Below are 56,526 nucleotides of genomic sequence, written 5' to 3'. Positions count from 1 at the left end.
GCCAACGGCAGCCTGACCTCGACGGTGCTGGGCAGCAACCTGCTGGTCCCGCCCTGCAACGTGGGCGCGCGGAGCACGCCCAACTACGCTGCGACCTACGAGACGGCCGCGGTCCAGGCCCTCGGGACGGGCCGGAAGGTCTTCGCCGGCCAGAGGTCGGATCCGTTCTTCGTCGACCTCGGCAGCATCTTCGACCTGGCCGGTCTGCGGGCGCTCAACCAGGCGCATCTCATCAAGCTGCCCGTCGTGGCGGCGATGAACGGTCTGCAGGGCATGAACGTGCACACCATCGCGCTGCAGGTGCCGAAGACGGAGTTGACCGTCGGGGGAACCAATCCGACCAGCCCGACAGCGAGCAGTTCGGTGATCGGCGTGTGGTCCTCGACCTTCCGGTCGCGCGGGCGGCTGTTCGACTCCTCGACCGGCACTTACAAGGCGTTCGGCGACGCGGTCCAGGTCTCCCGCCTGGGCAACCCGCTCTTCAACGAGGTCATCAACCCGATGGCGGTCAAGGACAAGTGGAATTCGCTGCCGCCGTCGGCCGACTCGCAGTACGCCCAGTACGTCAACACGTCCGAGCTGGCCGGGCTGCTCCCGGTGCTGTACCCGGGCGCGTTCCCGAACCTGGACGCCTTCAACAAGTCCAATCCGGCCAAGCCGAGAACCGACCTGAACGCCATTCTGCTGACCGGCATTCCCGCCTCTGTGCTGGGTGGTGCCTTCACCACCTACCAGAACGGGACCCCTGCGGACATGTTGCGTCTCAACATGGCGGTTCCGCCAACGCCGTTCGCCAGCGCGAACAAGCTCGGAGTGCTCTACGGCGACGTCGCCGGCTTCCCCAACGGCCGTCGACCGCTCGATGACGTCACCACCATCGAACTGCGTGCCGTCGCCGGCCTGACGATCCCGCTGACGTACCCGACCTACCAGGTGGACACGATCGTCAAACCGCCGAGTGACGCGGTCCGCGACGGCACAAGCAACACGAACGCGCCGCTGCCCACCAAGTTCCCGTACGTTGCCACTCCGGCGAGTGGCTATGCGACCAAGCCACCGGTGCCGGCCACCGGCTGACCGCACCTCGGGCGTGATCGTCCGATCCGTTGCACCCTGCAGGGCCCCGGCGCATGATGGCCGGGGCCCTGCAGGCCGTTCGCACCACCTCGTGCACCAACGACCCGAAGGAACAGCAATGGCCACCGAAGAGAACCCGAACGCGGGACAGGGTGCGGTCGTGCTCGACATCGGCGGCGATGTCGGCGCCCTGATCGTCGAGATGCCGGCTCACATGGAGGATCTCGAGGTCGAGATCATCCCAACCGGTACCGACGCCCGGCCGGCCGTCGAGCACGACGCGCACCAGCACGGCACCGACGGCCAGTCGCACGACCACGCTCGTGACACGCACTCGCAAGACCACGCTCATGAGCACGACCACGCTCTCGAGGACAACCACGCTCATGAGCACGACCACACTCATGAAGACCATGCGCACGACCACGACCATCCGCATTCGCACGAGGCCGGCGCCCCGCCGCACGTCGCCGTGGTGGCTCGGCCGACCCCGGATGGCGCCACCATCTACTCGCTCGTCTACGAGATCGCCGAGGGCACCTACGATCTCTACGTCCGGCCGCATGGGCCCATCCGCCTGACGGCCACCGTCACCGGCGGCGAGGTCACGCAGGAGCGCTGGCCGGATTGGGAATCCTCCCACTGAGGTCCGGCCGACGAGGCGCCCCCGTCCGGCTTCCGCCCGGACGTCGCCGCATCGTCCGTCAACCGGCTGGGCGCAAGCCCGGTGCGGTCAGTCGGGGAGCGGATCGTCGAGGCCGCGTTGGTAGCGGTGACCGTTGCTGCACACCGGAGGGGTGATCGGCACCAGTCCGCTGTCGCCCATGCTTCGCTCGACCTCGTACTGCTGGGTCATCGGAGCGCCGCACACCGGGCAGGGTGTCCGGAGTTCGCGAATGCTGTTCATGCCGAACCTCTCTCAGGGCGATCGGATCATCGGGATCAACGGCGGGGCAGTTGATCCAGCCGCATCTGGAGATAGGCCCGTTCGGCGGTGTTGGTGACCAGATCGATCCCCCGACGATAGGCCTCCGCGGCTTCGGCGTTGCGGTCGAGGCGGCGGAGCAGGTCGGCGCGGGAGGCGTGCCAGGGGTGGTAACCCTCCAGCATCAGGGTGTCCACGAGCTTCAGAGCTGCAGCGGCGCCGCGGATCTCGCCGACGGCAATGGCCCGGTTGAGCGCGACGATCGGGTGGGGGGTCAGAGCGAGCAACTGGTCGTAGAGCGCCAGGATCTGCCGCCAGTCGGTGTCGTCGGAGGTCGCGGCATCGGTATGCACGGCATTGACGGCGGCCAGTAGCTGGTAGGGCCCGGGTGCGTTGCGGCGTAAGCAGGCTCGCACCAGGAGGTGTCCTTCGGCGATCAGGTCGCTGTCCCACCGGGCGCGGTCCTGATCGGGCAGCGGCACCAGCATCCCCTCGTTCACCCTGGTCGACCGGCGGGCGTCGATCAGCAGCATCAGCCCGAGCAGGCCGACTGCTTCCGGTTCGTCCGGCATCACCTCGACCAGGACGCGCGCCAGCCGGATCGCCTCGGAGCTCAGATCGTGCCGGAGCGGAGTCTCCGGGCTGCTGGACAGATAGCCCTCGTTGAAGATCAGGTACAGAGCCGCCAGCACAGCGGGCACGCGGGCCGGCAACTCGTGGTCGGCCGGTACCCGGTACGGGATCCTGGCGGCGGCGATCTTCTTCTTGGCGCGTGTGATCCGTTGCGCCATCGTCGTTTCCGACACCAGGAACCCGGCTGCGATCTCCCCGGTGGTGAGTCCACCGAGCAACCTCAATGTCAGTGCCACCCTGGCGTCGACGGCCAGCGCCGGATGGCAGCACGTGAAGATCAGGCGAAGACGGTCGTCGGCCACGGCACCCGCCGGTTCGGGTTCGTCGACCTCCGTCGGGATCATGCTCATCGCCTCGCGCTGTCGGGTGACACGGGTCGACTCGCGTCGGAGGCGGTCGATTGCGCGATTGCGTGCTGTGGTGGTCAGCCAGGCTCCAGGATTGGGTGGCACACCGTCGGTGGGCCACCGCTGGACCGCCGCGACGAAGGCCTCCTGGGCCGCGTCCTCGGCGAGGTCGATGCTGCCGAACACGCGGATCAGGGTGGCCACGACGCGACCGTGCTCCGCCCGGAAGATCTGCGCCAGATCGCCGGCGGTCGTCAGGCGGGGCGGGGTGCCCGCGGGTGGGGTCACGCGCCTTGGAACGGGCGCACCTCGACCGGAGCCATGCAGGCCTCCGAGGCGCGGCGGGCCCAGTCCAGCGCGACATCCAGATCGTCGACGTCGATGATCCAGAATCCGCCGAGGTGTTCCTTGGACTCCGTGAAAGGACCGTCGGTGACCAGGGTCTGACCGTCGGAGACGGACACGACGGTGGAGGTGGTCGGTGGATGCAGCCCACCCGCGAAGACCCACGCGCCAGAAGCGGTCAGGTCCGCATTGAACCCGTCGACCTGCTGGTAGGCCTTCAGCATCTCGGGCGTCACCTCGGCATCGACGTCAGGGTGGTCGCCTTCGGCGTTGTGAACGGACAGCAGGTACTCGGTCATGGTGGTTCCTCTCGGTGGGATGCAGTCGTGGTGGCGGCAGTGCGGCTGCGGCCGGCGGGCGAGGTGGCCACGATGCTTTCACGGCAGTCCGGCCGCCTCACACCCTGTCTACGAACGCACCGCCGCCGATACGACAGACCCTCGAGAAAATTCGGCGGAGGGAGCGTCCGCCGGTGGCCCGGATGGATCGCCGGCGCTATGTTTCGTTCCATGTGCAACGAGGGCAAGGCCCACTCATGACGGGGGCGTCGCCCGACGATGCGAGGGAATTCGCGGCCGCTTTCCGGTCGTTCCTGAATTGGGTGCACGCGCAGGACGAGGGCGGCACCCGCAACGAGGTGGTCGCCCTCGTCGCGGACTTCCTCGGTCCGGACGGTCTTGCCTTCTCCGTGCTCACCCGTGGCCTGCCGGTCTTCGAGCACGTCAACCTGCAGACTGCGCTGGACTCCTGGTCCGTTCACCCGAGCCGGTCCGTGGCGGTGCACGGCGTCACCATCCCACCGCATTTCGGCTCGGTCGGACTGCAGCAACTCTTGATGGGAGAGGGGATTCCGCCGCTACGGTTGTCGGCGCCCCCGCTGGTCGACCTACCCAACGGTCCCGGATCGACCCTGGCCTGCCTCCTGCGGGCGGTGCTCCTGGTGACCGATGAGCGCGGTCGCTACGTGGTGATGGTGGCCGGACCGTCGGAGCACGAGCAGAGCCTTTCGGTGGAGGTCGCCGGCCTCGCGGTGCAGGACGCCCAGTCGGTGCTCGCCGAGTTGGACACCCTCCGCTCGACCCTCAACGTGTATCGCGGCCACGTCCTGGATGTGTCCGGCACCCCGATGGGCGGCGTGGCGCTCGCCTTCGCCGACGTCCCGGCGACCAGACGGGAGGACGTGGTCCTGCCCGCCGCCGTCCTGGCCAGGGTGGAACGTCATGCCCTGGGCGTCTCCACCCACCGCGCGGAGCTGCTCGCTGCGGGCCAGCACCTCAAGCGGGGGCTGTTGCTGTACGGTCCGCCGGGGACCGGCAAAACCCACACGACGCGCTACCTCGTCGGCCAGATGTCCGGCTACACCAGGCTTCTGCTGACCGGTCGGGCCCTGCACGCCGTCGGATCGGCAGCCGAACTCGCACGGGACCTGCAGCCGGCGGTGATGGTCCTGGAGGACGTCGACCTGGTCGCGGAGGACCGCAGCTTCGGTCCGGGGTCGAGCCCGGTGCTGTTCGACCTGCTGGACGCCATGGACGGAGCTGCGCCGGATGCGGATCTGCTGTTCCTCTTGACCACCAACCGATCCGACCTGCTCGAGCCGGCTCTGGCCGCCCGACCGGGACGCGTCGACGTGGCCGTCGAGATCGGGCTGCCGGATTCGGACGCCCGGCGTCGCCTGCTCGCGTTGTACGGGCGAGCTGTGCCGCTCCGGTTGTCGGAGACCGAGGTCGACGAGATCGTCGCCAGGGCCGAGGGTGTCACCGCCTCGTTCCTCAAGGAGCTGCTCCGTCGGTCGGTACTCGAGTCCCTGCACGAAGTCTCACCCCTGGGGTCGGTCGAGGTCCGCCACGTCTCCGCGGCCCTCGACGATCTGCTGGACAGCACCCAGCAGGTCACCCGGAGCCTGCTCGGTGTCGGCAACGATCCGTCGGAGCTGCCGCCCGGCGGGGGGCTCGGACCCGGTACGTCAGGTGCCTGGACCGCCTACACGGCCATGACCGGGGCGCCGATGAGCGTGAGCATGCGGTCACGGCACTTTCGGCCGTGACCACTTTGTCGGACCCGGCCGTCAGTGCTGACGGCGGGGCCGGCGACCGATCCGGCGGGTGATCAGGAGGGTGCCGGCTCCCAGCATGACGAGCAGGGCACCGAAGGAGGCCATGCTCTGCGCCGGGGTGCCGGTGGAGGCCAGATCGACCTCTGAGGTGATGGTGGTGATGCCACCCGCCGACGCAGACGTCAGGGTCACGGTGGTGAGGGTTGGGGTGTCGGATCCGGTCGAGGAGCTCGATCCGCTGGAGGCTTCGGCGCCGGAGGTGGCCGGGATCGCCGTGTCGGTGGCAGTCACCGTGGTGACGACCGTGGTCACGGTGACGCCAGCGACGAGGATGTTCTGAGTGGCGGTCTTACCGCTGCTGACGCCTTGCAGGGACAACGTGTGGGCGCCGGCGGCCGTGCCGGTCGGAATGGTGAACGACCCGAAGACCAACCCGACCTGCGGGTCTGCGACGACGGTGGCCAGGACCAGAGGGTCGCTGTGCAGAACGATCTGGACCTTCTCGCCAGGCTTGAATCCTTCACCCAGAACGTCGTAGGACGTGCCGGTCGTCAGAGTGGGCAGGTTCGAATCGGGAAAGTCCAGCAGCAGGATCTGCGGAGTGGAATTCGGGTTGTAGTCGACGTGCAGTGTGACCGGGTTGTAGCTGATCGACCAGCTGTATCCGTCGCAGACGGCTCCGAATTGGAAGTCCCCGGCGACGTAGTCGGGCACCGGCAGAGCCAGCGACCAGGTTCCGTCCGCCTTGGGCGTGGTGGTGAGGTCACCGTTGTCGGCCATCGGATCTACGCGGGCCTTCGTCTCGACGACGGGCTCGTCGACCACCGTGATGGTGACGATGGGCACCGAGCCCTTGGGATCGCCGGGTCGGGCCAGGCAACCGGTTCCACTGAAGGTGACGGTGTTACCCCCGACCACCGGATTCGGGCTGACGGTGAAAGTCGGCCCGGGCAACGGTGCCGCCGCGGCCGCGCCCACTCCGAAGGAGATCATCGGGAGGGCGACGAGGGCGACCGTCGACACGAACTTGTGGAGCCGGTTCATCTGCATTTCCTCCGGTGTCGCGATGGAGTGTCCCGACAGGGCGGTAGCAGACCGGAGGACCGGTCCGCTTGTCCCCCTTGCGACCCACGAATGAGGCCACCGTAAGGCCCAGGGTTCCGGATGTCAAAGACGTGTGAGGTGAACGGCGTTGTCGGGTCTGGTGACCGACGATGCACTGGGCCGCAGCATGTTTGTCCGCTCTCGTTCGCCGTCCGATCCTGGGCGACGACGGACGACCCCCGATCAGCGGAAAGTCCCCGATCAATACCGGCGAGACGCGACGTGTCGGCATCCGGACCGGGCCGCCGGCGATGTGATGCACGAGCCGGTCGGGTGAGGGCCATCGGGTGTGGTTCTGTCGAATCGTACAGTCACCTGAATGTTGACCACCGCGCCGATCGACGGATTCCGGCTTGCCGATGACCGCCTCGGTGACAGCCGTGGCGGTGGCCAAGCGGTGGTGCTGCTGCACGGCTGGCCCGGAGACCGAACCGACTATCGTGAGCTAGCAGGGCTTCTGGCGGACACGTTCGACGTCATCGTGCCGGACCTCCGTGGATTCGGCGCCTCCGACAAGCACCGGGTCGACCCGGCCGAGGGCTACAGCGCCGTCGCGCACGCCCGCAGCGTGGTGGGACTCGTCGACGAACTCGACCTCCGCCGTCCGGTGATCGCCGGCTACGACATCGGGAGCCGCATCGCCCAGGCCGTCGCCCGCGACCACCCGGATGTCGTCGGATCACTGATGGTCTCGCCGCCGCTGCCGGGCATCGGGGACCGTATCCTGGGCCCCCCGTCGCAGCCCGAGTTCTGGTATCAGGGGTTTCAACGGCTGCCGCTGTCCGACGAACTCATCGACGGAAACCGGGACGCCGTGCGGAACTACCTCCGGCACTTCTGGAATCATTGGTCCGGCCCTGACTTCACCGTCTCGGCAGACGATCTCGAGCAGCTGGTGGACAACTACTGCGTGCCGGGCGCCTTCACCTCCTCGGTGGCCTGGTACCGGGCCGGCGCCGGGGCCATCGCGGTATCCCTGGCCGAGATACCCCCGGCACCAGAGGATCGCATCGTCACGCCCACGACAGTGCTGTGGCCCGAGCATGATCCGCTCTTCCCCGGGCCTGGTCCGACCGTCTCCAGGAGTTCTTCGTGGACGTGACGCTGGAACTCGTCGACGGCGTCGGGCACTTCACGCCGGTCGAGGCTCCCGAGCAGTTCGCCGCCGCCGTCCGCTTCGCCGCCCGTCGGGCGAACGGCTGAGAGCACTGACGCGAGATGCGTGAAGCCTCAGGCAGGTGCAACGGCGAAGAGGCGGACCCGGCGCCTCAGCAGGTCGACCACGGGTCCCAGCGCGATCACCACCAGGATCGTGCCCGGACCGACCGCTGCGCCGAGAATCCACCCGATCAGGGCCCCCAGGCCCTGGAACACGCTGTAGCTCCAGCGGAACGGCACCGGCGGATCCCAGGCCAGGGATAGCGATTCCGAGGGTCCGACACCCATGTTGCTGCCCAGGTAGCCAGCGACGCCGACCGCGACGACGACGAAGGCCACCAGGAACATCAGTGCCCTCGTCTGGAGACTGTGTGGTGGCACCAGGATGTCGAGACAGACGTTCACCACGTACCCGGTCACCAGCGGCTGGACGACGGTGCCGACCGCCGGGCGCTTGCCCTTGGCCCAGGCGAGCATGACGAGAACCAGTCCGATGGCGATGTTGACCACGACGAACGGGACTCCGGTGGTGAGCGACAGGCCGTTGATCAGGGTCGAGTACCCGTCGGACCCCAACGAGGGGACGAGCAGCAGAGCGACTCCCACGCCGAGCAGAGCGCAGGACACGACCAGCTGGACAACCCGGCGCCACCACACGGGTTCGAGTGTGTCAGAGGATCAACGGCGAACGGCCCTCATCGACCGGCCGCGATGTCGATCGCAGCCTGGGTCATCTCGCTGCGGAGGTACGCCTCGTCGCCGGGTCGGGCTCGGGGCCGGACGGTGAGCGCCCCGCCGGGTGGTCGGCGCAGAGTGTGCGTGCCTGATTCGTCATCCGCCGATGCGGACGGCGTGGAAGTGGACATCGTCGAAGTCATCGTCGACTCCTCTGTACTGGTGTGGCAAGAGCGCAACCGTTGAACGGCCGCCCATCAGCAGTCGCTGGATTCTCAACAACTGCCCTACCGGAACATCTTTACACCCCCTGAGGATCCGGGCGAGGTCCAGACGGGTGAGGACCGACCTGTCGATCCGGTCGGCCGACCTGATCACGGCCGATCCGGTCACGGCCGATCCGGTCACGGCAGATCCGATCACCGAGGAGATGGACCGCCTGCAGCTCCCTCTCGTACAGGACGCCGGGTACCAGATCGTCGGGAAGCCGGCCGACCGCGGTGCTCATCCGGTCGAGCAGGACCGGGGCGTTCCTCACGGCACCGAGAAGTTGGGCATACCAACGTAGATCGTCATCAGAGGAGGTGGTCGGGTGTCCGATGGCCAGGGCTGTCCGCGTCTGCCGAACGGGCGATCCGCGCCAGCAGGTACTGGCGCTCGGCCAGGTTGAGAGTGCTCCGGGCGGCGAGCGAATACTGCTCCCGAGCTTCGGTGGCGCGGCCCGCGAGATCCAGCAGGTGCGCCCGGACCGAGGCGATTCTCTCCAGCCCACCCAAGCCGGATTCAGCCTGCTGCAACGCTTCCAGCCCGATACCAGGTCCGAAAACCATGGCCAGCGCGACAATTCGGTTGAGCGCCACCACCGGACCGGGCACGAAGGTGACGAGAATGTCGTAGAGGCCGAGGATCTGCGCCCAGTCGGTGCTTCGGGCGTCGGTGGCCTCGCCGTGGACGGCGGCGATCGCCGCCTGCACCTGGTACTGGCCCATCGTGGAGTGGGGGAGCGTCGCGGTCAGCAATGCCGTGCCCTCGGTCAGAGCGGCACGGTCCCAACGGGTTCGGTCCTGTTCCGTCAGCGGAACCAGGGAGCCTGCTGTGGTCGTCCTGGCCGGCCGGCGGGCGTCGGTGAGCAGCATCAGGGCAAGGAGTCCGGCCACCTCGCCCTCGTGGGGCAATCGGGTGCGTAGTTGACGGGTGAGGCGGATGGCCTCGGTGCTGAGCTCGATCCGGTGCAATCGCTCGCCGGTACTTGCGGTGTACCCCTCGTTGAAGACGAGGTAGAGCACGCGCAGCACCACCGCCAGGCGGGCGGGTTGCTCGTCGGGATCCGGCATCGCGAATCGGATCCCGCTGGCGCGGATCCGCGCCTTGGCGCGGCTGATCCGTTGGGCCACAGTCGATTCCGGAACGAGGAGGGCCTTCGCGATCTCGGAGGTGGTCAGGCCGCCGACCGCGCGCAGGGTCAGGGCCACCTGCGACACCGGCGTCAGAGCCGGATGGCAGCACAGGAAGAAGAGGGTGAGCGAGTCGTCGGCCTCCGGCGATCCGTCATTCGCGCCGCCGGCGCCTCCGTCGGGTCCGATCCGTTCGGCCGCGGCCCGATCCTCCCGGCGCCGTCGGGCCGACTCGCTCCGCCAGGTCTCGATCCACCGGCGGGACGCGGCTGTGATCAGCCAGCCCTGGGGGCTGTCCGGGATCCCGTCGACCGGCCATTGGAGGGCCGCTGCCAGCAGCGCCTCCTGGACAGCGTCCTCGCAGACGTCGAAACCCCGGTAGCGGCGGGCGATGACGGCCAGCACCGGCGACGCCAGTTCGCGGAGCAGGTCCTCGATGCGGCGCTGCGGATCCGGCCCGGTCACCCGTCGATCACGCTCCGGTCGAAGACCGGACGCACCTCGACGTGGTTGAAGGCCGCGTCCGGCACCCTGGCGGCAATGCCGATCGCCTCGTCGATATCGGCGCAATCCACGAGGTAGAAGCCGGCCAGGTGTTCCTTCACCTCGGCGTAGGGACCATCCGTAGCGGCGACGACACCGTCGCGGACCGTCACCTGCTTCGCCGTCTCGACCGGCGCCAGCCCCTCCGAGGTCACCAGGTACCCGGAATCGAGCAAAGAATCGGTGAGCGCGAAGTGGGCGCGGCCGAACTGCTCCTTCTCGACGTCGGTCAGGGTGTCCCAGTGTGCGAGCGAGGTCGGGTTGCTCTGCACCATGATCAGAAACTTCACGGCTCTGTCCTCCAATGGTTGGTCGACATCGTGTCACCGGGGTGTCGAAACCGGCCGCGCGGTCTCGACATGGTGTCGAGAAGGGCCAAGAGGGGCCGTTCCATCCCGAGGAGGACGATATGACCGACGAAGCAACCATCCGCCAGCTGGTGGCCGACCGCACCAGGGCCATGCGAACCGGTGACGCGGCTGCGATCTGCGCGACGTATGCGCCCGACGCCGTGGTATTCAGCCTGGCGCCGCCACTGGTTCAGCCGCCTGAGGCGAGCCGCGACGTGGCGCTCATGAGGTCCTGGTTCCAGGAGAAGGGTGGTCAGGTCTGGGCGGAGGTACGCGACCTGCAGGTGACAGTGAGCGGCGACCTCGCGTTGTGCACCAGTCTGGCCAGCATGGGCGCGCCACCCGAGGCACCGCAGCCGTTTGCGCTCTGGTATCGGTCGACTCTCGGTCTACGTCGACTTGCTGACGGGTGGAGCATCGTCCATGAGCACACCTCGACCCCGTTCCACATGGACGGCACCTTCCGGGCCGCGACGGACCTGCGGCCGTGAGTGGGTACACGGCGTTTCGGCAGGTTCTCGTCGTGCAGCCGCTACTCCAGCTTCCGAAAACCCCCAATGCCAACTCTCTGTAGTCGGAGGGAAGGCTAGTTCACTCCGCGTGACTCCGGTCGCAGCGATTTCGACTGCGACACTTCTTGTATGCGAGCACCCGCCCTCCGCGCACTGACATCCTTGTCGGTTGCTGTGGTGCTCACCTGGGCCGGTGTCAGCCACGCAATGGCCACGCCAGTGCTGTCCGGCGCCGGTCTTCCGGCGGCTGCGCGAGCGCTCTCCCTTGCGAACCCGGCGATCTCGACGGTCCCCGCGGCGACGGCGTCAGCGACGAGGACGGCCGGGATGAAGGTGGCTCCGGGGAAGGTGCCCACGGTGAAGGCAGGGACGGGCGTGACCGCCGGCGCTCCGATCATCGAGGTGGGTCAGGCGACCAGTTCCTCGCTGCCCACCTCGACGGCGGTGTCGAACTCCGTGACTTCACCCGTCCCCACGACGTCGTCTCCGGCCAGTTCGTCTCCGGCTACGTCGGCTCCGGCCACGACGTCACCGGCCACGACGTCAACAGCTAGGACGTCGACGGTTCAGTCCACAACTTCTGCGCCAGCCAGTACTTCGGCCGCAGCCAGTACTTCCGCGCCTGCCAGTACTTCCGCGCCAGCCAGTACTTCTGCGCCAGCCAGTACTTCGGTCCAGTCCACGGCTCCGGCCGCACCAACCCCGTCGTCGCAGCCGACGTCATCGGCGCCGGCCGGCAAGCCCCGCCTGCAGTTCGGGCTCGGGACGCCCGGTGGCCTGCTTGACGCTGCCGAGCTCGGCCCGGTCGAGACGGCCGTCGGCGAAACGCCGTCGATCATCCTGGCCTACAGCGACTTCACCCAGGCTGCACCGATCGACGGGCTGGATGCCGTCAGCAGTCGCGGCCAGACGCCCATGCTGACCTGGGAGCCCTGGCAGGCCGGCGGCGCCGACCAGCCGAAGTACTCGCTGGCCCGCATCATCGCCGGCGACTACGACGCCTACATCAAGAGCTGGGCCGCCTCGTTGAGGAGCTGGGGCAAGCCCGTTCTGCTGCGCTTCGCACACGAGATGAACGGCAACTGGTATCCGTGGTCGGAGCAGACCAACGGCAACCAGCCCGGCCAGTACGTCGCCGCGTGGCGTCACGTGCACGACCTGTTCACCGCGACCGGGGAGCGCAACGTCTCCTGGGTCTGGAGCCCGAACGTGGTCTACGAAGGGTCCACCCCGCTCGCCGGGCTGTATCCGGGCGCTGGCTATGTCGACGTGGTCGCGATGGACGGATACAACTGGGGCACCACCAACGCCGACTCGCAGTGGACCAGCCCGGCCGACCTCTTCGGCTCGACCATCGCGTCGCTGAAGAGCATCGCGCCCGGCCTGCCGATCATCATCGGTGAGACATCGTCCGCCGAGGCCGGCGGTTCCAAGGCGGAGTGGATCACCTCGCTCGTCAGCTACCTCCAGAGTCAGCCGGCCGTCACGGCTTTCGTGTGGTTCGACTTCGACAAGGAAGCGGACTGGCGGCTCAACAGCTCGGACGCGTCGGTCTCGGCGTTCAAGGCTGCACTGGCTGCCCGCCGGTAGCACCGGCCGGTGCACCCCCGTTCGTGACACCCAGGGCCTGGGCCACGTCCGTCCACGACCAGGTCTCCCGTCTGGCGACCTGGGTGTGCTCCGCCGTCCTGGTCGACCGAATGGTCCCGACGGCGGTTGTGGCCGGATGCCCTGCGGTCGATACTGCACGTCCCACCGTCGATCGGGAGGTCGTTGATGAGTACCCGCCTCAACCCCTACACCAGTTTCCGCGATACAGGTGACGACATCCCCGTTTCGCTCAGATACGGCATCAACCGGTTGGTCAACATCACCGGTGTGCCGGCTTGACCGTGTCGCGATTCGCCTCGGTGATCCGACTCCGGCCGGAGAAGGAGGCCGAGTACCGGGAGTTGCACGCTGCCGTCTGGCCCGGTGTGCTCGCCGGTCTGGGTCGGGCAAAGGTCGGCAACTACTCGATCTTCCTGCGGGACGGGCTGTTGTTCAGCTATCTGGAGTACTCGGGTGACGACTTCGCCGCTGACATGGCGCTTCTCGCACAGGAGGAGGAAACGAAGCAGTGGTGGGCATTCACCGATCCCTGCCAGCAGCCCGTGGTGACTGCCGCTTCAGATGAGTGGTGGGCCCCAGTCGAGGAGGTCTTCCATGTCGACTGACCCAAAGGCGACCGACCCGCGGCCCTTGCGCATCGACTCCCACCACCACCTCTGGGATCTCGCCGTCCGTGATCAGGCCTGGACGGTGAACCTGCCGGGGATTCACCGCAGTTTCTCGCTGGACGATCTGCGGCCCGCCCTGGTGCGGAAGCAGATCGACGGGACCGTCTTGGTGCAGACCGTTGCCGTGGCAGCGGAAACCCCGGAGTTCCTGGCGATCGCGCACGCAGACCCGGCAGTACTCGGCGTGGTCGGTTGGGTGGATCTGACGGGTGTGGATGTCGCCGGGCGGTTGGCCGAACTGGACGATCCGCTGCTCGTGGGCATTCGGGCCCTGGCGCAGGACGAACCCGACCCCGGCTGGCTGTGCCGGCCGGACGTCATCCGGGGAGTTGCGGCCGTCGGTGCCGCCGGCCTGGTCTACGACCTGCTCGTGAGGCACACGCAGCTGCCGGCGGCCATCGAACTCGTGCGTGCACTGCCCGAAGTGTCGTTCGTCCTGGACCACGCCGGAAAGCCGGCGATCTCCGAGGGCAGCTGGCATCCATGGGCCGAGGGGATCGAAGTACTGGCCGGCCACCAGAACGTGGTCGTCAAACTGTCGGGTCTGGTGACCGAAACGGGCGGAGATCCCAGTGCCAGGGCCATCTCTCCGTACAGCGATCATCTGCTGAGATCGTTCGGGCCGTCGCGTCTCATGTTCGGCTCCGACTGGCCCGTCTGCCTGCTGGCTGCATCCTACGACGAGGTCGTCGAACTGACCGATGTACTCACCGGACAGCTGAGCCCGAGCGAACGAGCCGAGGTCTTCGGCGGTACCGCCGACCGTTGGTACGGGCTCCTTCGGTCAGGATCCGATTCCCTTCCGGCTTGACGCCGGTGCCCCATGGGCCGCCGCCTCTACCGTGCGCATACAGAACTACCCGGATGTGCCCGAAAATGGCGCAGGGGAGACGTTTCTATATGCGCCGGGCACTTCTATATGCGCCTAGCGGTGGGGTTCCGCGCCACCCACTTGGTGCATGGGTCAACCATCGGTCGGCGGCCGGACGGGTCTCACCATTCCCTTTCGACTGGCGCGGCGGCATCCGACGAATGGAACGACCGGCAGTGGGTGACAAGCAAGGCATGAAGACACCGAGCGTTCGGTCGGCTGCGAGCGGGACTGCCGCGTGACGGGCCAGCGGCCACCTGCGCCGGAGCCGGCGTGACGGAACAAAGCTATCCGCAGCTGCGTTTCGTCGATCGTCGTCATTGGCGTCAGTGGCTCGCCGACAACGGCGACAGCAGTGGAGTATGGGTGCTGACGGCCAAACTGGGTCCGCGTCGGCGGCTGTCCTACGGCGAGATCGTCGAAGAAGCACTGTGTTTCGGGTGGGCCAGCTCGTTGCGCCGCTCGACCGGGGAGGCTGGTACTTCCAGGTTCCTGATGATTCCCCGGCGACCGGGCTCGGTCTGGTCGGCCACCGAGAAGGAGCGGGTCGACGTGCTCATCGAGCGTGGATCGATGGATTCGCGAGGGCTGTCGGTGGTGGAGGGCGCTCGGCAGGATGGATCCTGGTCAGCTCTGGACGAGGTGATGGACCTGCTCTGAACTCCATCGACGGCAGGCACCGCCAGGAGCAAGTCGTCGACATCTTTGCTCCTGCTTCAGGAATATCCACCGAAGATGGCCGCCAGCTCCGGCTCGCCGGTGATCAGTTCCGTTCCGGACGGGGCGACATCGAGGTCGACGCTGCGGAACCACGCCTGCGAGGCCGCGTCCGGGACGTGCCGATGACGTCGTCTTCGCGCACGGCGCCGATTCGATTCCGCGGCGAGAATCGTGCGGCCGTCAGAGGTCACTGCGAGACTGCCGACGTCCTCCTCGAGCATGCGGGAGAGCAGGTCGGCGAAATCCATGGTCACGACGACTGCCTCGCAGACCGACAGGTGCAACCGAGAACGCCCGTCATCGAGGAGCGAACCGGGCTGGGGGAGCGCACCATGTTCCGGGGTGGACGGTCCGACCCGCGGGTCGCTCCGGAACACGGCGCGCAACGCTTGGGTCGACTCTGTTCGACCGACGATCGACACCGCACAGTCCAGGGTGGTCAGCAGGGATCGGATGCACTGCACGGCAGCGCCGAGGGCCCAGCCGTCGGCGTGCACCGTCGCCAGCACATCGGGTACCGCGTAGATCTGTCCTCGGCCGCGCATCGAGGGTTCCGGGATGCGCTCGGCCAGCATCAACACCTCCCGGTTCTTCTGTGGAGTCCGGTTCTCCGGCTCGGTGCGCCCTGCCCACTCCCGACCGTCGTGCCAGGCGACCGCGGTCGGGACGAAGGCCATGACGGCACCGGCATTGAAGGCCCGGTAGGTCAGGTCGTAGTCCTCGCCGCCGTATCCGGTGATGGTCTCATCGAAACCGCCAAGCTCGTCGAACATCTCACGGGAAAAGCCGAGGACGGCGCCGATGAGATATTTGTAGCTTCGTGGATGGATGGACAGCAGGTCGCCGGTGCGCTCGTACTCCTTGACCATCCAGGCAGGTTCCTCCCAGATCGCCGGCCCATCGGTCTGACCCGCGAACCAGCCGAGCAGAGCCGATGGGGACCAACGGGACAGATCCGCGTAACGGCGGCGCCCGGAGACCACCGCATCGGGTAGCAGCGTCGGAAGCCGCGCCAACTCCCTCACGTAGTCCGGATCGGGGACCGTGTCGCCGTCGAGGAACAGGAGAACAGCACCGTCCGTCCGGGTGACGCCGAGGTTGCGGGCCGCACCGGCCCTGAACCCGGCATCCTCCTGGCGGACGATGGTGATGTCGAGGCCCTGCGCGACGTCGGGTACCGCGGGCGGTGTCGGTGAGCCGTCGTCAGCGATGACGACCTGGAGGCGGCTCAACGGATGGGTCTGCACCGACAGCCCCGCGAGCAGCAGATCCAGGTCGTGCTGGTTCTGGTAGAAGGGGACCACCACCGACACCTCGGCGAACTCCGCCACCTTGTCGTCCGGGGGCGACTGATCACGCAGCAGATCCCACCGGTTGCCAGGAACGGCGAATCGGCCGGGTCCGACCGGGGTCGCATCGGAAGCCACCGGGCCAGTTGTCACCGGGTCGGACGTGACGGAGTGAGTCGCTCGTAGACACCGACTTCGTTGCCCAGCCAGTAGTTGTCGATACCGGTGAAGGCGGCCATCACCTTGTCGTGGTCCCAGTCGTCCACCACGTGGTGCTCGTGCTCGTTGCCCTCGATCTCGCCCTGGGGGTAGTGGATGATCGGGATCGACAGGTAGACGGCGCGACGGGCGGCGGCCGCCGACCGCTCCCACACATCGAGGGCCTCGGCCTCCGTCATGTGCTCGGCCACATCGCCCAGGATCACCACGTCGACCGGTGGCAGGTCGACCTCGCGAATGTCGCCGATGACGATCTCGTCGTAGTACTCGCGCAGTCGGTAGGTCTCGACGTACGGCGCGTAGATCTCGATGCCGAGCAGGTGCGAAACTGCTGGACCGGCAAGCAGTTTGGCATAGGTCCCGACTCCCGGTCCTACGTCGAGAACGGCCAGTGGACCGTCGGCGGCCAAGGCGGACACCCGCTCCTTGACCCAGCCCTTGCCTTCTTGCGAGCTCATCGGCATGTCGGAGTTCCACTTTCTGGTAGACGGCGCCGCGTCCGGACACGCTGTGGGGGGAGGTCGGCGACGGCTGGGTCATCAGTGCCCGCCGCCGCCTCTCCCAAACTCGGGACTCCCGGCGGCGCCCAGCCAGCGCAGGTAGCGTCGAGCGACTTCGTCGGTGTCCGGATGCGGTCGGAAGGCCACGGGCAGACGGGTCGAAGTCGTTCCGGTGAGCACCGATTCGACCATGGACCGCAGTTGTCCCGGTTCGTACAAGACCACCGAGCCGGGCATTCGCTCGTCCAACTCGCGGCTGTACCGGCTTGACACCACCAGCGGTCGGCGGCCCGCTGCGATCCAGGTGTTGATGGACGCCGAGGCCGACACCGCAGGCGCTGCCGCGATGGGCACGGTGGCGCCCTGCAGGTGGTCGTCCAGCTCGGCATCCGGCACGAACCCTGTGCAGCGAAAGGCAAGACCGAGTTCGCTGCTGCGGTCGATGAGTTCCGACAGCAGTGTCTCGTGGCCGCGAGACGGCCCGCCGATGGCCACCAGGGTGATCGGTGCGCCGAAGTGTGCCATCTCCTCGAGGATCTCGCGGTGACCCTTACCGGGATACAGAAATCCCAGCACGCCAAGGGTGGGTGGATCAGGATCCTCGGATCGGGCCACACGGGGCTCCCGAATCGACGACGCCACCGGCAGCGGGATCACGGTGATCCCGGACCGCCCTGGCGTGAGGTCCACGGCCTCGCCAGCTTCCCGAAGGGCCTGGGCGGCCTCCCCGATCAGCAGTCGTTCGTGTTTGCTCGACACTGCCACCGCGTCCGCATGCGACGTCATCGTGAGGTAGTCCCGAGCCCGGCGCAGGAACAGCTCACGGCTCACCTGAGGATGAGGCAGGTCGTGCAGGGTGAGGGCCAGCTTGGTTCCGCGGGAGCGCAGGGCGTCCGCAAACGCGGCGATCCGTTGCGCCGCAGTCTGATCGGGATCGGAGAACAACCAGTCATTGGCCTGGAGATGGACGACCCGGGCGGTCGACGGGAGATCGTCGACGACGTGGAGCAGGCGTCGCGGATCGTCTTCGTGCAGAACGCCCCCGGTGAAGCCCAGCCCGACGGCGGCCGCGTGCAGCTGTCGACCGAAGCGGACGATGCCGTGGTCGGCGGGTCCGCAGGTCACCATGACCACGTCGTCGTTCACCTCAGGCCCAGCAGGTCCATGGTCGATCCGTGGCGATCCATCCCAGCCCGGACTACGTCGGGATTCTGCACATACCAACGTATCTGGGCGTCGTGGATGCTGCGGCTCGATACCGCGCGCCCACGAACGATCCAGTGATCTGCGACCGATCCTGGCAGCTGCCACCCGTCCGACACGGCGCGGTCCACCGGCGCCACCACCTCCCCCAGGAGCGGTCGGCCGGGCTCTACGACCTCTGGAGGAAGTCCCATCGCGCCTTGCAGACGCCGAGCCAGTTCGAGCAGGATCCGGTTCCCTGGATGATTGATGGTGGCCATGTCGCCGAACTCCGGACGACGGAACAGGTCGGAGACGGTGACGTCGCAGTCACGGTCCTCGCGTCGCGCGAGTTCCGCCCGCGAGGCCTCGCCCACCGCAAGAACCGTGCGGGCCGACAGATCCGCGACCTCGCGGGGACCGCGGACGGCCTCGGCCAGGGTGCGCAGATCGTGATAGGGCACGACGGGGGGATCGTGGGACGGGTCCCTCGGGTCGCGAACAATAGCCTGGTATGGATGCAGGCCGGCGAACCGGATGACGGGGAAGTGGATGACGAGGCCGCCCGGCGGCATCATCGCGGCGACCTGCCGGGTACCGAGGGGCAAATCATGATACTGATCTCGAACGGGTTGACCGATCAGAATGTGGGCACGGGCAGCCGCCGATCGAAGGTGCGGAATGTCGGACGGTTCGAGTTCGAACACGGGGGGAACTCGCATGGTGTTGACCGGACTCGTCGCCGACCCGGCGAGCAGTACGCGAACGGCCTCCGCCTGACAATTGCCGTACACCAGAACATTTCGGGTGGAACCGACTGTGCCGGAGGCAAATGCATCGCCGTCGATGCCGTAGAAGGATCCGTAGTGCCGGCGTCGTCCGGTGATGGTGGACATGCCGCGACCGTACTCGAACCAGGAAAGGGCACGACGTGAACAGCGGAATCATTCGGGTGGCCTCCGTGCCGTCCGGGCATCCCTACGTCGAGAACCTGGGGGACCCGGACGGCGGCGGCGGGGTGGTGCGCCCACCCGATCCACGGCCGGCGGTCGCCGTCGTCGCGCCGGGGCAGTGGTGGCCACCACGCATGCTGGATCTGGACTGGCTCGCCGACCATCACGACGAGTTCGACGTCATGCATCTGCACTTCGGCTTCGACGCGGCGACCCCGACCCACCTCGCCGACTGGACCGGCCTGCTGGCGCAACACCGGATTCCCCTGGTGCTGACCGTCCACGATCTGATCAACCCGCACTTCGCAGACCCGACCGGTCACCAGGTGCAGCTGGATGTGCTGATACCCGCCGCGGCGGACCTGATCACCCTCACCCCGCAGGCGGCGTCGGTGATCCGTCGACGATGGGGCGCTGCGGCGACCGTCATCCCGCACCCACACCTCGTCCCGCTGCCGAGGATGGATCGACCCCGCCCCGCGCACGGGCCATTCGTCGTCGGGATCCACGCCAAGAGTCTGCGGGCCAACATCGACCCGGTGCCGCTGCTGACCGAACTGCTCCCCGCGTTGCCGTCCTTGCCGCGGGTCGTGCTGCGGGTCGACGTGCACCCAGAGATCCTCGAGCTCGACGGTTCCGATCAGCGAGGACCGGGGTCCGATCAGCGAGGACCGAGGCTCCGCGAGTGGTTGGAGATCGCGAGCAACCACCCCCAGGTATCGATCGAGGTGCACGATCGCTTCGACGACGACCAGCTGTGGGACTACCTCCAGGCCATCGACCTGTGCGTTCTCCCGTACCGCTTCGGGACCCATTCCGGTTGGCTGGAAGCATGTGTCGATCTCGGCACTGGGGTGCTGGTGCCGGCGACGGGATGCTACGAAGGCCAGCACGGGCACCCGATCTACGGTCCGGGAGCAGCCGGGCTGGTCGACATGATCAAGGCGGTCGTGGCGCAACCGGCGCTGGCCACCCCGATCCGGCCCGATCGGTTCCGGCAGCGTCAGCAGATCGCACGCGCGCATGAGGAGGTCTACCGGCGGGTACTTCGACTGGGTTCCCGCTCCGCCCAAAAACCCTCCGTCAAGAGATCCGAGGTCTCCTCCGCATGACCGAGATGTCCCCAGCCCGTCCCGAGGAGACGGCGGATTCGTTCAAGATCCTGATCGTCGCCTCGCTCCGGTACCCGATCGCGGAGCCGTTCGCCGGTGGCCTGGAAGCCCATACGGCCTCGCTGGCAACGGGTCTGCGGGCTCGCGGACACTCGGTCGTGGTGGCCGGCGCTGCCGGCAGCGACCCTGCCATCGTCGACCACGTCTTCGGCTCCCTGCCACGCCACGGCGCGGACGAGCGCGCCGACATCATGGAGAACCCCGCCGTCCGCACGGCCGAGCACGGTGGATTCGCCGGCCTGGCGACCGATCTCAGATCCGGTCTGCTCGGCCAGTTCGACATCATCCACAACAATTCCCTCTATCCGCTGCTCGTCGAGCAGGCAGCGTCCATGCCGTGTCCGCTGATCACCACCCTGCACACGCCGCCCCTTCCCTGGGCGGAGCGGATCCTCGGCGCGGGAGGGCACCACGACGACCACTTCGTCGCGGTGAGCAGCTCGACCGCGCGGGCCTGGTCGGCGTTCCTGTCGCCACGGGTGGTGCTCAACGGAATCGACACCAGCCGGTGGACCCCCGGCCCTGGCGGCGACAATGCCGTGTGGTCTGGACGTCTCGTCGCGGAGAAGGCACCGCACCTGGCCATCGATCTCGCCAGGGCCGCTGGTCTGGGCCTGCGGATCGCTGGCCCGATCGTCGACCAGCAGTACTTCCGGGCGGAGATCGCACCGCATCTCGACAATCGGATCCGGTACGTGGGTCACCTGCACACCGCGGCGTTGCAGCACCTGGTCGGGCGCAGTGCGGTCGCCCTGGTGACCCCGGCGTGGGACGAGCCTTTCGGGCTGGTCGCCGCTGAGGCGATGGCCTGCGGCACACCGGTTGTCGCGTTCGCCCGGGGTGGTCTGCCGGAAGTGCTCGGCCCGCTGTCCGGTCGCCTGCTGCCGGCGCCGCTCGCCAATCGGATGGGTCGGTCGGAGATCGACGTGGCGGTCACAGCGGTCAGGGACGCCATGGAGCTGGACCGCGCCGCGGTGCGTGGGGACGCCGTGGCCCGCTGCAGCGAGGCGAACATGGTCGGGGGCTATGAAGCCGTGTACCGAGATGCCATGCACGCGTGGGAGAGCAGGCTGTGATCGGATACTACGTCCATCACCAGGGCCAGGGCCACCTGCAGCGCATGACGGCCATCGTGGCGCACCTGGCCGAGCCGGTCACGGTCATGTCGAGCCTGCCGCGGCCTTCCGCAGGTCCGGAATGGGTGCCACTGCCGCCGGACGACACCGGTGTCACGTTCCTCGAACCGACGGCCAACGGCACCCTGCACTGGGCGCCGCGGCACCACCCTGGACTGCAGGCTCGGATGGCCATGATCAGCTCGTGGATCGCACGGACCGCGCCCACCCTGGTGGTGGTCGACGTCTCGGTCGAGGTGGCCACCCTGTGCAGCCTCTTCGGCGTCCCGACCGTGGTGATGGCCATGCGGGGTGACCGTTCGGATCGCCCGCACCGCACTGCCTACGACGGGGCCCACGCCCTGATCGCCCCCTGGCTGGCGGAGTTCCACCACACCGGATGGCCGAAGGCCTGGTCCGACAAGACCTTCCACGCCGGACCGATCACTCATCCTGCCGAACGACCGGCACCGGTCAAGGTGGCACACGACGGGTCGCCGAAAGTGCTGGTGCTCTGGGGAAGCGGGGGGACGAACGCGGTCGACGCCGGTTTCACCACCGACCAGCTGGTTGCTGCCCGTGCGTCTGCGCCGTCGTGGCACTGGCGCTTCGCCGGCGGGCGTGCCGAGCACCGGGTCGAACGGCAGGAAGTCCGGGCGCTGCTGCACTGGGCGGACGTGGTGATCACCCACGCCGGCCAGAACGCGGTCGCCGAGGTGGCAGCCTCGGGCACGCCGGCTGTCGTCATCGCCGATATCCGTCCTCACGGTGAACAACTCGATACAGCCATGAGTCTGGACACGGCCGGGGTCGCGATCGGCCTGGCCCGGTGGCCGGAACCGGACGAGTGGCCCGCGCTTCTCGACGCCGCTCTGGCGCGTGGCGGGGAAGGCTGGCGCCGCTGGATCTGCCCGGGGGGTGCAGAGCGCGCGGCGCGCTTCCTCGATGAGACAGCTGCCGGCCTCCGTCGGACGGCCCGGACCGCGACGGCCCGGTCAGCTCCACACGCATCGACGGTGCCGACGGCATGACGATCGCCGTGATCACCATCGTGGCCGGACGCCACCTCCACCTCCGGAATCAGCAATTCGGGCTCGCCTGGTCGGATCGCCTCCCCGACATCTACGTCGTGGTGTCGATGGGCGACGCCGAAGCCGTCCGGCAGACCGGCATCGGTCCGCTGTCGGAGACGTCGTGCCGGAACAGGACCCGACTGCTCGAGGTGGGTGATCGCCTGCCCCTCGCCGAGGCCCGGAACGCCGGTGCTGCCGAGGCGATCGCCGCCGGAGCGGATCACCTGGTCTTTCTCGACGTCGACTGCATCCCGTCGGCGTCGATGCTCGACTCCTACGGTCGGGCGCTGGACCTGACCGAGGGTCCGGCCCTGCACTGCGGGGTGGTCCGCTACCTGGACGCGCCGATGCCGGCCACCCAGCTCGACCCGTCGATGCTGCACAGCAGGCCGCACCCGGCACGTCCCGTGCCGGGACCGGAACAGCTCATCGCCTCGACGGACTGGCAGCTCTTCTGGTCGCTGTCGTTCGCTCTGTCACGGCAAACCTGGTTGCGCCTCAACGGATTTCACGAGGAATACGTCGGATACGGCGCCGAGGACACCGATTTCGGCTATGCGGCGCATCAGCAAGGAGTGAACCTGGTGTGGGTCGGCGGTGCGGATGCGTATCACCAGTACCACCCCACGTCATCGCGCTCGTCGTCGCACCTGGACGACATCCTGCGCAACGCAACGATCTTCGAGCGCCGGTGGGGATTCTGGCCAATGCTCGGCTGGCTGGAGGAATTCGAGGCAACGGGCACAGCCCACTACGACGCGACCACCAACCGGTGGTTGCGCTTCTAAGTCGACCTTCCGGTCAGCGGGTGGAGGAGGCCTTTCGCTTCACCCATCCGAAGGCCGCAGTGGCGAGGAACAGGATCAAACCGATGATCGCCAACCAGACCAGGCCCTTGATCACGAATCCCAGTACCGCGACGACGATCCAGACGACCAGCAGAATTCCGATGATTGCGAGCATCGTCCCATGATGCCACCCGGGGACCGTCTGGAAACCGCCGCCCCATCGTCGGACTGCGGCAGACGAGGAATGCGGCGGCTGTTCGTCTGCGTCACGGACCGCCCCGCCAGTGGTCGATGCGGTGGTGGTCGGGGCTGAAGCCGTGGGCCACGCCCCACAGGACCGCCTGGGTGCGGCTGGCCACTGCGATCTTGCGGTAGATGTTGCGGATGTAGGACTTGACCGTGTTGGGGCTGAGATAGGTCAGCCGGGCGACGTCGACGTTGCTCATGCCCTGGGTGATCAGGGCGAGGATCTCCGACTCGCGATCGGTCAGCCCTTCACCGCGGCCGGGCCAGTTCAGCCCACTGGTACTCGGTGCACGCGGAGGCGGGTCGCTGACCACGATCTCTCCGTCGTGAACGGCTTCCAGCGCGGCCACCAGATCGCGAGCGGGGAGCGACTTCGACAGGTACCCATGGGCGCCCTGCCCGGTGGCGCTCGCGATCAGGTCGGGGTGGAAGTTCCAGGTGTAGACGACCACCTTCCGAGCTCCGGGATTGTTCACCAGCACGCCGATCTCCTCGTGATCGGACTCGGGCTGGGCGAACGAGTCGTACAGCACGATGTCCACCGAGTCGTGCAGCGAGGTGGTGGCGTCGATCTCGGCCACCAGGATGCGATCGCGGTACAGGTCGAACATGTGGGCAACCCCGATGAGGACCACGTCGTAGTCGTCGACCAGGGCAATGGTGATCGGTGGTCGAGGGGACGAGGGGCTCATCTTCCCGACAATAACCTCCCTAGGGGTGTACCGCACCCGCCCTAGGGGTGGTTTTCTCGAATCATCGGCCAATGCCGAAAACGGGTCTCCCATTTCCGGCGAGTACCTGAGAAACATTCCAACACAGGAGGAAGTCATGCTCGGACTCATCGTCAGCATCATCGTCATCGGATTGATCGCAGGCGCACTGGCTCGTCTGGTCGTTCCCGGCCGCCAGAACATCTCGATCCTGATGACGATCGTTCTCGGCATCGTCGGGTCGTTCGTCGGAGGGTTCCTCGGCTACCTGATCTTCCACAAGGACGCGCAGGGTGGCTTCTTCCAGCCCGCCGGGATCATCGGGTCGTTCATCGGTGCGGTCATCGTGCTGCTGATCTGGACCAGGGTCGGCCGGAACCGCAGCGTCCACAGCTGACGCCTCGCCTTCCCGGTCCGGGGGGACCGGGAAACCAGGCAGAATGGCGAGGCGGTCGACGGAAGAACTGTTCCAGCGCCACCGTCGCGGGCTACATTGCTGGCCCGGGTAATCCCTCGTGCTGAACAGAGCAGATCGGACCGACGATGACGGCGTCTGGCGAGTTGGACGTGGTGAAGGCCTTTGCCCAGGTGGCGGTCGCCATGGACGCCGCCGAGAGCATCGCCGGGGCTCGCCTGCTGGTGGCCGCCCTCGCCCGTGACGCCCTCGGGTCGGCGGGCACGGCGATCTGGCACCTGAAGGCGGATTCGACGATGGAACTGGATTCCTCCACGGATCCCGATTTCATGGTGCTGATGGCCGACATCGTCGGCCGGAAACCGGACGGCCCCGCCTGGCAGACCATGCAGGACCGCCGGGTCACCCTCGCCGACGACTTCTCCACCGAGACCCGGTGGCCTGGGTACGTGAGTCGCCTGGTGGCCGAGTCCCCCGTGCGCTCGGCGGTCGTCTATCCGCTCGGCCTGGCCCAGCGGGATCTCGGTGTCCTGGCGGTCTACTCCCACCAACCCCGCCACTTCGACGCCGGCCTGGTGGCGCTGGGAGCGGTGTTCGCCGCGTACGCCTCGTTGGCTCTGGAGAACGCCGACCTCGCCGAGAAGGCACGCAATCTGGCTGCCGCCCTGGGCTCCAACCGGCGCATCGGGATGGCGATCGGGATCCTGATGGGGCGCAACAACCTCACCGAGAGCCAGGCCTTCGACCTGCTCCGGGTCACCTCGCAGAACACCAATACCAAACTGTCGGCGGTCGCGGAGGGTGTGGTGCTCACCGGAACGATCCGGACGCTGGGCCCCGCCTGAACGGCCCGACTCACCCCCCTGGCGACGGCCTGACCACTCGACGAACCCCCGGCTCGAGTTGCGTGGTCCAGCCGAGCCGATCCAGATGCTCCAGCAACGGGATCGCCACCCGCCGACTCGTGTTCAAGGTGGCCTTCGCGTCCTGGGTGGTGAAGGGCTGCTCCATCTTCGCGAACAGGCGCAGCGCCATGGCAGGTGCATCCGGCAGCAGCACGACATCACCGTCCAGTCGCAGGATCCGACCGATCCGTTGAGCTGCGGCCAACTGCGCGGCGCCCAGCCCCAGACGATCCAGATCTGTCCGGTCGGGTGCCGAAAACGGTCGATCTGCCAGCATTCGTTCGATCGCAACGATCCCGGGCTCGACCGCTCCGAGCGACGAAGCGGCACCGGGACGCCGGACGAACGGCCCGGCCACCTCCAGATCAGCGGCCGCAGCGAGACCGGCGATCGGCAGACCATCCGGGAGCTCGGCAGCCCGGCGGGCTGCCTTGAGGGTGAGGCCGGGCTGCAGCGGGTGGGTCCGGTGTGTCCGGTCCACCGCTGTCCGCAGGGATTCGACCCAGGTTGCCCAGCGCGACGGCGAGACGAACCACTCGCCGATGCGCAGGACTGCGGTGGTGTCGTGCAGGACCACGCCGAGACGTTGCAGTTCGTCGACGCGCACCGCACCCCGCCGCTGCACCTGCTGGACGAGGGTCGGAAGCTCACCGGCCGCCGCCAACTCGGCTCCCCGGCGGACCGCGGCGCCGCGGCGATCCAGCGAAGGTGGTGCCACGTCGAGAATCTCGAGCCCCCCTTCGAGTCGGCCGAGTCCGGGGTTGCGGAGGATGCCGCGGTCACCGGGCTGCAGCGGCAGCGCTGTCGAGAGCGTCAGGCGGACGACCTGCGAGCCCAGCGGACGGATGTGGACCGGGAAGGCTCCGGCCCCCAGATGCAGCACGGCTTCGGTCGGCAGCGTCGTCACGTCGGCCATCATCCGGGCCTCGATGAGACGGGTGGTGGCCCAGGCTCCGGGGGTCGTGAGGGCATCACCGCGCCGGATCTCCTGTGGCGTCACGCCCCTGAGATTGACGGCCACCCTGGAAACGGCCTGCACGGTCTCCTGGGGCTCCCCGAGGCTCTGCAGACTGCGGATCCGCACCTCTTGATCGTGCAGCAGCAGGACGTCGCCCACCGAGAGCATCCCGGCCCCCAACGTCCCGGTGACCACCGTTCCGCTGCCCCTGATGGTGAACGCGCGATCCACCCACAGCCGCACGCGCCCGTCGACCGCCGGCCGCGGAAGCCGATCGACCAGTCCGGTGAGAGCCTCACGCAGCGCATCGATTCCGAGGCCGCTGACGGCTGATACCGGAACCGCTGGAACTTCTCCCAGGCTGCTGCTCCGGATGTGCTGCAGTGCCTGCGCTGTCGCGGCCCGTGGATCGGCGAGATCTGACCGGGTGACGACCAGGATCCCGTACTCGATGCCGAGTGCGTCGACGGCAGCGAGGTGCTCGGTGCTCTGTGCGCGCCAGCCCTCGTCGGCGCTGACCACCATCATCACCGCCGGGGCCGGTCCGACACCGGCGAGCATGTTGCCGATGAAGCGCTCGTGACCGGGCACGTCGACGAACGCGACCGTCGGCCCCTGCGGCAACGTCGTCCAGGCATACCCCAGATCGATGGTCATGCCGCGGGCACGCTCCTCCGCCCATCGGTCAGGCTCCATCCCGGTCAATGCCCGCACGAGGGTCGACTTGCCGTGATCGACGTGGCCGGCGGTGGCGATCACGAACATCTGGCGATCACCACCATGACGAGGTCACGAAACCCGCCCGTTGGGAAGGGATCCCCTCGCGGCGAGCACGGCGTCGCGGACCCGGATGTCGTCGGCCGGCGGGACACAGCGCAGGTCCAGCAGTAGTTGCCCTCCGGTGACCCGCCCGACCACGGGGGTTGCTCCGACGCGAAGCGGCGCAGCCAGCCGACTGTCCAGCGCGACAGCCCATCCGGGCAGTTCGACGCCGGGGGCTCCGCCGCCGCCGACGGTGCCCGCGGATGGCACTACCCGAGCGGTGAGCGCGTCGGCCAGCAGATCGCAGCGGACCCGGAGCTGGCGTGAGTCAGCATGCAGCGCGAGAAAAGTGGGCGTCCGCGGGCCGCGCAGTGTGGCCTCGAGGGCGGCCAGGGTGAGTTTGTCGCAGCGCAGCGCCCGCGCCAGCGGATGGCGTCGCATTCGCTCGAGCAGAGCCGCGTCGCCGAAGATCAGGCCGGTCTGGGGTCCGCCCAGCAGCTTGTCCCCGCTGCAGGTCACCACCTCGGCCCCGGCGGCCAGACTGCTCGCCACGTCCGGTTCGTCGGGTAGGAGGGGTTCAGGAGCGAGCAGTCCGCTGCCGATGTCGGCGATCACCGGGACCGGCAGGGTGGCGAGGTCGGTGAGGGGAACCGAGGACGTGAAGCCGGTGACCAGGAAGTTGCTCGGATGGATCTTCACGATGCACCCGGTCTCCGGGCCGATCGCGTGCGCGTAGTCGGCCAGGCTGGTCCGGTTGGTGGTCCCGACCTCCCGGATCACCGCTCCGGTCGACGTCATCAGGTCGGGTAGTCGGAAGTTGTCGCCGATCTCGACCATCTCCCCGCGGCTGACGATCACCTCGCGTCCGGGGGCCAGGGTGGTGACCGCCAACAGCAGGGCTGAAGCGCCGTTGTTGACGACCATCACCTGCTCGGCGGCCGGAACCGCCGTCCGCAGTGCGGCCAGGGCACTGCGGCCGCGCCCGGCCCGCACCCCACCGGCCAGATCGAATTCGACATCGACATATCCCGTGGCCGCGGTCAGCGCCTCGATCGCAGCGGCCGACAACGGAGCGCGCCCGAGGTTGGTGTGCAGCACCACTCCGGTCGCGTTGATCACGGACTGCAGTTCGGTGGCCAGGTGGGGGAGCAGATCGTAGGCCCGGTCGGCGATCTCGGCGATCGGCAACACGCCGGACCTGGCTTCGGCCAAGGCCGCGACGACAGCCGCCTTCACCGAGTCGGAGCCCAGGCGACCGGTCGAGGCGCGAAGGCGCGGATCGTCGAGCACCACGTCGGTCCGCGGCAGCGCGCGTCGTGGATCTGCGCTCATCGTGACCTCCGCTCGCTGTCGATCCGCCGACCTCCTGGACGGACCCGACCGACCTCCTGGACGGACCCGGCCGATCGAGCAGTTGCCCGGCGGGCCCCCGGCCAAACCATCGCCGACAGCGAAGATGGCGGAGGCGGACGGGAATCGAACCCGCCGAACCGAGATACTCGGCTCCACCGGTTTTGAAGACCGGGAGGGCCACCAGACACCTTTACGCCTCCGCCTCACACCGTAGGCCTGAACAGCGGCGCGCTGTGCATGGGTGCCCGGACCGGGGTACAACCAGGGCATGACTGCACCGTCGACGAGTTCCCGAGCCGCCAGGCTGCCAGGCGCAGCAGACCCGATCCGCCTGACCCGATACGCCCACGGCGGTGGCTGCGCCTGCAAGATCCCACCTGGGGAGTTGGAGCAGATCGTCCGCGGGTTGACCGGCACCTCGTCGCCGGATCTACTGGTCGGCCTCGATGACGGCGACGACGCGGCAGTCGTGCGGATCGATCAGCACACTGCGATCGTGCACACCGCCGACTTCTTCACGCCGGTCGTCGACGATGCCTACGACTGGGGCCGGATCGCCGCGGCGAATGCACTCTCGGACGTGTACGCGATGGGCGGTCGCCCGATCGTCGCGGTCAACCTGGTCGGCTGGCCGCGTGATCTGCTCCCGGTCGAACTGCTCCGCGAAGTGTTGAGGGGAGGACTCGACATCGCCACGGAAGCAGGATGTCACGTGGGTGGCGGGCACAGCATCGACTCGCCGGAACCGCTCTACGGCATGGCGGTCACGGGTCTGGTCGACCCGAAACTGCTGCTGCGCAACGATTCCGCCCGCGCCGGCACCCCCATCAGTCTGAGCAAGCCGCTGGGCGTCGGGGTTCTCAACAACCGGCACAAGTCGACCGGCGAGAACTTTCCGCAGGCCATTGCCTCCATGGTGTCGCTCAACGCCGCCGCCGGTGCGGCCGCCGTTGCCGCCGGCATCGTCGCGGCCACCGACGTCACCGGTTTCGGTCTGCTCGGGCACCTGCACAAGATGGCCAGGGCGTCCGGTGTGGAGGCCGTGATCGACGCGGGCGCCGTGTCGTACCTGGACGGCGCGCGGCAGGCCCTGCAGGACGGCTTCGTCAGTGGCGGCACCCGGCGCAATCTGGACTGGGTACGGCCGTTCCTCGACGCGGGGGTTTTCGAGGACGAACTGCTGCTGCTCGCCGACGCCCAGACCAGCGGCGGCCTGCTCGTCGCCGGTGAGATCCCTGGTGCACCTGTCATCGGCGAGTTCGTCTCGGCCACCCCTGGATCGCCCCGGACGATCACCGTTCGGTAGCCGGCCTGTCCGCAGCCGTGACGGCACCCTCGCCGCCGCCGACCCGCCCAGGAGCGCGAGCGCGGCCGTTTCGGCGAGAACTGCTCGCACGTCTGCTCTCCCGTCGAGCCGTGACACGATGGCCGACCAGCCCTGGATGAACTGCCGTTGCAGGAGTCGGACCCGGTGATTGCTCTCCGTGGGCAGGTTCGCCGGTTCGCGTTCCTGCATCCGGATGACGTCGCGTTCGGCGAGGGCGAAGTCGAGGTGGAAGGGGATCAGGTCGGTGATGGCGCCGAGGTCGGGTCCGTTCTGCTCACACCCACCACGGCACCGAGTTCGTCGATGGTGACGGCGTGATACCCGCAGAGCGCGAACAGATGCCCCGCCTCGCGCAGGTAGCGGGCGCAGCACTAACGTGGCGTTCGATTAGTGGCCACTCACTCGAGATCGGTGGGTCGATGGAGACGCTCGAGACGCAGGCCAGGCCGGGCGGCGCCGATTTCCGGAAGAATTGGGATGCCCAGCACGACCTCGCGCAGGACCTGCGGGCCCGGTTGGCCGAGGTTGCCCTGGGTGGTCCGGCCAGGTCGCGGGAGCGCCACGTGGCCAGAGGCAAGTTGCTACCGAGGGATCGCATCGACCGTCTGCTCGATCGAGGTAGCCCGTTTTTGGAGATCGCGCCGTTGGCCGCCGACGGCATGTACGGCGGGGAGAGTCCTTCCGCGGGGGTCATCGCCGGTATCGGCACCGTGTCCGGTCGTCAGGTGATGATCGTCTGCAACGACGCCACGGTCAAAGGCGGTACGTACTACCCGATGACGGTCAAGAAGCACCTGCGGGCACAGGAGATCGCCTCCGAGAACGAGCTGCCCTGCGTCTATCTCGTGGATTCCGGCGGTGCCTTCCTGCCCCGGCAGGACGAGGTGTTCCCCGACCGTGACCACTTCGGTCGGATCTTCTACAACCAGGCCCGGATGTCGGCCCGCGGCATCGCCCAGATCGCCGCGGTGCTTGGCTCCAGCACCGCCGGCGGCGCGTACGTCCCGGCGATGAGCGACGAGACCATCATCGTCCGCAACCAGGGCACCATCTTCCTGGGCGGACCACCGCTGGTGAAGGCCGCGACCGGCGAGGTCGTCACTGCCGAAGATCTGGGCGGGGGCGTCACCCACACGAAGCTGTCCGGGGTGGCCGACCATCTCGCGCAGGATGATGAACACGCCTTGGACATCGTCCGGGACATCGTGTCCCAGCTGCCACCACCGAGGGACAGGGCCTGGGAGGTAGCGGCTCCCGAGCCGCCTTCGGTGGACCCGGGGCAGCTGTACGGGGTGGTTCCCACCGAACTGCAGGTGCCCTACGACGCGCGCGAGGTGATCATGCGCATCATCGACGGCAGCAGGTTCCACGAGTTCAAGTCCGAGTACGGCGCCACTCTGGTGACCGGTTTCGCCCACATCCATGGCCACCCCGTTGGCATCATCGCCAACAACGGTGTGCTGTTCTCCGAGTCGGCTCTCAAGGGCGCCCATTTCATCGAACTCTGCGACAAGCGGAAGATTCCTCTGCTGTTCCTGCAGAACATCACCGGTTTCATGGTCGGTCGTGAATACGAAGAGGGTGGCATCGCCAAGAACGGCGCCAAGATGGTCACGGCTGTGGCCTGCGCGCGGGTTCCGAAACTGACCGTGGTCATCGGAGGTTCCTTCGGCGCCGGCAACTACTCGATGAGCGGTCGCAGCTATTCACCGCGGTTCCTGTGGATGTGGCCGGCCAGCCGGATCTCGGTGATGGGCGGGCCGCAGGCCGCATCGGTCCTCTCGACCATCCGTCGTGACCAGATCCAGGGCAACGGTCAGGAATGGTCCACCGAGGCGGAGGACGAATTCAGGGCACCCATCCGCGCGCAGTACGAAGACCAGGGCAACCCCTATTATTCGACCGCCCGCATCTGGGACGACGGGATCATCGACCCCGCCGACACCCGCACCGTCCTGGGCCTCGCGCTCGAGGTGTGCTCCCGGGCCCCGATGGAAGACGTCGCCTACGGTGTCTTCAGGATGTGACGGCGATGTCCGATACCGCAGTTCCCAGGTCCGAGGCCGCCATGTTCAGCACGGTCCTCATCGCCAACCGCGGCGAAATCGCCTGCCGCATCATCGGTACGCTCCGCCGCCTTGGCATCACCTCGGTCGCGGTCTATTCCGACCCGGACGCCGGAGCCCGACACGTGCAACTGGCCGATATCGCCGTCAACATCGGCAAGGCCGCAGCTGCCGACAGCTACCTGGACGGCGAGAAGATCATCAAGGTCGCCCTGGATCATCAGGTGCAGGCGATCCATCCCGGTTACGGATTCCTCGCCGAGAACGCAGGTTTCGCCGCCCGGTGCCGGGACGCCGGCATCGTCTTCATCGGTCCCGGGGTCGGGGCGCTGAAGATCATGGGGGACAAGATCCGCGCCAAGGCCGAGGTCAGCGCCAGGGGGGTGCCAGTCGTTCCAGGTCTGGCCGAGCCCGGTCTGAGCAACGAGCAGATCGCCGCGGCCATCACCGAGATCGGCTACCCGGCCTTGATCAAACCGTCCGCCGGCGGCGGCGGCAAGGGCATGCACCTGGTCAACGAAGCCTCCGAGGTGCAGGACGCCTTGGCTGCGGCCCGTCGCGAAGCTGCCTCGTCCTTCGGCGACGACACGCTCTTCGTCGAACGCTTCGTGCGCAACCCCCGTCACATCGAGGTGCAGGTGCTGGCCGACAACAACGGCACCACGGTGCATCTGGGTGAGCGGGAATGCTCGCTGCAGCGACGGCACCAGAAGGTCATCGAGGAGGCACCGTCGGTGTTGTTGGACGAAGCGACCCGGGACCGCATCGGTCGAGCGGCGTGCGAGACGGCGCGCAGCGTCGACTACCGGGGGGCCGGAACGGTGGAGTTCATCGTCTCGGCCGACGCGCCGGATGAATTCTTCTTCATGGAGATGAACACGCGTTTGCAGGTCGAGCACCCGGTCACCGAAATGGTCACCGGTGTCGACCTGGTCGAATGGCAATTGCGCATTGCGGCGGGCGAGCTCCTGGCTTTCGGGCAGGCCGACGTGGTGCTGACGGGTCATGCGGTGGAGGCCCGGGTCTACGCCGAGGACCCGGCCAACTCCTTCCTGCCCACCGGCGGGCGGGTGGCGGCGCTGGTGGAACCGTCAGGCGAGGGCATCCGGGTGGACAGCTCGCTGATCGACGGAATGACCGTGTCCTCGGACTACGACCCGATGCTGGCCAAGGTGATCGCCTGGGCACCCACCCGGCCGGAGGCATTGCAGCGCTTGCGAACCGCCCTGCGCGAGATGGCGGTCCTCGGTGTCCGGACCAACCTGGAATTCCTGGGTCTGCTTCTGGAGGACCCCGACGTGGTCGCAGGCAGGCTCGAAACGGAGTTGATCGGCCGCCGACTCGAGCACCTCGAATTTCGCTCGCCCGACGATGAGATCTTCCTTTCTGCCGCACTTGTCGTGCACCACTTCGAGGCCGATCAACTGCCGGACGGTCCCTGGGGATCCGGCGATGGTTGGCGGCTGGGCGAACACTGCGCCTCCCGGTACCGATTGATGGTGCAGCCCAGTGGAACCTCCGCAGAGGTGAGCATCAGGGGTGTGCCTGGGCGGACGCTGGTCTCGGTGGATGGCGCCGAGCCTATTCCGGCCTCGGTGCAGATCGATGGATCGCTTGCGCGCACGAACGTCGCCGGGACCAGGCAACTGATGCGATTTGCCAGGCAGGGCGGCAACCTCCATCTCAAGTTCCGCGGAGCCGAATGGAACGTCGTCGAAACAACCCGTCGGCGAACCGATGTCGATGCCGCCGCCCGTCGGCCCGAACTCCGCTCGCCGATGCCCGGCGCGGTGGTGGCCGTCTCCGTGGTCGAAGGCCAGAGCGTCCAGGAGGGCGAGGCCGTCCTCGTCATCGAGGCGATGAAGATGGAACACGTCCTGCGCGCACCCACCGCGGGCATCGTCTCGGTCAATGTCGAGGTCGGTAGCCAGGTGCAACGCGACGAGGTCGTCGCTGTGGTGCAGCCCGCCGGCACTCCGGTCATCGAACCGGCGGCGTGAGCTCATGTCCGGGAAACGGATCGTGCAGCGCGGCCTGTACTTCGAGGAATTGGACCTCGACGCCGTCTACGTGCACAGTCCGGGCAGGACCGTCACCGAAGCCGACAACGTGCTGTTCACCACCTTGACGATGAACACCCAGTCCTTGCACCTGGACGCCCAGTGGTCCGCGTCGACCGAGTTCGGTGAGCGACTGGTGAACTCCATGTTCACCCTCTCGACCCTGGTCGGGCTCTCCGTCGGTCAGTTGACGCAGGGCACGATCGTGGCGAACCTGGGCTTCACCGAGGTCCGCTTCCCGCACCCCCTGCGGCACGGTGACACCATGAACGCATCGACTCGTGTGTTGTCCAAACGGATCTCGGCCAGCCGGCCCGGCCAGGGCATCGTCGAGTTCGAACACACCGCGGTGAACCAACATGAGCGGGTGGTGGCCGTCGCCGTGCGGTCGACCCTGATGCGCTGCCGACCCGAAGGGTGAGCCCCATGTCCGACCACACCGCGGGGTGCACCACCTCGGGATTCACCGCCCTGGGGCCGGCTCTGCTGTTCTGCCCGGCGGACCGTCCCGACCGCTACCACAAGGCAGCGGCAGCAGCCGACGGGGTCATCCTGGATCTCGAGGATGCCGTAGCACCGGGGGCCAAGGCGTCGGCGAGGGAGGCGCTCATCGGCTCGGATCTCGATCCGGCGCGAACAGTCGTCCGGCTCAATCCCGCTGCGAGCGCGGAGTTCGACCGCGATCTGGTGGCACTTGCCCGCACGTCGTACACGAAAGTCATGCTCGCGAAGGCCGAGACTGCAACAGATCTCGATCGACTGGTCGACCTGCAGGTCATCGCACTCTGCGAAAGCCCGCTGGGCGTCAGCAATGCCGGTGCGCTCGCCGGGCATCCCAGCGTCGTCGCGTTGATGTGGGGTGCCGAGGACCTGGTGGCCGCTCTCGGCGGAAGCTCGAGCCGGAAACCCGACGGCAGCTATCGAGACTTCGCCCGCTACGCCAGGTCCCACGTGCTGATCGCGGCGGCCGGCGCCGGCAAGGTCGCGTACGACGCGGTGCACCTGAACATCTCCGACGACGCCGGTCTAGAGGAAGAGGCAGAAGATGCCGCGGCGTCCGGTTTCGCCGGAACGGTCTGCATCCACCCCCGGCAGGTGCCGATCGTTAGGGCCGCCTACCACCCGTCGGCGGAGTCCGTGGCGTGGGCGACCGACGTGCTGGCTGCAGCAGATGGGGCGGGCAACGGTGTGTTCGCCCACCGCGGGCAGATGGTCGACGAGCCGGTGCTGCGCCAGGCGCGTCGTGTGCTGACCAGGGCTTCGGCATGACGCTGAGTCGCCGATGTCGCCGATGTCGGCGTTGAGGGCATGGGCCGCGGCTTTCACCGCGTAGTTGGTAGCGGCGGCCCGCACGATCTCGTGGAGGAGGGCGGCAAGTTCGGTGAGTGCGTGCTGCCTCTACCGCGCAGCCGCCTTGCGGGCGTCGAGACGCTCGCGCTGTGGGACGACGGTGTACTTCGGATCCCGGGCCGACTCCTGTCCGGCGTGGAAGATGCCGAAGCGGGTGAAGGCGGAGCCGGCGAGCAGCGCGACACCACCCACCGCAGAGACGATGCGGCTGCGGCCGCCGAGGGCAGCGGCGACGGCACCGATCGCAGTCAGCAGGTGACTGGCCCGCATCAGCCTTCCCGGCCGACCCTGGTGCAGCGGCTCGGCGGTGAGGCCCATGGACTTCTCCATCACCCGGCCGGCGGCCAGTTCGAGCAGAGCGCCACCGACGGCCAGCTTCCGGGCCGGGCCCGAGTCACGTCCGGAGGCGCCGAGCAGACCGAGCCCACCGGCGGCTGCGGACGCGGAACCGACGAAGACAAAGGGCATCTCACGGTAGGCCTCGTGCCAGCTGGGAGTGGCGGTGTCCGCCAGCAGGACCGCCGTGTAGGCAGCGACGGGCGGCGCCATCAGGGCGGCGGCCAGACCAGCCGGCCGGGCCAGGAAAGACACGACGCCGACAACCGGACGCGGCAGGATCCGGACGAGCGGCGCGAGTTCGGCGGCCCCGGCCAGCATCGCCAGCGGCCCGTAGCCGGTCAGGATCCAGGTGCCGACCGACATCGGCGAGGTGGGTTTGACGACTCGGAGCATGTTGACGAAACGAGACGGGCGGCCGAGATCGTGTACCAGCGCGGCGAAGCTGAGACCGATGCCGAGCAAAGCCCCGATCCGGCCGGTGCGGCGCAAGGTGGACCGTCCGGTCAGGTCCGCGCCGGCCGCCAGCAACGAGGATCCAGCGGCGAGGCCACCGAGGAACAGGTACGCCGGGATGTCCGCCTCCCACGGCGAGGCCTTGACCACCGGGCGGCCGTAGTAGGACGTGAAGGTGGCGTCGGGCACCATCTTTCGCTCACCGCCGCGCCCGCCGCCGCCCCGGCGACCACCGCCACCACCCCTGCGTCCGCCGCCGCGACGGGGATCGGTACGCCGCGCGCCCGATCCGGCCTTCGCATCGGTGAGTTCCTCCGGAGCCTTGAAACCCTTGTCCGCGGTGCTCATCTGCGTCGCCCCAGGAACGACATGGCGGCACCGGCCAGCAGTGCACCCGCGGCCATCGCGGCCCGGCGCCACATGTCGGGCAGGTCGCGCGTGGTGACGATCGGGTCCGGCGGCAGCCCGTAGACCTCCGGTTCGTCGAGCAGCAGGAACATCGCGCCGGCGCCGCCGACGCCGTCGTCCGGGTCCTCGCCATACAGACGGGCCTCCGTGACGCCGTCCGCATGCAGGCTCGCCAGCCGGGTGGCGGCACGCTCCCGCAATTCGTCGACGTCACCGAACTGGATGGACTGGGTCGGGCAGGCCTGTGCGCAGGCCGGGGTCTGGCCGTCACCGATCCGGTCATAGCACAGCGTGCACTTCTGGGCGACATTGGCGTTCTTGACCGTCTTGTCGCCGATCCGCCGATCGATGACGCCATAGGGACAGGCCGGAACGCAGTAGCCGCAACCGTTGCAGATGTCCTCCTGCACGACCACGGTGCCGAACTCCGTCCGGAACAGCGAGCCGGTCGGGCAGACGTCGAGGCACGCCGCGCTGGTGCAGTGCTTGCAGACGTCCGAGGACATCAGCCAACGGAAGTCCGTCGCGTCACCCGGATCAGCCTGCTGCCCGGGGAGATCGAACGACGGCATCCCGAGATCCACTGCGGGAGCGGCACTCGCCTTCCGCCCCGGCTGCTCGATGAAAGCCACGTGCCGCCAGGTGCTGGCCCCGAGTGCGCCGGTGTTGTCGTAGGAGGACCCCAGCAGATTCAGTCCGTCCTCCGGGACTCCGTTCCATTCCTTGCAGGCGACCTCGCACGCCTTGCACCCGATGCAGATCGAGGTGTCGGTGAAGAAACCCTTGCGCGCAGGCGGATCCGACCATCCCGAACGCACCGCCGGATCTGGGAGTGAGGTGGTCACTGTTCACCATTCTCTGCGGGTGTGTGCGGGCGTTCGTCCGAATCCGACAACGGACTCGGCTGATCCCCGGGCCGGGTGCGCTGCTGGTTGCCGGTCGCTGTGGTGATGCCGGCCCGTTCGCGGTACTCGCGCACGAAGTCGAGCAGTGCAGGGCCTCTCGGCCGGCGCCCGGGCTGGATGTCGCAGGAGGACACCTTGCTCTCCTGGATGTGCACGTTGGGATCGAGCGTCACGCCGAACAGGTCGTTGGCCGAGTCCCCGCTGACCAGCGCATCGCCTCCGACGCCCCAGTGGTAGGGCAGCCCGATCTGGTGCACCGTGTGACCGTCCACCGTCAGCGGCACCACCCTTTCCGTGATCATGACCCGCGCCTCGATGGCGCTCCGGGCCGTCACGATGGTCGCCCAACCCAGGTGCTCGAGTCCGCGTTCGGCAGCCAGCGCCGGCGAGATCTCGCAGAAGAAGTACGGCTGCAACTCGGCCAGGTACGGCAGCCAGCGACTCATCCCGCCGGCGGTGTGGTGCTCGGTCAGTCGATGCGTGCTGAACACGTACGGGTAGACCTCGGATCCGGGTGTGGCGCCCGACGGGTTCGAGTAGTTGTCCTTGCGCGGGAACACCTGTCGCGTCGGGTTCGCCTGCTGGCGGTAGAAGGGATTGGTCACCGGCGATTCGTGCGGCTCGTAGTGCGACGGCATGGGTCCGTCCAGCAGGCCGGTGGGAGCGAACAACCACGCCTTCCCGTCGCCCTGCATGATGAAGGCGTCGTCGCCGGCCAATCCGTCCGGTCCGCCGGTGCCGGGTTCGGGCCGGTGATCGGGAGCCGTCGTCGGTGGGAAGTCCGGGATGTCGTGCCCGGTCCACTTCTTCGCCTCGGCATCCCACCAGACGAGCGCCTTCGCCTCGCTCCAGGGCTTGCCGTCCGGGTCGGCCGAGGCGCGGTTGTAGAGGACCCGTCGGTTCGCCGGCCACGCCCAACCCCATTCCGGCGCGACCCAGGTTTGCTCCTGGCCGGGCTTGCGCCTGGCCGACTGGTTGACGTCGTCGGCGTACACACCGGTGTAGATCCAGCAGCCGCCGGCAGTGGAACCGTCCGCCTTCATCTCGGTGTAGGAGCTCAGCAGTTGACCCGCTTTGTCGCCGGACAGGTGTGAGCCGTTGATCTCTCGCAACACGGCGTCGGCCGAAGCGGCGTCGGACCCCTCCTCGCCGTAGTTCCAGGTCATGTCCTGCAGTGGCCGGTCGCGCTGCTGGCCGGACCCCCGGACGCCCTCCTGCATCAGCTGCCCGAGCCGGAAGAAGAAGTCGAGATCGCTCTCGCACTGTCCGGGCGGCTCGACCGCCTTGTGGTGCCACTGCAGCAGACGCTGGGTCTGGGTGAAGGTCCCGTCCTTCTCCACGTGCGAGGCGGCGGGGAAGAAGAAGACCTCGGTCCCGATGTCCTCCGTGACGAGTTCGCCGGTCTCGATCTCCGGTGAGTCCTTCCAGAAGGTCGCCGTCTCGATCATGTTGAGATCGCGTACCACCAGGTACTTCAGGTGGGACATGGCCAGCCGCTGCAGTTTTCCGTGCGCCGACCCCACTGCCGGGTTCTGGCCGAGCACCAGATAGCCCTCGATCTTGTCCGCCATCATGTCCATGACGGTCTGGTAGGTACCGTGATCGCCGGTCAGTTTCGGGAGGTAGTCGAAGCAGTAGTCGTTCTCGGCCGTCGCGGCGTCACCCCAGTAGGCCTTGAGCAGGCTGACGGTATAGGTGTCCGCCTTGGTCCAGAAACCCTTCTGCGCCGGGCTGGAGATCGTCTTCAGGTACGCGGCAAGGTTCTCGTGCACGCCGACCTTGGGCATCGGCAGGTAGCCCGGCAGCAGGTTGAACAGCGTCGGGATGTCCGTCGAGCCCTGGATGCTGGCGTGTCCGCGGAGCGCGAGGATGCCACCGCCCGGCCGGCCCATGTTGCCCAGCAGCAACTGGATGATGGCCGCTCCCCGGATGTACTGCGCGCCGACGGAATGGTGGGTCCAGCCGACCGAGTACACCCAGGCCGTTGTCTTCTCGCGCCCACTGTTCTCCACCACTGCGCGGCAGACCTTCTCGAAGTCGGCCGGTGGTACGCCGCACGTCTGGTGCACCATCTCCGGTGTGTACCGGGAGTAGTGGCGCTTCAGTACCTGGAAGACGGACCTCGGGTGCTGCAGAGTCTCGTCCCGGTGGGCGTTCTCGTGGTTGGCGTTGGGGGCGCTCGCCGAGTTCCGGATGTCGTTCTCGGTGCCGCTGGCGGCGGAGATCGAGTTGCCGGCTTCGTACTGCCAGGACGCGGTGTCGTAGGTGGCGCTGTCCTGGTCGTACCCGGAGAAGACGCCGTCGAGGTCGTCGACGTCCTGGAAGTCCTCCCGGAGAATGGTGGCAGCGTTGGTATAGGCCACCACGTAATCGCGGAAGTACGCCTCGTTGGACAGGATGTAGTGCACGATCCCACCGAGGAAGGCGATATCGCTACCGGCCCGCAACGGGACGTGTTGGTCCGACACCGCCGAGGTGCGGGTATATCGCGGGTCGACGTGGATGATCCTGGCGCCGCGCGCCTTCGCCTCCATCACCCATTGGAATCCGACCGGATGGCACTCGGCCATGTTGGAACCCTGGATGACGATGCAATCCGCGTTCGCCAGGTCCTGCTGGAATCCGGTGGCACCACCGCGGCCAAGTGAGGCTCCCAGACTGGGAACCGTGGCGCTGTGTCAAATACGCGCCTGGTTTTCGATCTGCACCGCGCCCATGGCGGTGAACAGCTTCTTGATGATGTAGTTCTCTTCGTTGTCCAGGGTGGCCCCGCCGAGGCCGGCGATCCCCATCGTCCGGTTCAACCGGCGGCCCTGGTGGTCGGTCTCCTGCCAGGTGCGTGCCCGGGTGTCCAGCATCCGCTGGGCCAGCATCGTGGTGGCCGTGTGCAGGTCGATGGTCTCCCACTCGGTGCCGAACGGCTTGCGATACAACACTTTCTGCTGCCGACCGGGTGAGTTGACGAGCTGCTCGCTGGCCGAGCCCTTGGGGCACAGCCGACCGCGGGAGATCGGCGAATCCGGATCGCCCTCGATCTGCACGACACGTTCGTCCTTGACGAACACCTTCTGCCCGCAGCCGACGGCGCAATAGGGACAGATGCTCTTGACCACCCGGTCGGCCGTGGAGGTGCGAGGTGTGATGGCCTCGGTGTGCGCAGATGTGACGGCAGCGCCACGACCGAGATGGTCGGGGCCGCGCAGCTGTCGTACCACCGGCCACGACAGGAACGTGCGCTTCAGATCCCGCTTGAACTCCACGATCCCACCTCACATCCCGGCTCGCCGACGACGTTGATCACTGCGATCACGCTGCTGACGCCAAGGTAGCACCGGGCCGGGTGGGCCGCCGGTATCTGCGGGGCCGCCGGTATCTGCGGGGCCGCCGGTATCTGCGGGGCCGCCGGTATCTGCGGGGCCGCTGGTATCGGGGTCCTGGCACGGCCTGCCGTATCCCGGCATGGCCCGCACGCGTTGCCAGGATCCTGCGCACCTTGCCAGGACCCAACCGCAACGTCGGCGGCACGCGCGCGGTTTGCCCGCCCCAGCGCTGGGTACCGAGCTGGGCGCACGGCCTGTCACGTCGGAGGGTCGAACAGGGTGAAGGAAGGTCCGCATGATTCCCGAGGTTGTCTCCGTGAGCTTGCAGGTGACCGAATCCTCGGTATCTGCCACGACACGGTCGAGCAGTCTTCCATCGCGGTGGAATTTGCCGAGCAGGCCGGCGAGGCGACCCGTCACAGGTACGGGGCGCCGGACCGTGTCGTCACGCATCGCCTTGCGCGCCTCAACGTCCCGACGCCCAGCTGGATGCGAGCCCCGGGGGAGTGCCCTGGCATGTTCGCGCTCGAGTCCGCCGTGGACGAGCTCGCGGCCGCCGCCGGGATCGACCCGGTCGAACTGCGGATCCGCAACGAGCCCGAGATCGACCCGGCGAGCGGAGAACCGTTCAGCAGCAGGCACTACGGGGACTTCGGGAATCATGACCTCGCCGAGTACCACGTGGCGGTGAACGCCGACGTCACCGAGATCGAGGCGCACTGGCTCGACGAGTTCGACGACGACCTGACACCCATGGGCGGCAAGGGGATCGGCGAGATCGGCATCGTCGGCGCTGCGGCTGCGGTCGCCAATGCGGTCGCCCACGCCACCGGTCACCGGGTGCGCAGTCTGCCGATCACTCCGGCCAAGCTCCTGGGCGCCGTGGCTGGCTTCTGACTGCTGCCGGGACGGCCGGACCGCCTACTGCGCTCTGACCCCGGCGGTCGGGCGGCTCCGGCCGCCCAGGGCGTACCAGCCCGCACCGATCGTCCCGACGGACAGCGCGGCAGCGCTGGCTGCCAGCGACCAGTGCACGCCGATGGCCGCGCCGAGAATCCCGACGGTGAAACCACTTCCGGCTCGGAGCCCGTTGGCCGACACCCCGTAGACGCCGATGATCCGGCCCCGCTCGCCGGGTGGCGCCAGCAGCTGCACCACGGTCTGGCCGATCGACGTCGCCGCCAGGATGGTGACGCCACCGATTGCCAGCATGACGATGGCGACGGCGTAGGTGTTGGTCAGCGCGAACCAGAAACTGCTCAGGCCGTAGATCAGCGTGGTGATGACAGCGGCCTTCACCGTCGGCTTGATCCAACCGGTGGCCTCCAGCACGATGCCGCCGAGCACGCCGCCGGCCCCGTTGGCGAAAAGCAGGACACCGTAGGCGAGTCCGGCGTCACCGGCACCCAGATCGCCCGCGAAGATCGGCATCGAGGACTGCAACGACGCCCCGACGAAGAAGGACGCAAGGCCGGCCAGGACCAGCAGGCTGACCAGGGTGTGGTTGGTCCGCAGTTGCCGGATCATCCGCACCGAGGCCATCACTCCGACGCGGGCCCGGGGAATGACGCCGTCGCGGGTGTGGCCGGTGAACCTGGTGCGGAACAGGAAAAGGGTCAGCGGCAGGTAGAACAACACGTTGACGAAGATGCCGGCGGTCGGGCCAAGACCCAGCAGCAGCACCGAGCCGACGACCGGACCGAACAGAACACCGAGGCTGCGGAAGGTCGCGTTGAGCCTGACGGCACTGGGCAGTTCGTCATCGCCCACGAAGTCGTGCAGCATCAACTGCTCGCCCGGTCCCCAGAGGGAACCGGCGCCACCGTGCAGCACCAGCAGCACGCAGGCCTCCCAGATCTGCAGGGAGTCGGTGAGGAAGAGGACGCCCCACGCCACGGACACCAGCATGAACAGCGCCTGGGCGGCCTGGATGAGGCGCCGGCAGTCGTGCCGGTCGGCGAGCGAGCCGAAGTAGACCGAGAAGAGCAGGAACGGGACCCAGTGGCTGATCACCTGGAAGCCGGCGAGGGCCGGGGAGTGGAACTTCTGCCACAGCACCCAGTAGGTGATGACGTGCTCGATGTTGTCGGCCATCATGGCCAGCGCGGCGCCGAACAGGTAGGGCCGGCAGTCCTTGTTGCGCAGCGCCGCGAACTTGGCCGGCGACTTCGAGAATCCCGGCGTCACGGGGGATTCGGGTGCTACCGCGGCGACGGCCTCGGGCTCGGCGACGTGAGCGGAGATACCGCAGGCTGCGCACACGCAGATCCCTCTTCTCTCGTTGTCGGGGCGGCCGCACTCCGCGGGGCGGAGCGTCGTCGGGCCGGCCTCAGACTAGCGACGAAAGAACCGGGTTCAGGCGACGGGGAAGCCGAGTTCCGTGTCGACCCGGTTCAGCACCGCGGTGTCGTCGTTGCCGGCTCCGCGGAGCAGATCGATCGTCATCGACCGGAGTTGCCCGACGATCATGATCACCGGCAGCGGCAGCGGCTGCCGCGCGGACAGCAGGGTGCGGGAGATGGCGATCGCCGCCATCGCCTCCGTCTCCAGCGCAGCCCGGGCCGCCTCCGAGGTCGCGGAATCGAGCCGGAGTTCGGCGACGAGGGCATCGGCGAGATGGTCGGCCGCCTGCTGGAGATGACGCAGCGCCTTGGGCAGGTCAGTGGTCACCGGTGTCGGCCACCGCGTCAACGTCAGCGAGGCCCTGGCCAGCACCCGCCCGCCGCGGACGACGTAGTCCAACTGCCGCGCCGCGGCGAGAACTGCCTTGACGTCGTCGCGCCGCTGCCTTCGGAATGGGTCCAGCTGCAACGATTCCCGGGCGCCCGCGGCGGCGTTCTGCAGACGGTCGGCGGCGGCATCGGTGGTCCTGGCGTCGGCCAGCGCTTCGGACGCGAGCTCCGGATCCTGGTGTTCGATCGCATCCGCTGCTGTCCCGATCACGTGGGCGATGCGTTCGCAGATGGTACGGATCTGGAGGATCACCGGCCCGAACGGGTCGCGGGCGGCACCGATCTGGCTGATGACGAGGGCGATCCCCCCGCCGACCAGCGCGTCGATGAATCGAACCGGCACCAGGGTCTGGGTGGGTGGCGAAACCACCGCGACGTACAGGGCCGACACGGTCGCCTGGACGACGACGACCGGGCCGGCATCAAGCGCGGTAGTGGCGGTCAGAGTGAGCACGATGAGGACGAAGATCGTCAGCGTCGGCCAGGGCGCGAGCAACTGGGCCACCAGATCGGCCAGCAGCACCCCGCCGGCCACCGCGAGCAGCACTTCGGCCGCTCGGCTGATCCGGGCTCCGCGAGCCTGGGACAGCACGATGATCGTCGCCGCCGGGGCGAAGAACGGCTGGTGGTGCCCGATCAGCCGGGTGGCCACGATCCAGGCCAGGGTGGCGCCGGCGGTCGCCTCGAGCAGTGGAAGCCAGCCGAGACGGAGCCGCTGCCCGAGTTTTGCGATCATGGGCCCCATTCAACGCGGTCGGTCAGTGTGCGCTCTGCTGGGCGAAGTCCTTGGTGCGGATGGCGACGAACGCCACGACAGCGGACACCAGGACGATGCAGGCCGCGACCAGCAGGATGCGGTCAAGTCCATTGGTGAAGGCGGCTTTGGCGAGTTCGGCCACCCGTCCGCGCAGCGCAGCCGGCAGCGACTGCATCGTCTGTCCCACGGCGCCGGACTGGATCGCAGTCGCGATCTCCGGCCCCTTCCCGGCCAGTCCCGGGACGGCAGCCGTCGCCGACATCACCTGATCCGTCACCCGGCTGCTGAAAAGCGTGCCCAGCAGGGCGATTCCGGTCGCGATGCCGACCTGGCGGAAGGTGGAGTTGATACCGGACGCCATGCCGGCCCGACCGGGCTCGACGACGCCGACCGCCGTCGAGGCCAGTGGCGGATTGACCATCCCGATCCCGGCTCCCGCAATGATCAGACCGGGGATCAGATGCGTCCACGTCGAGGTGGCGTCGAGCCCCCGCATCAGCAGCAGGCCGATGCCGACCAGCAGAAGCCCTGGTCCGATGAGGAATCGGACCGGCACGTGGGAGGTGAGCCGGCCGGCGACCGCTGAGGTGGCCAGGATTCCTCCGGACAGGACCAGCAGTCGGAGACCGGTCTGGAAAGCGTTGTATCCCAGTACATCCTGTACGTAGAGGACCAGGTAGAGCAGCAGCGCAAAGATCGAGGCGCTCAGCCCGAAGGCGGCGACGGCGCCACCGGTGAACGTCGGCAACCGGAAGAGGGACAGATCGAACATCGGGGAGTCGGCTCGCAGTTCGCGGATGACGAAGGCCAGCATCAGCACTCCGGCGGCGGCGAGGCAGCCGATCACCAAAGAATCGCCGAACGACTTCTCGTTCGACTCGATCAGTCCATAGACCGGGGACGACAGCGCCAGGGTGAAGATCACGAAGCCGATCCAGTCGGGGCGACGTGCCTTCTCCGCCTTGGACTCCGCCACCCGGAGAACGCAGATGACGACCGCGAGGACGCCGATCGGTAGGTTCACGAAGAAGATCCAGCGCCACGACAGACCGGTCGTCAGGGCTCCGCCCAGCAGCGGACCGATCGCGACAGCGAGGCCGGTGATGGCGCCCCAGACGCCGAAGGCGACACCTCTGTCCTTGCCGCGGAAAGCATCTGCGAGCAGGGCCAGCGATACCGAGAACATGATCGCCCCGCCGACCCCCTGCAGTCCACGGCCCAGTTGCAGCAACAACGTGGTGCCCGCCACACCGCACAGCAACGACGCCACCGAGAACAGGATGAGCCCGATGACGTACAAACGGCGACGCCCGAACAGATCGGCCAGGCTTCCGGAGGTGAGCAGCAGGGCGGCGAGCGTCAGGGCGTACGCGTCGACGACCCACTGCAGGCCCGAGAACGACGTGTCGAGCGAGTTCTGGATGTCGGGAAGGGCCACGTTGACGATGGTGACGTCCAGCAGCAGCATGAACGTCCCGAGGCAGACCGCGACGAGGGTCCACCACTTGTGGGGCTGCGGACCGGCCTGCTGCTGGGCGGGTTGGGCCTCTCGGACGTGCAGTGGGGGCATGGGACGTCTCCTGACGACTGTGGTCCGAGTGCGGACCAGAGATCCTTACCCTTCTGGCAGCACGGTCATGCCAGGAGGTCGGTTCGCGTCACACAGGCGGAGAGCATGACCGTCAACCGTCGTGCAGGTCGGTCTCGACACGAGCGACGCGGATGAGACGCCCGGAGCGCCAGACCACCCACCGACCGTCGGTGAAGTGGACGACATGTCGGTTGATCCCGGGGATCGCGGACGGGTAGGAACGGATCGCAGCCACCTCGTTGAACCCGGCCGAGGTTCCGAAGCCGAAGGACGGTCGCCGTATCGACACGACGTCTCCAGGCTGCAGGTGATCGACGCGCTTGTTGCCGAGCCGCGGGCGGAGGGCGATGGCGAACCTTCCCGATGAGAAAGGCCCCCGGATCAGCGCTTCCGCCGATCAGGGGCAGTCGTTGGTGATGTGCGACAGGGTGATGATGTTGCGCAGAGCGAGCCGGGAGGGATCTTATAATTCGCACGTCCGGGGCCGGAGTTGGACATCCCGATCGGCGCTACGGTCCGAGATGTCGAGTTACCCCCCCGTTGCTCTCCCCTTCCGACGAGCTCGAGCCATCGTCATGGATGCACTCCGCCCGGCCGGATCGAGATCAGACGGTGGCGAATCTGGTGATCACTCCGGTGTGGGTCCTGAAAACGGGAAAGACCCCACTGCCGGGGGGCGACGGGGTCTTTCGGCGTGACCTGTCTTCGCAGGTCAGATTGTGGGCACTGCAGGGATTGAACCTGCGACCTCTTCCGTGTCAGGGAAGCGCTCTCCCGCTGAGCTAAGCGCCCGGGCATGTCATTCAGTGGAGCGGAAAACGCCGACCCACCTGGTGGAACCGTGTGATGGTGGAGCTTGTGCTGATGGTGCAGCTGCGTTCTCGAGGTGGGAACGGGATTCGAACCCGTGTACACGGCTTTGCAGGCCGTTGCCTCGCCTCTCGGCCATCCCACCGAGCAAGGCACCCCGTCCGCGAGGACGAAGACCCGCATCGAGCGAACGACGGGATTCGAACCCGCGACCCTCACCTTGGCAAGGTGATGCGCTACCAACTGCGCCACGTTCGCACGCCCCCTGAATCGGAAGGGCCTGACGTTGCAGGCTCTCCGTCACTCCCGGGGTGCGATTCAGAACTCTAGCCGACGCAGGAGGCAGGGTCCAAACCGGCGAATCGGACCGGACGGTGCGAGGATCCACCCCTCGGTGGGGACCCTTGCGCCGCCCGGTCAGCTCTGGGAGGCGCCCGGCAGTCGGAGGTCGGCCAGCAACGCGATCTCGCGGTCCAGATCGAAGTACTTCGACTCGGCCCCCAGCGGGACGGCGTCGAGGGTGTCCTGGACGAAGCCGGTGAGCACCTCGGAATCGGCGAGCAGACGGGCCCGGCCGCTGGGGGAGTTGAGCTCGAAGATGATGCCGGCGTGGCACGGGAACACCTGCACATCGCCTGTACCGGCCGGGGCACTGAGACCGTTGACCAGCAGTTCCCTTGAGAAGACCCACTCGACGGCCGGGGCGGACGCAACGGAGAACACCACCCGGACGGCGAACGGATCGCGGCTGTGGAAGTTCAGCTCGGCGTCGACTGCGATGTCCGAGGATTCCGCGATCAACGTCATCCCGGTACGAGCGATCACGGTGTGGTGGCGAAGGGCGGTGGGCTGAGTGGTCATTTTCGTGCTCCTGTCGGTCTCGGGCTGGCTGTCCGTCGGATGCTCCGATGACCTGCTTCTGAGTGGTGTTCGTTGCAGAGGAGACGAAGGTGGTCCCGACTCATCACGCAGCGAACGTAGATTCACCCGGTCGGTCGATCCGACTCGTTCTCGAACGCGCTCAGTGACCGTCGGACGAGGCGTACGGGGCTGTCCGTGGATCGGGTATTGTGATGCTGCGCAGTAGGTGGTGCCCCGAGAGTTCTTGACTCCCGGGCGATTAGCTCAGTGGGAGAGCGCTTCGTTCACACCGAAGAGGTCCGGGGTTCGAAACCCCGATCGCCCACCAGCGTCACCCCAGGTCAGAGCCGGTTCCGAATTTTTTCGGGGCTGGCTCTTTCCCGGTCCGTGCTCACATCCTGCCCACAACCTGGCGTGATGCTGCGTGATCGAGCGCGACCGCAATCGCGTCCAGGTCGTCGGGGAACAGGCCGTTATACACGTCCAGGGTCATGGCCGCGGACTTGCGGCCGAGCATCGATTGAAAGATTCAGCGCCGGCACGAGCACTGATTGCCAGGGACGCGGCGGTGTGTCGGAGGTCGTGTGGGGTGACTGTCGGAAACTGCGGGTCCGCCACCTGGCAGAAGTGCCACAGCGCGTGCGAACACGCGCGGCCGAACCCGGATACCCGCATCATCGCGCCGGTCGCCCCAATGAAGACGACGGCCGGCAAGTCCTCGACCGAATCGGGCAGGAAGCTGACGTGATCCAGACCGACCCTGGTCGATTCGAGCCGATCACACTGAGATCCCACCGGCCGTAGGCCGAGAGAATCTGACCGTTGATGCTGACCGAATATCCGCCGCAGGCCCCGTGCGGATCTTCGCGGACGCCGGCTCGTTGATCTGATCGCTGAAGTCGCTGCCCACTCTTTGCCGAACAGCCAGCGGTAGAAGTCCTTGCTGACACGGACGTGACTGGAACCGGCCGGTGACACCACTGCTGATTTCCGGCTCGTCATGATGGCGAGAATGGCAGAACCCTTTCTGGCTCGGTGACAGGACATCGGGCCCCGATCACCCTGCCGGGTTCAGGTCGAGTGAGGCGACGCGCGTCGGGTCAGCGACGTGGCTTCGGCCCGGAACAGGGGAGGCAGGAAGCGAAGCATGAGCGACGACCACACCGCATGAGTGATGATCGGGGCCTGGACGCCGCCAGTGGCTCGCCGCTGCCAGCCGAACAGTGAGCCCATCACCCCGGCGGCCAACACCAGGGCGGGATTGCGGGTGGCGCACGTCGCGGCAAGGTACAGCGCAGTGGAGATCCGCACCGGGTACTGCTGGCCGACGGCGGCGAACAGTGCGCCGCGGAAGAACAGTTCTTCGGCAGCGCCGTTGAGTACCGTGGTGAGGACGACCAGCGGGGTCGAGCCCTGCTCGGCGAACTGGAGCACGTGCCGGAGCCCGCGGTCCAGGACCGGGATGCGGCGCGCGACGAGCGCCGCGGCGTAGAACACCCCGAACGCGCCGACCCCGGCCAGGACAGGCGCCAACACCGGACGTTTGAGGTTCTGGTGGTGCGAACGCATCCGACCCAGATGCAATGGACCCGAGGCGAACGCCCCGGCCGTCCACGTCGCCGCCACCCCGAACGTGCTCACGTAGAACGCCCGGGAATTGGGTTTGGTCGACAATGCTGCACCCAGAAAACCCGTACCGGTCACCGAGACAGCGGCGACGACGCGCCGGCGATGGGCGAAGGCCGCGTCGGATTCGCGGTGGTCACGGGGAACCTTCTGGGTCATCCAGGTCGGCAGTTGGTCGACCAGGGCTCGCCCGCGTTGGGTCAGATCGTTGATGCGACCCATCAGGCGCGCCCTCTCCGTTGGTGAAACCCTGCCGTCCATAGCCGGGATGATTCCCCGAGGCGACCGGCTCGACACCGTGGTGTCGCGGGAATCCGTCGGCGGGCGCTGTCGGCGAAGTCACCCTCGACGTCCATGGTGGTCCGGGTTCGCCCGGCGCCTCGCAGGGCACCAACCCATGGCGGCCCGCGTCGGGCTGTCCCCTTTCGGAGGAGGATCTGTTGCACGCCCTCATCATTGGCTCCTCCGGTTACGTGGGGTCCCGCCTGGTGGCCCACTTGGCCGCGGCTGGTCACGACGTCACTGCGACCGCAAGGAATCTGGACAAGTTGGCACGGTTCGACTTTCCCGAGTCGGTGCGGCCGGTGGAGATGGACGTCACCAGCGCCGAGTCGTGCCGCAGCGCCCTTGACCAGGTTCCGCACGTCGACGTGGCCTACTACCTGGTGCATTCGATCGGTGGGGACGACTTCGCCGAGCGTGATCTGGACTCTGCCAACACTTTTGCTGCCGCTGCGACCGGAGCCGGCGTCGCCCGCATCGTGTACCTGGGCGGATTCGTCCCTCCGGGCGAGGAGCTGTCGGAGCATCTGGAGAGCCGGGCCGATGTCGGCGAAGCGTTGGACTCCACCCCGGTGGACCTGGTGTGGCTCCGGGCTGCCGTCATCCTCGGCGCCGGGTCCACCAGCTACGAACTGATCCGTTACCTTGCCGAGAGGTTGCCCATCATCCCGCTGCCGAAGTTCATGACGCACCCGGTCGCCCCGATCGCCGTCGACGACGTGCTGCGTTACCTCACCGCTGCGGCTGACCCCGACGTGGTGCCGCCCGGACATTACGACATCTCCAACGGCGAATCCCTGACCTACAGCGACCTGATCAGGCAGTACTCCGAGCACCAGCACCGCCGCAGGTGGTGGGTGCGTCTGCCGTTCATCTCCGCCGGTCTGGCTGCACCGCTGGTGTCGATGCTCACCCCCATTCCCAGGGAAATGGTGGCCGACCTGGTGCAGAGTCTGCGCAACACCATGGACTCGCACGACCACGCCATCAGGGATCTGGTGCCCGACCCGCCGGCGGGTCTGACCATGCTGAGCACTGCCATCGACCGGGCCTCCACCGACAACGGCTTCAAGGCGAGTGGCGTCAGCGAGTCCCCTGACCCGCTGCAACTCACCACCACCGACCCGCAGTGGGCCGGCGGCGACGCCTACCGCAAGGCCAACAACAAGAACTAGCCCCCGCCTTCGCGCGCCGAAGCTGACCGGCCGGCCAATGCGGATGTCCATGCACATACGATCGCAGATCGTCTCAGACCCCATCGGCGTCCCATACCACCCCGAGACAGCAGGTGCTGCAACTTGTTCGGTGTGTCACCACCGCACCGCTGCGCGATCGTCCAGCAGTTCGACCGGTCCAGCCCCGACAGCAAACCCAGCATCATCGCGGCCGCATGACAGGCCGGTTCGTACCGAGAAAACCGCGGCCGGATCCGATCCATGAGCGCGCCGGACTCATCCCACCAACGGTCGGGATCTATGCTGTGTTCCGCGGCCAGCGCGGTGATACTTGTCGTCTTCACAACCACCAATGATCACCCGTCGGCCGCTCTGACCTGGTACAACACGCCCACAAGCCCGACGTACAGCGGTAGTACCACGCAGTTGAGACGGCCGATGTGGCTCGTAAACGGATCGGCTTGCGTCGGTGAGGATGGTGGCAGCGAGAAGTCTGCGGCTCGCCGAGTGTCGACTTCATGAACGCTCCGTCGCGATATGCGGCCGTGCGCTCGCTCGAAGGAGCATCTGGGATCGCCGGTTGCAGCCGGTTGCGGCGTTCGGCGCCCGTTGGTCAAAAAGAAGGAGAGATCAGCCGGCGATCTTGGCGGCGGCGAACTGGGCCCCGGTGGTGGTGCTGCCGTTGCTTGCGTACTGAAGGTGCGCAGCGAAGTTGTAGCCGCCACCGCAGACAGGATCACCGTTGTTGCAGAACGACTTTGCCCTCGAGCCGTACGGTGCGCTGGCCGTCTCGATGGTCTGCCGTTGCAGGCCCAACGGGTTGCCGAACACCACCACTGCTTTGACCCTGGGCGCCACGGCGGCGGGTAGAACTGCGCCGGAGCCGCTGCTGGATGTGCGGAGGCCGATCGCGTTGTCGATGACGGTGGCACCCTGGGAATACCCGCCCAGCACGAACACCGTGCTGGGACACGCGGCTGCGACCGACGTGACATGGTTGACCAGGTCGATCGAGCCCGGGCCGGCACTGCTCTGGCTGGTGTTCGCCGCGTAGTCGACGGCGTAGGTACTGACGGAGCGTCCAGGCATGGAGCTGATCAGGCTGGAGGTGAACGGCCGGCCGACGGTACCCAGGCCCGCGGCCTCACCGGTGCCGCGGGCAAAGGATACGTCGACCGCCGAGCAGGTCGCCGCGGATGCGGTGGTGGCGGGAACGACGGCCACCAGACCGGCGGCGATGACGGTGGTAGCGGCGGCGGTGACAAAGCTTTTCCTGATGCGGTTCGGTCGTGCGGTGTGGTGTCGGGTCATGATGCACCTCGATGTGGTCGGTGGACGCCATCTCGTCTGACGGCCCGTAGTGTTCACCCTCGCTGAGGGTATAACGCATCCTACTTTGTCAAAAGCGATGTCAGTCAACCCCCAACGTCGGTAATCAACGGCCAGAACGGCTGTGCCATTTGAAGTTTCATGTAGAGGCTTGCCCTATATTCACACGACTGCAGCTGCATCGTTTCATTACGAATACTCTTTCGGCCTTTATTGGGGGGTGTCACCCGGCTGTGCCTGGCGCGCTGCGTTTGGTCCCCGCAGCGCGCAATCGAGATGGCGGTCCTCGGGTGGGGGAGCGGTGGACTCTACGGTCCCGGCTGGGTCGTGAGCCGGTGCGAGGGATGGTCACGGATCAGGCCGAGGGCGGGACCGCCGAGCTGCAGGGGGTGACCTTGCGAAAGGGCCGCTGACGTCGCCCCGCGGGACGGCAACGGGCGATATTTGATCGCGGGTCCGGCGGAAACCAGCCCGGTAGCGGTGACACCTGCTGCAGTTCGGCCCTGGTCTGGCTCGGGCGTAGATTCGGCGGCGGTCGACGAGCGCCAACGATGAGATCCAGATTCAAGTGCCGGGGGCACCGGTCAGCCAGTTCTCAAGTTTGAGGAAACTGTTGGGGTCAGACGTCGCCCGTCACGGCTCTGGCGATCCATTCGCCGCTGCCTGCACGGACAAGTCGGTATTGTGCATCACGGTAAGGCACCGTGTCCCCCGCCTTTTTGATCGGCTGGGATTTCGAACTCTTGGCCATCATGTTCTCCGCCTCGTACCGTGGCTCCAATCAGGTCTGGTTCTGTCATCCCCGTCGCATCCAAACCGCCCATCGACTACATCGCCGCAGTTCAGCGGCAGGAGCCGCGCAAGGCGCGACAGCCGTAGCAGACGGCGGCAAGTTTCATCAGATGCCAATAGCAGAGGTTTACCCGACATGATTCAAGTTATCAGCGTAGTGGATGGCTACGGAGTCACCCGGCTCGCGAGCTACCACTCCTGGACCAGCCCCCCGACGACCTGTCTCAGGCGAGCACCCCTCGCTGAGAAAAGCTCCGGACCACTCATCTGAGACTCCGAAGTCCGATAGGCCCGCCGGGCTCGCCAAGAGCCCGGCATGGGTCTCGGCGGGGGATCCCCGGATGAGACGTCCGAAGCGTTGTGGGCAGATAGAGTCGCAGGAATGCGCCTTGCCTGCTGGCAGTCCGGCTTGGCCGGAATCGCACCTACCAACGCAGCATGGCGCCGAATGGTCGCCAGGTGCTCGGACAACCACATAGATCTCTTGGTGGCGCCTGAGTTCGCAGTCGGCGGACTACCGCACACCGCCGCCGCCGCGAAAGCTTCGTCCGTGACCGACTCTTCTTCGCTCGCAGGCCTTGTCCAGGGAGCGGCCACATCCCTCGCCCTCGTGGTTGGATTCACGGAGCAATCCGAGACCGGGCTTCACAGTTCAGCCGCACTGGTACTCAACGGGCAGACACGAGTGGTCTCCCGGAAGGTCCATCCACGCGAACCGGGTATCAGCTCTGGCGGTTTGTCGATCACCTTCGACGTGGCAGGAGTTCGATGTGGTGCTCTGCTGTGCGCTGACGCCAGGGACCCGGCGCTGGCTGCCACACTCGCTGCCGATGGTGCGCGGGTACTCATCTGCTTGTTGAACAACGACGTGCGTCACCACACCGCTGACAAGTGGCTTGTGCTGACCGAACGTGCCCTCGCCGATCGAGCGCGCGAGAACCGCTGCTGGGTCATTTCCGCCGACGTAGCTGGTCGGACCTCCCAGCGTCGTGGGCTCGGTGCGACCCGCATCTACGATCCCGCCGGGGACCTAGTCTCCGCCAGCTCAGACGCTCCTGAAACGGGCATCGTGTTTGACTTGCTGTGAACTGCACTGGGTAGGCGCGTCCTGCGACGCCGGGATCTGGTCAGCCGGGAGCATCAATGGCTCAAGTCGTCTCATCTGACGATCCAACTACTGGGCCGCGCGCCGTAGCCACGTCTCGATGTCATCAAGTGCAGCTCTGGCCATGGCTGTGGGGTGGCCGGTGAACCCGTGAGGTGAATCGGGGTAGATGCGGAGATCGACGTCGACTCCGGCCGCTGACAGGCGCCCGGCCATCGCCAGGTTGTCCTGGAGCAGGACGTCATCAGCTCCGATGACGACGAGGAGCGGCGGTAGGCCCGTGAGATCGGCGTAGATCGGGGAGATGTCGGGATGCGTGCGGTCTCGGGCGCAACCGGCATAGGCGTCGAGAAAGTATTCGCCGGAGATCAGACGCCCGGCCGGGGTGTGCCCGCTGAGGTCGTAGGTACCGAACTGCAGCACGGCGGACCCGTATGCCGAGACCTCTGCTTCTCGCAGCCGCAGTAGCGTCGTCAGGGCCAAGGTTGCACCTGCCGAGAAGCCGCCGATGAAGAGATTCGTCGTGCCGAAGCGGTATTCCGCGTGATCAGCGAGCCAGAGCGCCGCGAGTTCACAATCGTCAGGTGTAGCGGGCCAGGGATGTTCCGGAGCCAGTCGGTAGTCGAGCAGGGCAGTCAGTTTCGGTTCGTCACCAGGACGCAGGACCAATGGGGCCGAGATCGACATAACCCATTTTCTCAAACACACACAGTAAAGTCACTTCCGACACGCAACACTAGAAGGCTGGGATCCGGGATGGGGCCGGTCAGCGGGCCCTGTGCAGGTTTGACCGACCAGGCTCGAAGGGAAGGACCAGACCATGCCAAGTGCGCCGAGAAGAACCGGTCCGCTGTGTAAAAATTCCGCGTCCGCGAAGGCCGACGACGAGCCTGCGTCCTGGTGAGCGTCTGGGGTGGGTACGTCCGGGTGGAGCTACGACCATTGGGTCGGCGTGCTCATCCCTGAGCGGCAGCAGGACCCATAGGACGAGAACTGTTGCCGCGGTGAGCGATCCGGCCAGAGTAGCGTTCCCAACAGGAGCCATCCGGTGCGCGGCGAGGACCAGCTCCCGCTGGCCATGACGGCGGAACAAGACGCGGTGCACGGCCACCAGAGCGATCAGGACCATGGTCGAGAAGACCGAGCACGACACCGTGACCAGGTAGAGGGTCTGGGCACTTGCGCTGAGCTTCACAACCTTTGCTGCAGCGGCAGCTTCAAGAGGACCCTGGTCAGCAGTGGACGTCGGTCTGGACCACTCGAAGCTCTTGGAGCAGGTCCGCCCACCTGTCGTCGAGCCGCTCGGCGGCAGTGTCGTCGCGGACGGACCTGTCCCACGACTGGTCGACCGGGTCGTGGTCGGGGGGCGAATCAGCCCTCTGAGTCGTTCGGTGAGTGCGGTGCCGGGCGAGGCATGGAAGGTTTCCCGGTTTGGTCCGCGCGCAGTCTGGTAACCATTTCCTGGCTGCAGGGTGTGTCTCTGCGGCCCAAGGACAAGTGGTCGAGGAAGTGGAACGGAGAGAACGTCAGATGGGAGAGTGTGTTGTGGTCGGCTGCTCGCGGATGGCCGTCGTCATTGCCGGGAAGCCCACGCCTTGGGGGGCGTGGGAGTATCGGGTCTGTGCCACCCACAAGTCCGAGGTCGATGCCGGCGCATTGATTCACGATAATTCCGACGGCCGGACCATCACCCTGAGCAGTGCCACTGACTGATGTCGAGCATTACCAACAGGAATGGGCCAATCGGCTCTACCAGCTCCACACCCCAGTGCTTCGAAAGATGGCGGTCAAGTTTTGAGCGACCAACTCCCCGGCAAGCGGGCTGCCCTTCTCGTGGCGAACGCCGGCGCGGAAAGTGTCGAATTCTGCCAAGGCGTTCGAGGTAGCCGGCTTTCGTTGCCCGGGCGAAAAGGTGGGGGAAGCATGCTATGCATACCGCCCACGCCACTCTGGCCCTGAGCGGGGTACACCAAGCTCGGAACCTGACGGTATGGCTGACAGCTGGGACATGCTCGGCTACACGAAACATGATCGGCTACACGAAAGGGATCTTGATTGAATGCTCCAGACCGACCAGCACCCAAGCGTTCCACACGTTGGTGAGGCTCTCGCAACAGCACAACATCAAGCTCCGCACTGTGTGCGAAAACCTTGCCGCGACCGAAGCCCTCCCCGATCAGTGACAGTCTGAAGGCACGCTTCTGGCACCGGTCCGAATCCAGTGTCGGCAATTGCCCGCTGTGGGATGGTCGGCGAACTTGTTACGTTCCGCCCAATCCGAACACGGACAGGCTCTAGTCGAGTTGCTCGTCATTTTTGCTGATTGCATTCTTGCGCCGTATTTTCTGCCCGCTGCCATAGATCTTGGCCGGACTGGCCGTCCGAGAGCGTTGGATCTTGGACGGCCAGTCCGTCCGAGAGCGCTTCGAACCTGGCTCAACTGGTCTGCATCACGGTGAAACACGCGGCTCGGCTGGGTCGTCGCCGACGATGACGTGCGCGCTCCGTGCAGGTTAGCCTCGCGCTTTCATGCGGGTGCTGAGGTCGGCGTTTCGAAGTAGGCGAAAGGTGCTCTCACCTGCGATAATGATGGCCTCTAAGGTCAACAT

General features: G+C 67.3%; 52 protein-coding genes, 5 tRNA genes and 4 pseudogenes (1 of these 61 only partly in view). 27 read left to right on the top strand and 34 right to left on the bottom strand.

Annotated features, from left to right (window positions below):
* A protein-coding gene (locus ABIB25_RS17610) for a DUF4331 domain-containing protein (RefSeq protein WP_354529783.1) crosses the window boundary here: on the top strand, positions 1–1,077 show its 3' portion. It extends 357 nt beyond the left edge of the window; 1,077 of the gene's 1,434 nt are visible here — the last part of the coding sequence; its start codon lies beyond the left edge, outside the window; it ends in the stop codon at positions 1,075–1,077.
* 118 nt (positions 1,078–1,195) lie between these two features.
* Positions 1,196–1,723, top strand: a complete 528-nt coding sequence (locus ABIB25_RS17605; protein ID WP_354529782.1) for a hypothetical protein — start codon at positions 1,196–1,198, stop codon at positions 1,721–1,723.
* Positions 1,724–1,810: 87 nt separating this feature from the next.
* On the opposite strand, the gene ABIB25_RS17600 is transcribed toward ABIB25_RS17605, so the two are convergent.
* From ABIB25_RS17600 to ABIB25_RS17590, 3 genes are read right to left on the bottom strand one after another with little or no spacing between them, the layout of a single operon-like run.
* The gene (locus ABIB25_RS17600; RefSeq protein WP_354529781.1) at positions 1,811–1,984 is read right to left on the bottom strand and encodes a hypothetical protein; all 174 of its coding nucleotides are present in this window, start codon (positions 1,982–1,984) and stop codon (positions 1,811–1,813) included.
* Positions 1,985–2,019: 35 nt separating this feature from the next.
* Positions 2,020–3,270, bottom strand: coding sequence for an RNA polymerase sigma factor (locus tag ABIB25_RS17595; RefSeq protein WP_354529779.1), 1,251 nt, complete (start codon positions 3,268–3,270; stop codon positions 2,020–2,022).
* A complete protein-coding gene (locus ABIB25_RS17590) occupies positions 3,267–3,626 on the bottom strand; it encodes a YciI family protein (RefSeq protein ID WP_354529778.1) in 360 nt (119 codons plus the stop codon). Before ABIB25_RS17590 ends, ABIB25_RS17595 begins: the two co-directional genes overlap by 4 nt.
* A 236-nt stretch (positions 3,627–3,862) precedes the next feature.
* On the opposite strand from ABIB25_RS17590, the gene ABIB25_RS17585 reads away from it, so the two are divergent.
* The gene (locus ABIB25_RS17585; RefSeq protein ID WP_354529777.1) at positions 3,863–5,374 is read left to right on the top strand and encodes an AAA family ATPase; all 1,512 of its coding nucleotides are present in this window, start codon (positions 3,863–3,865) and stop codon (positions 5,372–5,374) included.
* 21 nt (positions 5,375–5,395) lie between these two features.
* On the opposite strand, the gene ABIB25_RS17580 is transcribed toward ABIB25_RS17585, so the two are convergent.
* Positions 5,396–6,427, bottom strand: a complete 1,032-nt coding sequence (locus tag ABIB25_RS17580) for a hypothetical protein (RefSeq protein ID WP_354529776.1) — start codon at positions 6,425–6,427, stop codon at positions 5,396–5,398.
* A 379-nt stretch (positions 6,428–6,806) separates the two neighbouring features.
* Between ABIB25_RS17580 and ABIB25_RS17575 the strand changes: the two are divergent.
* Positions 6,807–7,690, top strand: a pseudogene (locus ABIB25_RS17575) (alpha/beta fold hydrolase).
* A 27-nt stretch (positions 7,691–7,717) separates the two neighbouring features.
* Here the strand turns inward: ABIB25_RS17575 and ABIB25_RS17570 are convergent.
* Together ABIB25_RS17570 and ABIB25_RS17565 are read right to left on the bottom strand one after the other, a co-directional pair.
* The gene (locus ABIB25_RS17570) at positions 7,718–8,302 is read right to left on the bottom strand and encodes a DUF6198 family protein (protein WP_354529775.1); all 585 of its coding nucleotides are present in this window, start codon (positions 8,300–8,302) and stop codon (positions 7,718–7,720) included.
* A gap of 38 nt (positions 8,303–8,340) precedes the next feature.
* Entirely contained in the window at positions 8,341–8,523 is a 183-nt protein-coding gene (locus ABIB25_RS17565) for a hypothetical protein (RefSeq protein ID WP_354529774.1), read from the bottom strand.
* A 134-nt stretch (positions 8,524–8,657) separates the two neighbouring features.
* Here ABIB25_RS17565 and ABIB25_RS17560 point away from each other — a divergent pair, with 134 nt between their 5' ends.
* Entirely contained in the window at positions 8,658–8,888 is a 231-nt protein-coding gene (locus ABIB25_RS17560; protein ID WP_354529773.1) for a hypothetical protein, read from the top strand.
* A gap of 7 nt (positions 8,889–8,895) precedes the next feature.
* Here ABIB25_RS17560 and ABIB25_RS17555 read toward each other — a convergent pair whose 3' ends face one another.
* Both ABIB25_RS17555 and ABIB25_RS17550 read right to left on the bottom strand, forming a co-directional pair.
* Entirely contained in the window at positions 8,896–10,179 is a 1,284-nt protein-coding gene (locus ABIB25_RS17555) for an RNA polymerase sigma factor (protein WP_354529772.1), read from the bottom strand.
* On the bottom strand, positions 10,176–10,547 hold the full coding sequence (locus ABIB25_RS17550; RefSeq protein ID WP_354529771.1) for a YciI family protein: 372 nt from the start codon (positions 10,545–10,547) through the stop codon (positions 10,176–10,178). Before ABIB25_RS17550 ends, ABIB25_RS17555 begins: the two co-directional genes overlap by 4 nt.
* A 119-nt stretch (positions 10,548–10,666) precedes the next feature.
* On the opposite strand from ABIB25_RS17550, the gene ABIB25_RS17545 reads away from it, so the two are divergent.
* The 5 genes from ABIB25_RS17545 (at position 10,667) to ABIB25_RS17525 (ending at position 14,929) form a co-directional block, all read left to right on the top strand.
* Positions 10,667–11,098: a YybH family protein gene (locus ABIB25_RS17545; protein ID WP_354529770.1), complete on the top strand. Its 432-nt coding sequence runs from the start codon at positions 10,667–10,669 to the stop codon at positions 11,096–11,098.
* Positions 11,099–11,248: 150 nt separating this feature from the next.
* Positions 11,249–12,709, top strand: a complete 1,461-nt coding sequence (locus tag ABIB25_RS17540) for a glycoside hydrolase family 26 protein (RefSeq protein WP_354529769.1) — start codon at positions 11,249–11,251, stop codon at positions 12,707–12,709.
* 302 nt (positions 12,710–13,011) lie between these two features.
* Positions 13,012–13,335, top strand: a complete 324-nt coding sequence (locus ABIB25_RS17535) for an L-rhamnose mutarotase (protein ID WP_354529868.1) — start codon at positions 13,012–13,014, stop codon at positions 13,333–13,335.
* A complete protein-coding gene (locus tag ABIB25_RS17530; RefSeq protein ID WP_354529768.1) occupies positions 13,325–14,209 on the top strand; it encodes an amidohydrolase family protein in 885 nt (294 codons plus the stop codon). The genes ABIB25_RS17535 and ABIB25_RS17530 overlap by 11 nt, the downstream gene beginning before the upstream one ends.
* Positions 14,210–14,542: 333 nt before the next feature.
* A complete protein-coding gene (locus ABIB25_RS17525; RefSeq protein WP_354529767.1) occupies positions 14,543–14,929 on the top strand; it encodes a YdeI/OmpD-associated family protein in 387 nt (128 codons plus the stop codon).
* Between the two features lie 56 nt (positions 14,930–14,985).
* On the opposite strand, the gene ABIB25_RS17520 is transcribed toward ABIB25_RS17525, so the two are convergent.
* The 4 genes from ABIB25_RS17520 to ABIB25_RS17505 form a co-directional block, all read right to left on the bottom strand.
* Complete coding sequence (locus ABIB25_RS17520) at positions 14,986–16,416, bottom strand: glycosyltransferase family 2 protein (protein WP_354529766.1); 1,431 nt, start codon at positions 16,414–16,416, stop codon at positions 14,986–14,988.
* Between the two features lie 11 nt (positions 16,417–16,427).
* On the bottom strand, positions 16,428–16,955 hold the full coding sequence (locus ABIB25_RS17515) for a class I SAM-dependent methyltransferase (RefSeq protein ID WP_354529765.1): 528 nt from the start codon (positions 16,953–16,955) through the stop codon (positions 16,428–16,430).
* 81 nt (positions 16,956–17,036) lie between these two features.
* On the bottom strand, positions 17,037–18,143 hold the full coding sequence (locus ABIB25_RS17510; protein WP_354529764.1) for a glycosyltransferase family protein: 1,107 nt from the start codon (positions 18,141–18,143) through the stop codon (positions 17,037–17,039).
* Positions 18,140–19,075 carry a WcbI family polysaccharide biosynthesis putative acetyltransferase gene (locus ABIB25_RS17505; protein ID WP_354529763.1) on the bottom strand — a complete coding sequence of 312 codons (936 nt, stop codon included), beginning with the start codon at positions 19,073–19,075 and terminating at the stop codon, positions 18,140–18,142. Before ABIB25_RS17505 ends, ABIB25_RS17510 begins: the two co-directional genes overlap by 4 nt.
* Before the next feature lie 35 nt (positions 19,076–19,110).
* Between ABIB25_RS17505 and ABIB25_RS17500 the strand changes: the two genes are divergently transcribed.
* The 4 genes from ABIB25_RS17500 to ABIB25_RS17485 are packed head-to-tail and all read left to right on the top strand — an operon-like array spanning position 19,111 to position 23,280.
* Entirely contained in the window at positions 19,111–20,244 is a 1,134-nt protein-coding gene (locus ABIB25_RS17500) for a glycosyltransferase family protein (RefSeq protein WP_354529762.1), read from the top strand.
* The gene (locus tag ABIB25_RS17495; RefSeq protein ID WP_354529761.1) at positions 20,241–21,380 is read left to right on the top strand and encodes a glycosyltransferase; all 1,140 of its coding nucleotides are present in this window, start codon (positions 20,241–20,243) and stop codon (positions 21,378–21,380) included. Before ABIB25_RS17500 ends, ABIB25_RS17495 begins: the two co-directional genes overlap by 4 nt.
* Positions 21,377–22,450, top strand: coding sequence for a glycosyltransferase (locus ABIB25_RS17490; protein WP_354529760.1), 1,074 nt, complete (start codon positions 21,377–21,379; stop codon positions 22,448–22,450). The genes ABIB25_RS17495 and ABIB25_RS17490 overlap by 4 nt, the downstream gene beginning before the upstream one ends.
* Complete coding sequence (locus tag ABIB25_RS17485) at positions 22,447–23,280, top strand: glycosyltransferase family 2 protein (protein WP_354529758.1); 834 nt, start codon at positions 22,447–22,449, stop codon at positions 23,278–23,280. Before ABIB25_RS17490 ends, ABIB25_RS17485 begins: the two co-directional genes overlap by 4 nt.
* 13 nt (positions 23,281–23,293) lie before the next feature.
* Here the strand turns inward: ABIB25_RS17485 and ABIB25_RS17480 are convergent, their stop codons facing one another.
* Positions 23,294–23,455, bottom strand: coding sequence for a hypothetical protein (locus ABIB25_RS17480; RefSeq protein ID WP_354529757.1), 162 nt, complete (start codon positions 23,453–23,455; stop codon positions 23,294–23,296).
* A 91-nt stretch (positions 23,456–23,546) separates the two neighbouring features.
* Entirely contained in the window at positions 23,547–24,218 is a 672-nt protein-coding gene (locus ABIB25_RS17475) for a LuxR C-terminal-related transcriptional regulator (protein WP_354529756.1), read from the bottom strand.
* A 136-nt stretch (positions 24,219–24,354) separates the two neighbouring features.
* On the opposite strand from ABIB25_RS17475, the gene ABIB25_RS17470 reads away from it, so the two are divergent.
* Together ABIB25_RS17470 and ABIB25_RS17465 are read left to right on the top strand one after the other, a co-directional pair.
* Positions 24,355–24,633, top strand: a complete 279-nt coding sequence (locus ABIB25_RS17470) for a GlsB/YeaQ/YmgE family stress response membrane protein (RefSeq protein WP_354529755.1) — start codon at positions 24,355–24,357, stop codon at positions 24,631–24,633.
* A 146-nt stretch (positions 24,634–24,779) separates the two neighbouring features.
* Positions 24,780–25,496, top strand: a complete 717-nt coding sequence (locus ABIB25_RS17465) for a GAF and ANTAR domain-containing protein (RefSeq protein ID WP_354529754.1) — start codon at positions 24,780–24,782, stop codon at positions 25,494–25,496.
* A gap of 10 nt (positions 25,497–25,506) precedes the next feature.
* Here ABIB25_RS17465 and selB read toward each other — a convergent pair whose 3' ends face one another.
* The 3 genes from selB to ABIB25_RS17450 all read right to left on the bottom strand — a co-directional run bounded on the left by selB (position 25,507) and on the right by ABIB25_RS17450 (position 28,829).
* Entirely contained in the window at positions 25,507–27,279 is a 1,773-nt protein-coding gene (gene selB, locus ABIB25_RS17460) for a selenocysteine-specific translation elongation factor (RefSeq protein ID WP_354529753.1), read from the bottom strand.
* A 24-nt stretch (positions 27,280–27,303) separates the two neighbouring features.
* Entirely contained in the window at positions 27,304–28,608 is a 1,305-nt protein-coding gene (gene selA / locus ABIB25_RS17455) for an L-seryl-tRNA(Sec) selenium transferase (RefSeq protein WP_354529752.1), read from the bottom strand.
* A gap of 125 nt (positions 28,609–28,733) precedes the next feature.
* A tRNA-Sec gene (locus ABIB25_RS17450) sits at positions 28,734–28,829 on the bottom strand.
* A gap of 68 nt (positions 28,830–28,897) precedes the next feature.
* Here ABIB25_RS17450 and selD point away from each other — a divergent pair.
* The 6 genes from selD to ABIB25_RS17420 all read left to right on the top strand — a co-directional run bounded on the left by selD (position 28,898) and on the right by ABIB25_RS17420 (position 35,351).
* Positions 28,898–29,935 carry a selenide, water dikinase SelD gene (gene selD, locus ABIB25_RS17445; protein WP_354529751.1) on the top strand — a complete coding sequence of 346 codons (1,038 nt, stop codon included), beginning with the start codon at positions 28,898–28,900 and terminating at the stop codon, positions 29,933–29,935.
* A gap of 165 nt (positions 29,936–30,100) precedes the next feature.
* Entirely contained in the window at positions 30,101–30,274 is a 174-nt protein-coding gene (locus tag ABIB25_RS17440; RefSeq protein ID WP_354529750.1) for a hypothetical protein, read from the top strand.
* 101 nt (positions 30,275–30,375) lie between these two features.
* Positions 30,376–31,983, top strand: a complete 1,608-nt coding sequence (locus ABIB25_RS17435; RefSeq protein WP_354529749.1) for a carboxyl transferase domain-containing protein — start codon at positions 30,376–30,378, stop codon at positions 31,981–31,983.
* 5 nt (positions 31,984–31,988) lie between these two features.
* Positions 31,989–34,022 (top strand): acetyl/propionyl/methylcrotonyl-CoA carboxylase subunit alpha, encoded by a 2,034-nt coding sequence (locus ABIB25_RS17430; protein WP_354529748.1) that lies wholly within the window; start codon positions 31,989–31,991, stop codon positions 34,020–34,022.
* A 4-nt stretch (positions 34,023–34,026) separates the two neighbouring features.
* The gene (locus ABIB25_RS17425) at positions 34,027–34,503 is read left to right on the top strand and encodes a MaoC family dehydratase (protein WP_354529747.1); all 477 of its coding nucleotides are present in this window, start codon (positions 34,027–34,029) and stop codon (positions 34,501–34,503) included.
* 5 nt (positions 34,504–34,508) lie between these two features.
* Positions 34,509–35,351 (top strand): HpcH/HpaI aldolase/citrate lyase family protein, encoded by an 843-nt coding sequence (locus ABIB25_RS17420; protein WP_354529746.1) that lies wholly within the window; start codon positions 34,509–34,511, stop codon positions 35,349–35,351.
* Between the two features lie 129 nt (positions 35,352–35,480).
* On the opposite strand, the gene nrfD is transcribed toward ABIB25_RS17420, so the two are convergent.
* The 3 genes from nrfD to fdh are packed head-to-tail and all read right to left on the bottom strand — an operon-like array spanning position 35,481 to position 40,779.
* Positions 35,481–36,572, bottom strand: a complete 1,092-nt coding sequence (gene nrfD / locus ABIB25_RS17415; protein ID WP_502919838.1) for an NrfD/PsrC family molybdoenzyme membrane anchor subunit — start codon at positions 36,570–36,572, stop codon at positions 35,481–35,483.
* A complete protein-coding gene (locus ABIB25_RS17410; RefSeq protein WP_354529745.1) occupies positions 36,569–37,477 on the bottom strand; it encodes a 4Fe-4S dicluster domain-containing protein in 909 nt (302 codons plus the stop codon). The genes nrfD and ABIB25_RS17410 overlap by 4 nt, the downstream gene beginning before the upstream one ends.
* Positions 37,474–40,779, bottom strand: coding sequence for a formate dehydrogenase (fdh, locus tag ABIB25_RS17405; protein WP_354529866.1), 3,306 nt, complete (start codon positions 40,777–40,779; stop codon positions 37,474–37,476). The genes ABIB25_RS17410 and fdh overlap by 4 nt, the downstream gene beginning before the upstream one ends.
* 411 nt (positions 40,780–41,190) lie before the next feature.
* Here fdh and ABIB25_RS17400 point away from each other — a divergent pair.
* Positions 41,191–41,754, top strand: a pseudogene (locus ABIB25_RS17400) (molybdopterin cofactor-binding domain-containing protein); the annotation flags it as partial.
* Between the two features lie 24 nt (positions 41,755–41,778).
* Here ABIB25_RS17400 and ABIB25_RS17395 read toward each other — a convergent pair.
* The 8 genes from ABIB25_RS17395 to ABIB25_RS17360 form a co-directional block, all read right to left on the bottom strand.
* Positions 41,779–43,119, bottom strand: a complete 1,341-nt coding sequence (locus tag ABIB25_RS17395; RefSeq protein ID WP_354529744.1) for an MFS transporter — start codon at positions 43,117–43,119, stop codon at positions 41,779–41,781.
* Between the two features lie 93 nt (positions 43,120–43,212).
* Positions 43,213–44,325 carry an FUSC family protein gene (locus tag ABIB25_RS17390; protein ID WP_354529743.1) on the bottom strand — a complete coding sequence of 371 codons (1,113 nt, stop codon included), beginning with the start codon at positions 44,323–44,325 and terminating at the stop codon, positions 43,213–43,215.
* 22 nt (positions 44,326–44,347) lie between these two features.
* Complete coding sequence (locus ABIB25_RS17385; RefSeq protein WP_354529742.1) at positions 44,348–45,916, bottom strand: MFS transporter; 1,569 nt, start codon at positions 45,914–45,916, stop codon at positions 44,348–44,350.
* A gap of 112 nt (positions 45,917–46,028) precedes the next feature.
* Positions 46,029–46,226, bottom strand: a complete 198-nt coding sequence (locus ABIB25_RS17380) for a hypothetical protein (RefSeq protein WP_354529741.1) — start codon at positions 46,224–46,226, stop codon at positions 46,029–46,031.
* Between the two features lie 431 nt (positions 46,227–46,657).
* Positions 46,658–46,729 (bottom strand) — tRNA-Val (locus tag ABIB25_RS17375).
* 92 nt (positions 46,730–46,821) lie between these two features.
* Positions 46,822–46,892 (bottom strand) — tRNA-Cys (locus ABIB25_RS17370).
* A 40-nt stretch (positions 46,893–46,932) separates the two neighbouring features.
* Positions 46,933–47,005, bottom strand: a tRNA-Gly gene (locus tag ABIB25_RS17365).
* Between the two features lie 159 nt (positions 47,006–47,164).
* Complete coding sequence (locus tag ABIB25_RS17360; RefSeq protein ID WP_354529740.1) at positions 47,165–47,608, bottom strand: SsgA family sporulation/cell division regulator; 444 nt, start codon at positions 47,606–47,608, stop codon at positions 47,165–47,167.
* A gap of 253 nt (positions 47,609–47,861) precedes the next feature.
* On the opposite strand from ABIB25_RS17360, the gene ABIB25_RS17355 reads away from it, so the two are divergent.
* Positions 47,862–47,936: transfer RNA gene (locus tag ABIB25_RS17355), tRNA-Val, on the top strand.
* 63 nt (positions 47,937–47,999) lie between these two features.
* Here ABIB25_RS17355 and ABIB25_RS29235 read toward each other — a convergent pair.
* Both ABIB25_RS29235 and ABIB25_RS17345 read right to left on the bottom strand, forming a co-directional pair.
* Complete coding sequence (locus ABIB25_RS29235; protein WP_502919837.1) at positions 48,000–48,125, bottom strand: hypothetical protein; 126 nt, start codon at positions 48,123–48,125, stop codon at positions 48,000–48,002.
* Positions 48,126–48,679: 554 nt separating this feature from the next.
* Positions 48,680–49,456 (bottom strand): CPBP family intramembrane glutamic endopeptidase, encoded by a 777-nt coding sequence (locus ABIB25_RS17345; protein ID WP_354529738.1) that lies wholly within the window; start codon positions 49,454–49,456, stop codon positions 48,680–48,682.
* 218 nt (positions 49,457–49,674) lie between these two features.
* On the opposite strand from ABIB25_RS17345, the gene ABIB25_RS17340 reads away from it, so the two are divergent.
* On the top strand, positions 49,675–50,691 hold the full coding sequence (locus ABIB25_RS17340) for an NAD(P)H-binding protein (RefSeq protein ID WP_354529737.1): 1,017 nt from the start codon (positions 49,675–49,677) through the stop codon (positions 50,689–50,691).
* 630 nt (positions 50,692–51,321) lie between these two features.
* On the opposite strand, the gene ABIB25_RS17335 is transcribed toward ABIB25_RS17340, so the two are convergent.
* Complete coding sequence (locus ABIB25_RS17335; protein WP_354529736.1) at positions 51,322–52,002, bottom strand: cutinase family protein; 681 nt, start codon at positions 52,000–52,002, stop codon at positions 51,322–51,324.
* Positions 52,003–53,128: 1,126 nt separating this feature from the next.
* On the opposite strand from ABIB25_RS17335, the gene ABIB25_RS17330 reads away from it, so the two are divergent.
* Entirely contained in the window at positions 53,129–53,899 is a 771-nt protein-coding gene (locus ABIB25_RS17330) for a carbon-nitrogen hydrolase family protein (RefSeq protein WP_354529735.1), read from the top strand.
* An 87-nt stretch (positions 53,900–53,986) separates the two neighbouring features.
* On the opposite strand, the pseudogene ABIB25_RS17325 reads toward ABIB25_RS17330, so the two are convergent.
* From ABIB25_RS17325 to ABIB25_RS17315, 3 genes and pseudogenes are all read right to left on the bottom strand, one after another.
* A pseudogene (locus ABIB25_RS17325) lies at positions 53,987–54,544 on the bottom strand (alpha/beta hydrolase); the annotation flags it as partial.
* A 139-nt stretch (positions 54,545–54,683) separates the two neighbouring features.
* The gene (locus ABIB25_RS17320; RefSeq protein ID WP_354529865.1) at positions 54,684–55,070 is read right to left on the bottom strand and encodes a DUF6328 family protein; all 387 of its coding nucleotides are present in this window, start codon (positions 55,068–55,070) and stop codon (positions 54,684–54,686) included.
* A 79-nt stretch (positions 55,071–55,149) separates the two neighbouring features.
* A pseudogene (locus ABIB25_RS17315) lies at positions 55,150–55,200 on the bottom strand (hypothetical protein); the annotation flags it as partial.
* A 645-nt stretch (positions 55,201–55,845) separates the two neighbouring features.
* Here ABIB25_RS17315 and ABIB25_RS17310 point away from each other — a divergent pair.
* Positions 55,846–56,100 carry an ANTAR domain-containing protein gene (locus ABIB25_RS17310; RefSeq protein ID WP_354529734.1) on the top strand — a complete coding sequence of 85 codons (255 nt, stop codon included), beginning with the start codon at positions 55,846–55,848 and terminating at the stop codon, positions 56,098–56,100.
* The last annotated feature ends 426 nt before the right edge of the window (positions 56,101–56,526 follow it).

Source organism: Nakamurella sp. UYEF19 (assembly GCF_040546275.1).
Taxonomy (GTDB): Bacteria; Actinomycetota; Actinomycetes; order Mycobacteriales; family Nakamurellaceae; genus Nakamurella.
The sequence above is the reverse complement of the archived record's forward strand: the minus strand, read 5'-3'. Positions and strand labels throughout refer to the sequence as shown.

Coding starts and splice junctions, on each gene's coding strand:
- ABIB25_RS17505 (WP_354529763.1), bottom strand. CDS start 19,075: ATGTCCACCATCACCGGACGACGCCGGCACTACGGATCCTTCTACGGC.
- ABIB25_RS17335 (WP_354529736.1), bottom strand. CDS start 52,002: ATGACCCGACACCACACCGCACGACCGAACCGCATCAGGAAAAGCTTT.
- ABIB25_RS17435 (WP_354529749.1), top strand. CDS start 30,376: ATGGAGACGCTCGAGACGCAGGCCAGGCCGGGCGGCGCCGATTTCCGG.
- ABIB25_RS17430 (WP_354529748.1), top strand. CDS start 31,989: ATGTCCGATACCGCAGTTCCCAGGTCCGAGGCCGCCATGTTCAGCACG.
- ABIB25_RS29235 (WP_502919837.1), bottom strand. CDS start 48,125: ATGCTCGGCCGCAAGTCCGCGGCCATGACCCTGGACGTGTATAACGGC.
- ABIB25_RS17385 (WP_354529742.1), bottom strand. CDS start 45,916: ATGCCCCCACTGCACGTCCGAGAGGCCCAACCCGCCCAGCAGCAGGCC.
- ABIB25_RS17605 (WP_354529782.1), top strand. CDS start 1,196: ATGGCCACCGAAGAGAACCCGAACGCGGGACAGGGTGCGGTCGTGCTC.
- ABIB25_RS17515 (WP_354529765.1), bottom strand. CDS start 16,955: ATGAGCTCGCAAGAAGGCAAGGGCTGGGTCAAGGAGCGGGTGTCCGCC.
- ABIB25_RS17540 (WP_354529769.1), top strand. CDS start 11,249: ATGCGAGCACCCGCCCTCCGCGCACTGACATCCTTGTCGGTTGCTGTG.
- selB (WP_354529753.1), bottom strand. CDS start 27,279: ATGTTCGTGATCGCCACCGCCGGCCACGTCGATCACGGCAAGTCGACC.
- ABIB25_RS17485 (WP_354529758.1), top strand. CDS start 22,447: ATGACGATCGCCGTGATCACCATCGTGGCCGGACGCCACCTCCACCTC.
- ABIB25_RS17475 (WP_354529756.1), bottom strand. CDS start 24,218: ATGAGCCCCTCGTCCCCTCGACCACCGATCACCATTGCCCTGGTCGAC.
- ABIB25_RS17600 (WP_354529781.1), bottom strand. CDS start 1,984: ATGAACAGCATTCGCGAACTCCGGACACCCTGCCCGGTGTGCGGCGCT.
- selD (WP_354529751.1), top strand. CDS start 28,898: ATGACTGCACCGTCGACGAGTTCCCGAGCCGCCAGGCTGCCAGGCGCA.
- ABIB25_RS17425 (WP_354529747.1), top strand. CDS start 34,027: ATGTCCGGGAAACGGATCGTGCAGCGCGGCCTGTACTTCGAGGAATTG.
- ABIB25_RS17360 (WP_354529740.1), bottom strand. CDS start 47,608: ATGACCACTCAGCCCACCGCCCTTCGCCACCACACCGTGATCGCTCGT.
- ABIB25_RS17590 (WP_354529778.1), bottom strand. CDS start 3,626: ATGACCGAGTACCTGCTGTCCGTTCACAACGCCGAAGGCGACCACCCT.
- ABIB25_RS17495 (WP_354529761.1), top strand. CDS start 20,241: ATGACCGAGATGTCCCCAGCCCGTCCCGAGGAGACGGCGGATTCGTTC.
- nrfD (WP_502919838.1), bottom strand. CDS start 36,572: ATGAGCACCGCGGACAAGGGTTTCAAGGCTCCGGAGGAACTCACCGAT.
- ABIB25_RS17565 (WP_354529774.1), bottom strand. CDS start 8,523: ATGACTTCGACGATGTCCACTTCCACGCCGTCCGCATCGGCGGATGAC.
- ABIB25_RS17310 (WP_354529734.1), top strand. CDS start 55,846: ATGCATACCGCCCACGCCACTCTGGCCCTGAGCGGGGTACACCAAGCT.
- ABIB25_RS17585 (WP_354529777.1), top strand. CDS start 3,863: ATGACGGGGGCGTCGCCCGACGATGCGAGGGAATTCGCGGCCGCTTTC.
- ABIB25_RS17545 (WP_354529770.1), top strand. CDS start 10,667: ATGACCGACGAAGCAACCATCCGCCAGCTGGTGGCCGACCGCACCAGG.
- ABIB25_RS17470 (WP_354529755.1), top strand. CDS start 24,355: ATGCTCGGACTCATCGTCAGCATCATCGTCATCGGATTGATCGCAGGC.
- ABIB25_RS17530 (WP_354529768.1), top strand. CDS start 13,325: ATGTCGACTGACCCAAAGGCGACCGACCCGCGGCCCTTGCGCATCGAC.
- ABIB25_RS17480 (WP_354529757.1), bottom strand. CDS start 23,455: ATGCTCGCAATCATCGGAATTCTGCTGGTCGTCTGGATCGTCGTCGCG.
- ABIB25_RS17580 (WP_354529776.1), bottom strand. CDS start 6,427: ATGAACCGGCTCCACAAGTTCGTGTCGACGGTCGCCCTCGTCGCCCTC.
- ABIB25_RS17330 (WP_354529735.1), top strand. CDS start 53,129: ATGGGTCTCGGCGGGGGATCCCCGGATGAGACGTCCGAAGCGTTGTGG.
- ABIB25_RS17420 (WP_354529746.1), top strand. CDS start 34,509: ATGTCCGACCACACCGCGGGGTGCACCACCTCGGGATTCACCGCCCTG.
- selA (WP_354529752.1), bottom strand. CDS start 28,608: ATGAGCGCAGATCCACGACGCGCGCTGCCGCGGACCGACGTGGTGCTC.
- ABIB25_RS17465 (WP_354529754.1), top strand. CDS start 24,780: ATGACGGCGTCTGGCGAGTTGGACGTGGTGAAGGCCTTTGCCCAGGTG.
- ABIB25_RS17390 (WP_354529743.1), bottom strand. CDS start 44,325: ATGATCGCAAAACTCGGGCAGCGGCTCCGTCTCGGCTGGCTTCCACTG.
- ABIB25_RS17345 (WP_354529738.1), bottom strand. CDS start 49,456: ATGGGTCGCATCAACGATCTGACCCAACGCGGGCGAGCCCTGGTCGAC.